This is a genomic window from Allobosea sp. CCNWLY174 (assembly GCF_037120455.1).
Taxonomy (GTDB): domain Bacteria; phylum Pseudomonadota; class Alphaproteobacteria; order Rhizobiales; family Beijerinckiaceae; genus Allobosea; species Allobosea lupini.
Genome location: NZ_JBBBBQ010000011.1, coordinates 55,449 through 111,437, shown reverse-complemented (window position 1 = coordinate 111,437; position 55,989 = coordinate 55,449). Strand labels below are relative to the sequence as shown.

General features: G+C 67.1%; 55 protein-coding genes and 1 tRNA gene (2 of these 56 running past the window's edge). 29 read left to right on the top strand and 27 right to left on the bottom strand.

All coding sequences use genetic code 11. The features are described from left to right. The 7 genes from arfA to V7S63_RS24865 all read right to left on the bottom strand — a co-directional run. Positions 1–274, bottom strand: the 5' end (the start) of a protein-coding gene (gene arfA, locus V7S63_RS24895; protein ID WP_336532202.1) for an arabinosylfuranosidase ArfA. The gene continues 1,262 nt to the left of window position 1, outside the view; only the first 274 of its 1,536 coding nucleotides appear in the window; the start codon lies at positions 272–274; its stop codon lies beyond the left edge, outside the window. Further along, complete coding sequence (locus V7S63_RS24890) at positions 271–1,116, bottom strand: ABC transporter ATP-binding protein (RefSeq protein WP_336532201.1); 846 nt, start codon at positions 1,114–1,116, stop codon at positions 271–273. Before V7S63_RS24890 ends, arfA begins: the two co-directional genes overlap by 4 nt. Continuing rightward, entirely contained in the window at positions 1,113–2,123 is a 1,011-nt protein-coding gene (locus V7S63_RS24885) for an ABC transporter ATP-binding protein (protein ID WP_336532200.1), read from the bottom strand. Before V7S63_RS24885 ends, V7S63_RS24890 begins: the two co-directional genes overlap by 4 nt. Continuing rightward, complete coding sequence (locus tag V7S63_RS24880; RefSeq protein WP_091841740.1) at positions 2,120–2,983, bottom strand: ABC transporter permease; 864 nt, start codon at positions 2,981–2,983, stop codon at positions 2,120–2,122. Before V7S63_RS24880 ends, V7S63_RS24885 begins: the two co-directional genes overlap by 4 nt. Continuing rightward, positions 2,983–3,987, bottom strand: a complete 1,005-nt coding sequence (locus V7S63_RS24875; RefSeq protein ID WP_336532199.1) for an ABC transporter permease — start codon at positions 3,985–3,987, stop codon at positions 2,983–2,985. Before V7S63_RS24875 ends, V7S63_RS24880 begins: the two co-directional genes overlap by 1 nt. 105 nt (positions 3,988–4,092) lie before the next feature. Then, positions 4,093–5,994 (bottom strand): ABC transporter substrate-binding protein, encoded by a 1,902-nt coding sequence (locus V7S63_RS24870; protein WP_336532198.1) that lies wholly within the window; start codon positions 5,992–5,994, stop codon positions 4,093–4,095. Between the two features lie 457 nt (positions 5,995–6,451). Continuing rightward, positions 6,452–8,137: a GMC family oxidoreductase gene (locus V7S63_RS24865; protein WP_336532272.1), complete on the bottom strand. Its 1,686-nt coding sequence runs from the start codon at positions 8,135–8,137 to the stop codon at positions 6,452–6,454. A 130-nt stretch (positions 8,138–8,267) separates the two neighbouring features. Here V7S63_RS24865 and V7S63_RS24860 point away from each other — a divergent pair, with 130 nt between their 5' ends. Both V7S63_RS24860 and V7S63_RS24855 read left to right on the top strand, forming a co-directional pair. After that, a complete protein-coding gene (locus V7S63_RS24860) occupies positions 8,268–9,050 on the top strand; it encodes a FadR/GntR family transcriptional regulator (protein ID WP_336532197.1) in 783 nt (260 codons plus the stop codon). 52 nt (positions 9,051–9,102) lie between these two features. After that, positions 9,103–10,368, top strand: a complete 1,266-nt coding sequence (locus tag V7S63_RS24855; RefSeq protein ID WP_336532196.1) for an extracellular solute-binding protein — start codon at positions 9,103–9,105, stop codon at positions 10,366–10,368. A gap of 30 nt (positions 10,369–10,398) precedes the next feature. Here the strand turns inward: V7S63_RS24855 and V7S63_RS24850 are convergent, their stop codons facing one another. Continuing rightward, positions 10,399–11,190, bottom strand: coding sequence for an NAD(P)-dependent oxidoreductase (locus V7S63_RS24850; protein WP_442896515.1), 792 nt, complete (start codon positions 11,188–11,190; stop codon positions 10,399–10,401). Positions 11,191–11,338: 148 nt separating this feature from the next. Then, positions 11,339–12,757 (bottom strand): FAD-dependent oxidoreductase, encoded by a 1,419-nt coding sequence (locus V7S63_RS24845; protein WP_336532194.1) that lies wholly within the window; start codon positions 12,755–12,757, stop codon positions 11,339–11,341. Positions 12,758–13,004: 247 nt separating this feature from the next. Here V7S63_RS24845 and V7S63_RS24840 point away from each other — a divergent pair, with 247 nt between their 5' ends. Beyond that, positions 13,005–13,919, top strand: coding sequence for a carbohydrate ABC transporter permease (locus V7S63_RS24840; RefSeq protein ID WP_336532193.1), 915 nt, complete (start codon positions 13,005–13,007; stop codon positions 13,917–13,919). Continuing rightward, positions 13,912–14,745: a carbohydrate ABC transporter permease gene (locus V7S63_RS24835; protein WP_336532192.1), complete on the top strand. Its 834-nt coding sequence runs from the start codon at positions 13,912–13,914 to the stop codon at positions 14,743–14,745. The genes V7S63_RS24840 and V7S63_RS24835 overlap by 8 nt, the downstream gene beginning before the upstream one ends. 1,208 nt (positions 14,746–15,953) lie before the next feature. Here V7S63_RS24835 and V7S63_RS24830 read toward each other — a convergent pair. Then, positions 15,954–16,043 (bottom strand) — tRNA-Ser (locus V7S63_RS24830). Between the two features lie 343 nt (positions 16,044–16,386). Between V7S63_RS24830 and V7S63_RS24825 the strand changes: the two genes are divergently transcribed. The 3 genes from V7S63_RS24825 (at position 16,387) to V7S63_RS24815 (ending at position 18,260) form a co-directional block, all read left to right on the top strand. Next, entirely contained in the window at positions 16,387–17,082 is a 696-nt protein-coding gene (locus V7S63_RS24825) for a 50S ribosomal protein L21 (protein WP_336532191.1), read from the top strand. Between the two features lie 99 nt (positions 17,083–17,181). Beyond that, on the top strand, positions 17,182–17,448 hold the full coding sequence (gene rpmA, locus V7S63_RS24820) for a 50S ribosomal protein L27 (protein ID WP_091842353.1): 267 nt from the start codon (positions 17,182–17,184) through the stop codon (positions 17,446–17,448). A gap of 155 nt (positions 17,449–17,603) precedes the next feature. Then, a complete protein-coding gene (locus V7S63_RS24815) occupies positions 17,604–18,260 on the top strand; it encodes a GNAT family N-acetyltransferase (RefSeq protein ID WP_091842356.1) in 657 nt (218 codons plus the stop codon). 42 nt (positions 18,261–18,302) lie between these two features. Here V7S63_RS24815 and V7S63_RS24810 read toward each other — a convergent pair whose 3' ends face one another. Beyond that, positions 18,303–19,454 (bottom strand): extracellular catalytic domain type 1 short-chain-length polyhydroxyalkanoate depolymerase, encoded by a 1,152-nt coding sequence (locus V7S63_RS24810; RefSeq protein ID WP_336532271.1) that lies wholly within the window; start codon positions 19,452–19,454, stop codon positions 18,303–18,305. Positions 19,455–19,625: 171 nt separating this feature from the next. Between V7S63_RS24810 and obgE the strand changes: the two genes are divergently transcribed. Beyond that, positions 19,626–20,669, top strand: coding sequence for a GTPase ObgE (gene obgE / locus V7S63_RS24805; RefSeq protein WP_100962152.1), 1,044 nt, complete (start codon positions 19,626–19,628; stop codon positions 20,667–20,669). A gap of 81 nt (positions 20,670–20,750) precedes the next feature. Continuing rightward, complete coding sequence (locus V7S63_RS24800) at positions 20,751–21,335, top strand: invasion associated locus B family protein (RefSeq protein WP_336532190.1); 585 nt, start codon at positions 20,751–20,753, stop codon at positions 21,333–21,335. 42 nt (positions 21,336–21,377) lie between these two features. Here V7S63_RS24800 and V7S63_RS24795 read toward each other — a convergent pair whose 3' ends face one another. From V7S63_RS24795 to V7S63_RS24785, 3 genes are all read right to left on the bottom strand, one after another. Then, entirely contained in the window at positions 21,378–22,913 is a 1,536-nt protein-coding gene (locus tag V7S63_RS24795; protein WP_442896518.1) for an MFS transporter, read from the bottom strand. Between the two features lie 120 nt (positions 22,914–23,033). After that, positions 23,034–23,549 (bottom strand): GNAT family N-acetyltransferase, encoded by a 516-nt coding sequence (locus V7S63_RS24790; protein WP_336532189.1) that lies wholly within the window; start codon positions 23,547–23,549, stop codon positions 23,034–23,036. A 3-nt stretch (positions 23,550–23,552) separates the two neighbouring features. Continuing rightward, positions 23,553–25,373: an ABC transporter ATP-binding protein gene (locus tag V7S63_RS24785; RefSeq protein WP_336532188.1), complete on the bottom strand. Its 1,821-nt coding sequence runs from the start codon at positions 25,371–25,373 to the stop codon at positions 23,553–23,555. A 107-nt stretch (positions 25,374–25,480) separates the two neighbouring features. Here V7S63_RS24785 and V7S63_RS24780 point away from each other — a divergent pair, with 107 nt between their 5' ends. Further along, on the top strand, positions 25,481–26,617 hold the full coding sequence (locus tag V7S63_RS24780; protein ID WP_336532187.1) for a DSD1 family PLP-dependent enzyme: 1,137 nt from the start codon (positions 25,481–25,483) through the stop codon (positions 26,615–26,617). A 2-nt stretch (positions 26,618–26,619) separates the two neighbouring features. After that, positions 26,620–27,402, top strand: a complete 783-nt coding sequence (locus tag V7S63_RS24775; protein WP_336532186.1) for a hypothetical protein — start codon at positions 26,620–26,622, stop codon at positions 27,400–27,402. Between the two features lie 33 nt (positions 27,403–27,435). Here the strand turns inward: V7S63_RS24775 and V7S63_RS24770 are convergent, their stop codons facing one another. From V7S63_RS24770 to V7S63_RS24760, 3 genes are all read right to left on the bottom strand, one after another. Beyond that, a complete protein-coding gene (locus tag V7S63_RS24770; RefSeq protein ID WP_336532185.1) occupies positions 27,436–27,981 on the bottom strand; it encodes an isochorismatase family protein in 546 nt (181 codons plus the stop codon). Positions 27,982–27,988: 7 nt separating this feature from the next. Next, entirely contained in the window at positions 27,989–29,113 is a 1,125-nt protein-coding gene (locus tag V7S63_RS24765) for a M20 aminoacylase family protein (protein WP_442896517.1), read from the bottom strand. Between the two features lie 139 nt (positions 29,114–29,252). Further along, complete coding sequence (locus V7S63_RS24760; RefSeq protein WP_336532183.1) at positions 29,253–30,143, bottom strand: helix-turn-helix transcriptional regulator; 891 nt, start codon at positions 30,141–30,143, stop codon at positions 29,253–29,255. Between the two features lie 104 nt (positions 30,144–30,247). Between V7S63_RS24760 and V7S63_RS24755 the strand changes: the two genes are divergently transcribed. The 15 genes from V7S63_RS24755 (at position 30,248) to V7S63_RS24685 (ending at position 44,554) form a co-directional block, all read left to right on the top strand. Further along, a complete protein-coding gene (locus V7S63_RS24755) occupies positions 30,248–30,949 on the top strand; it encodes an ABC transporter permease (protein ID WP_442896514.1) in 702 nt (233 codons plus the stop codon). Positions 30,950–30,955: 6 nt separating this feature from the next. After that, positions 30,956–31,690 (top strand): ATP-binding cassette domain-containing protein, encoded by a 735-nt coding sequence (locus V7S63_RS24750; protein ID WP_336532182.1) that lies wholly within the window; start codon positions 30,956–30,958, stop codon positions 31,688–31,690. A gap of 31 nt (positions 31,691–31,721) precedes the next feature. Further along, positions 31,722–32,567 carry an ABC transporter substrate-binding protein gene (locus V7S63_RS24745; RefSeq protein ID WP_336532181.1) on the top strand — a complete coding sequence of 282 codons (846 nt, stop codon included), beginning with the start codon at positions 31,722–31,724 and terminating at the stop codon, positions 32,565–32,567. Positions 32,568–32,571: 4 nt separating this feature from the next. Continuing rightward, complete coding sequence (locus V7S63_RS24740) at positions 32,572–33,390, top strand: molybdate ABC transporter substrate-binding protein (protein WP_199777454.1); 819 nt, start codon at positions 32,572–32,574, stop codon at positions 33,388–33,390. A gap of 4 nt (positions 33,391–33,394) precedes the next feature. Continuing rightward, entirely contained in the window at positions 33,395–34,153 is a 759-nt protein-coding gene (locus V7S63_RS24735; protein ID WP_336532180.1) for a molybdate ABC transporter substrate-binding protein, read from the top strand. A gap of 16 nt (positions 34,154–34,169) precedes the next feature. Further along, positions 34,170–34,649: a tRNA (N6-threonylcarbamoyladenosine(37)-N6)-methyltransferase TrmO gene (tsaA, locus tag V7S63_RS24730; RefSeq protein ID WP_336532179.1), complete on the top strand. Its 480-nt coding sequence runs from the start codon at positions 34,170–34,172 to the stop codon at positions 34,647–34,649. After that, complete coding sequence (locus tag V7S63_RS24725; RefSeq protein WP_091842391.1) at positions 34,636–35,670, top strand: iron ABC transporter substrate-binding protein; 1,035 nt, start codon at positions 34,636–34,638, stop codon at positions 35,668–35,670. Before tsaA ends, V7S63_RS24725 begins: the two co-directional genes overlap by 14 nt. A gap of 153 nt (positions 35,671–35,823) precedes the next feature. Beyond that, positions 35,824–36,834 carry a FecCD family ABC transporter permease gene (locus V7S63_RS24720; protein ID WP_336532178.1) on the top strand — a complete coding sequence of 337 codons (1,011 nt, stop codon included), beginning with the start codon at positions 35,824–35,826 and terminating at the stop codon, positions 36,832–36,834. Then, a complete protein-coding gene (locus V7S63_RS24715) occupies positions 36,831–37,595 on the top strand; it encodes an ABC transporter ATP-binding protein (RefSeq protein ID WP_336532177.1) in 765 nt (254 codons plus the stop codon). Before V7S63_RS24720 ends, V7S63_RS24715 begins: the two co-directional genes overlap by 4 nt. Before the next feature lie 136 nt (positions 37,596–37,731). Further along, positions 37,732–39,267, top strand: coding sequence for a serine hydrolase (locus V7S63_RS24710; protein ID WP_336532176.1), 1,536 nt, complete (start codon positions 37,732–37,734; stop codon positions 39,265–39,267). Positions 39,268–39,284: 17 nt separating this feature from the next. Then, positions 39,285–39,614: a hypothetical protein gene (locus V7S63_RS24705; protein ID WP_091842397.1), complete on the top strand. Its 330-nt coding sequence runs from the start codon at positions 39,285–39,287 to the stop codon at positions 39,612–39,614. A 123-nt stretch (positions 39,615–39,737) separates the two neighbouring features. Beyond that, complete coding sequence (locus tag V7S63_RS24700; protein ID WP_199777452.1) at positions 39,738–40,772, top strand: amino acid ABC transporter substrate-binding protein; 1,035 nt, start codon at positions 39,738–39,740, stop codon at positions 40,770–40,772. Positions 40,773–40,894: 122 nt separating this feature from the next. After that, positions 40,895–42,058, top strand: coding sequence for an amino acid ABC transporter permease (locus tag V7S63_RS24695; protein ID WP_336532175.1), 1,164 nt, complete (start codon positions 40,895–40,897; stop codon positions 42,056–42,058). Next, positions 42,055–43,101: an amino acid ABC transporter permease gene (locus V7S63_RS24690; protein WP_336532174.1), complete on the top strand. Its 1,047-nt coding sequence runs from the start codon at positions 42,055–42,057 to the stop codon at positions 43,099–43,101. Before V7S63_RS24695 ends, V7S63_RS24690 begins: the two co-directional genes overlap by 4 nt. A 151-nt stretch (positions 43,102–43,252) precedes the next feature. Next, entirely contained in the window at positions 43,253–44,554 is a 1,302-nt protein-coding gene (locus V7S63_RS24685) for a hypothetical protein (RefSeq protein WP_336532173.1), read from the top strand. Here V7S63_RS24685 and V7S63_RS24680 read toward each other — a convergent pair. The 5 genes from V7S63_RS24680 to V7S63_RS24660 form a co-directional block, all read right to left on the bottom strand. Beyond that, on the bottom strand, positions 44,502–45,065 hold the full coding sequence (locus tag V7S63_RS24680; protein ID WP_336532172.1) for a hypothetical protein: 564 nt from the start codon (positions 45,063–45,065) through the stop codon (positions 44,502–44,504). The two genes, V7S63_RS24685 and V7S63_RS24680, sit on opposite strands and share 53 nt — an antisense overlap. Continuing rightward, positions 45,058–45,624, bottom strand: coding sequence for a hypothetical protein (locus V7S63_RS24675; RefSeq protein WP_336532171.1), 567 nt, complete (start codon positions 45,622–45,624; stop codon positions 45,058–45,060). Before V7S63_RS24675 ends, V7S63_RS24680 begins: the two co-directional genes overlap by 8 nt. Next, entirely contained in the window at positions 45,621–46,217 is a 597-nt protein-coding gene (locus tag V7S63_RS24670) for a hypothetical protein (RefSeq protein WP_336532170.1), read from the bottom strand. Before V7S63_RS24670 ends, V7S63_RS24675 begins: the two co-directional genes overlap by 4 nt. A 72-nt stretch (positions 46,218–46,289) precedes the next feature. After that, entirely contained in the window at positions 46,290–47,036 is a 747-nt protein-coding gene (locus V7S63_RS24665; protein WP_336532169.1) for an acetoacetate decarboxylase, read from the bottom strand. A gap of 10 nt (positions 47,037–47,046) precedes the next feature. Beyond that, entirely contained in the window at positions 47,047–47,829 is a 783-nt protein-coding gene (locus V7S63_RS24660) for a 3-hydroxybutyrate dehydrogenase (RefSeq protein WP_336532168.1), read from the bottom strand. A gap of 217 nt (positions 47,830–48,046) precedes the next feature. Here V7S63_RS24660 and V7S63_RS24655 point away from each other — a divergent pair, with 217 nt between their 5' ends. After that, positions 48,047–49,210 (top strand): patatin-like phospholipase family protein, encoded by a 1,164-nt coding sequence (locus tag V7S63_RS24655; protein ID WP_336532167.1) that lies wholly within the window; start codon positions 48,047–48,049, stop codon positions 49,208–49,210. A 3-nt stretch (positions 49,211–49,213) separates the two neighbouring features. Here V7S63_RS24655 and V7S63_RS24650 read toward each other — a convergent pair whose 3' ends face one another. Further along, positions 49,214–49,525 (bottom strand): DUF1272 domain-containing protein, encoded by a 312-nt coding sequence (locus tag V7S63_RS24650; protein ID WP_100962129.1) that lies wholly within the window; start codon positions 49,523–49,525, stop codon positions 49,214–49,216. Positions 49,526–49,588: 63 nt separating this feature from the next. Between V7S63_RS24650 and V7S63_RS24645 the strand changes: the two genes are divergently transcribed. After that, positions 49,589–50,590, top strand: a complete 1,002-nt coding sequence (locus tag V7S63_RS24645; protein WP_336532166.1) for a GlxA family transcriptional regulator — start codon at positions 49,589–49,591, stop codon at positions 50,588–50,590. Here V7S63_RS24645 and V7S63_RS24640 read toward each other — a convergent pair. Next, a complete protein-coding gene (locus V7S63_RS24640; RefSeq protein ID WP_100962127.1) occupies positions 50,587–51,069 on the bottom strand; it encodes an Lrp/AsnC family transcriptional regulator in 483 nt (160 codons plus the stop codon). The genes V7S63_RS24645 and V7S63_RS24640 overlap by 4 nt on opposite strands. 121 nt (positions 51,070–51,190) lie before the next feature. Here V7S63_RS24640 and V7S63_RS24635 point away from each other — a divergent pair, with 121 nt between their 5' ends. After that, complete coding sequence (locus tag V7S63_RS24635; protein WP_336532165.1) at positions 51,191–53,584, top strand: transketolase-like TK C-terminal-containing protein; 2,394 nt, start codon at positions 51,191–51,193, stop codon at positions 53,582–53,584. A 166-nt stretch (positions 53,585–53,750) separates the two neighbouring features. Here the strand turns inward: V7S63_RS24635 and V7S63_RS24630 are convergent, their stop codons facing one another. The 3 genes in view from V7S63_RS24630 to trxA are tightly spaced (at most 20 nt apart) and all read right to left on the bottom strand, a layout consistent with a single transcriptional unit that may run on beyond the window. After that, positions 53,751–55,157, bottom strand: a complete 1,407-nt coding sequence (locus V7S63_RS24630) for an MFS transporter (protein ID WP_442896516.1) — start codon at positions 55,155–55,157, stop codon at positions 53,751–53,753. Further along, a complete protein-coding gene (locus V7S63_RS24625; protein ID WP_091842429.1) occupies positions 55,148–55,819 on the bottom strand; it encodes an LON peptidase substrate-binding domain-containing protein in 672 nt (223 codons plus the stop codon). Before V7S63_RS24625 ends, V7S63_RS24630 begins: the two co-directional genes overlap by 10 nt. 20 nt (positions 55,820–55,839) lie before the next feature. Next, positions 55,840–55,989, bottom strand: the 3' end of a protein-coding gene (trxA, locus tag V7S63_RS24620; RefSeq protein ID WP_336532163.1) for a thioredoxin. Its footprint extends 750 nt past the window's final position; only the last 150 of its 900 coding nucleotides appear in the window; its start codon lies beyond the right edge, outside the window — the gene reads right to left on this strand; it ends in the stop codon at positions 55,840–55,842.

The window sequence follows — 55,989 nt, the reverse complement described above, 5'->3', positions numbered from 1 at the left end:
TTGCCGGGCGGTCCTTGACCGGACCGACGCCGTCTTCCCAGTTGTAACCCGAGACGAAATTGCCGCCGGGATAGCGCATGATCGTCGGGCCGAGCTCCTTGACGAGGTCGAGCACGTCCTTGCGGAATCCGCGCTTGTCGGCGGTCGGATGGCCGGGCTCGTAGATGCCGCCATAGACGCAGCGGCCGAGATGCTCGACGAAGGCTCCGAAGAGCCGCGGATCGGTGTCGCCGATGGCGAAGGCACGGTCGAAGGTGATGCTGGCTTGTCTCATGGCTTGGCTCCGGAGGCTGGAACGGCTTTGGGCGGATATCCGCCGCGGAAGGCCCCGGCGCTGTCGGGCGTGAGCACGGCGTCGCGGAGCTGGCGGGAATAGGGATGCGAGGGGGCCGAGAGCACGGCGCGGGCCGGCCCTTCTTCGACCACGACGCCCTTCTGCATGATGATCAGCCGGTCGCTGATGTAGTATGCGGTGGCGAGGTCGTGGGTGATGTAGATGATCGACAGGCCGAGCTCGTCGCGCAGGCGTCCGAACAGGTTGACGATCGACATGCGGAGCGAAGCGTCGACCATCGAGACCGGCTCGTCGGCGACGATCAGCCTGGGCCTGGCGACGAGCGCGCGGGCGATCGCGACCCGCTGGAGCTGGCCGCCTGACAGCTCATGCGGAAACCGCCCGGCGATCTCGGCCAGCGAGAGGCCGACCTGCTTCAGCGCCTCGTCGGCCCGGCCCTCCGCCGCCTTGCGGTCGGTGGCCTCGCCGAAGCGTTCAGCCGTCATGAACAGGTAGCGATCGAGCTGCTTCAGCGGGTTGAAGGCCTCGAACGGATTCTGGAAGATCGGCTGCACCTTGGCCATGAAGGCGCGCCGCTCATAGGCTGCGACATCCTGCCCGGCGAGTCTGATCGAGCCGGAGCTCGGCGCATGGATGCCGAGGATCATACGCGCCAGCGTCGACTTGCCGGAGCCGGACTCGCCGATCACCGTGAAGATCTCCGGCGTCTCGTCCCGTAGCGCGAAGCTGACCTCCTTGACCGCCTCGACGCGCCGCGACGAGAACAGCCCGCCGCGCGCGAAGGTCTTGCCGACCTTGTCGAGTTCGAGGAGCGCGCTCATGCCGCCGCCCCCGGATTGACCGCATGGCAGGCGGCGCGGTGGCCGGGCAGCGTCTCGACCATCGCGGGCACCGTCGTCGCGCACACCGGCATGGCGAGCGGGCAGCGCGGGTGGAAACGGCAGCCCGGCGGCGGCGCGGCGAGACTGGGCGGGGTGCCTTCCAGCCCCTCGCGCTGCTTCACGTCGCCGATGCGCGGCAGGCTTGCGATCAGATGCCTGGTATAGGGGTGTAGCGGCCGCTCGAAGATCTCCGGCGTCTCGCCGTCCTCGACCAGGCGGCCCGCATACATGATGCCGAGCCTGTCGGTCAGCGCCGCGTGGACGCCCATGTCGTGGGTGATGAACAGGACGCTCGAGCCCATTTCCTGCTGGATCGAGCGGATCATGCCGAGCACGTCCTTCTGCACGATCACGTCGAGCGCGGTCGTCGGCTCGTCGGCGATGACGAATTCCGGCTTGCAGATCGTCGCCAGCGCGATGGTGACGCGCTGGCGCATGCCGCCGGAAAGCTCGTGCGGATAGGCTGCGAGTACCGACGGGTCGAGCTTGACGCGCTCCAGATGCGCGGCCGCCCTGGCGTCGAACTCAGCTTTGCTGCCGCCGAGATGGCGCCAGGCGAAGTCGCGGAAGCTGTGCCTGATCCGCCGGAGCGGGTTCAGCACGTTCATCGAGCCCTGCATGATGTAGGACAGGTGCCGCCAGCGGATGCGGCGGACCACCTCGGGCGGCGCGCGCCCGATCGCATCCCACTCCGGCAGGAAGGAGAAGCGGGCCGAGCCGCCGACCATCTCCAGCGGCGGCTTCAGCAGCCCCGCAATGGTCTTGACCAGCGTCGTCTTGCCAGAGCTGGATTCGCCGGCGAGTCCGTAGATCTCGTTGCGGCGGACGTCGAAGGTCACGCCGTCCACGGCCCTCACCTCGCGATTGACGCCGAAATAGCGGGTGCGGAAATGGGCTTGCAGATCGTGGACCTGCAGCACCGGCGTCTGGTCGGGCGCCGCGCTCATCGGCCGCCCCCCATCCGCGCCAGGCGGCTGCGCGGGTCGATGTACTCGTTCATCGAGACCGCGAGCAGGAAGAGCCCGACGAAGGTCATCACCACCAGCGCGATCGGAAAGGCGATCCACCACCAGATGCCGGCCACCAGCGCCGTGTGCTGGTTCGCCCAATAGATCATCCCGCCGATGGTCGGTGCGTTGATGTCGGTGAAGCCGAGGACGGCGAGGGTGACCTCGATGCCGATCGACCAGTTCATGTTGTTCATCGTGGTCGAGAACACGATCGGCATCACATAGGGCAGATGCTCGCGCGCCAGGATCTCGTGCGTCTTCATCCCCGAGAAGATGCTGGTCTGGGTGAATTCGCGCGTCTTCAGCGACAGCGCGACCGAGCGGATCAGGCGGGCGTCATAGGCCCAGCCCAGGCAGGCCATGATGGTTGCGAGCAGCGGCGTCGACATCGAGTCGCGCAGCACGAAGTAGAACAGGATCAGGATCGGGAAGAGCGGGATGATGATGAAGGTGTCGTTGATCGACATCAGTACGCGGTCGATCCAGCCGCCACTGTAGCCGGCGAGCAGGCCGACCACGAGCGCGATGATCCGCGACAGCACCGCGACCATGATGCCGAAGCTCAGCGTGTTGCGGATGGCGAAGGTGAGCTGCCAGAAGACGTCCTGCCCGCGCGAGGTCGTGCCCAGCCAGTGGGCGGCCGAGGGCGGCACGTCCGGCGGCACGACATAGACCTCGCCCGGCGGATAGGGCGAGACGAAGGAGAGCCCCGCCATCACCACCACGATCGAGACGAGGACGAGCCCGATCCTGAATTCGAGATTGTAGCGGATGAGGTCGCGCAGGATCGCCAGCATCAGCGCAGCTCCACGCGCGGATCGATCAGCGGATAGAGCAGGTCGATGACGAGGACGCCTACCGAGACCGCGATGATCGAGACGGTGGTGACGCCGAGCACGAGGCCGTAGTCACCGGCATAGACCGCATCGACCAGGAGCGTGCCGACGCCGGGATAGCCGAAGACCTTCTCGGTGATCACCGCGCCGTTGAAGATGCCGCCGAGCGACATGGCGAGCCCGGTGACCTGCGGCGCCAGCGCATTGCGCATGACGTAGGAGCCGAGCACGCGGCGGCTGTCGAGCCCGGCGATCTCGGCATAGACGACATAGTCCTCGGTCACGACGTTCGACACCAGCGAGCGCATGCCGAGGAACCAGCTGCCGAGCCCGATCAGGATGAGCGACAGGGCCGGCAGGATCGAGTGCAGCAGGACGCTCGAGACGAAGGACCAGTTCCAACCCTGCTGCAGGTTCATCGCCGAGCCGCCGGTGATCGGTAGCACCGGCCAGAGGAAGCCGAAGACGATGAGCAGCAGCAGCGCGACGATGTAGTAGGGGATCGGGTGGACGCCCATGGCGACCACGCCCATCAGCTTCAGCGTGCGATTGCGCTGGTAGTAGCCGGCGAGCCCGCCGAGCAGGTTGCCCAGCACCCAGGTGATCACCGTCGAGACGATCAGCAGCCCGGCGGTCCAGGGCAGCGCCCGGCCGATCAGCGCGGAGACAGGTGTCGGGAAGGCGGAGAGCGAGGGCCCGAAATCACCGCGCAGCACCCGGCTCCAGAAGGTGAGGTACTGCTCGCCCAGCGTTCCCTTGAGCCCGTAGAGCTCCTGCAGCGAGGTGCGCATCGCCGCGATCGCTTCCGGGGCCGTGCTGCCGAAGGAGGTCACCGCAGAGATCGACTGCTCGACCGGGTCGATCGGCGAGGCATGCGTGATCACGAAGGCCAGGTTGACGCCGATGAAGACGACCACGACGAACTGGACCAGGCGTTTCGCGAGATAGGCGATGTAGGCGTTCATGCGATCCCGAAAGCTCCACCTGGCCGGCGGCGAGGTGCCGCGCGCCGGCTGGCGATTGTCCTGGGAGGAAGGTGGGCCGCGCCTCGGGGCGCAGCCCTTGCCGGATCACTTAGCCGGCTTCAGCCGCACGAACATGTAGCGGGAATTGCCCCAGTTCGTGACCGGATTGGCGTAGGGGTCGTCGGCGGTCGGGTAACCCGTCCAATAGGTCTGATCCATCGCGGTGAAGACGTTGTAGGCCATCAGCGGGATGATCGGCATTTCGCGCGTCATCAGCTTGACGTAGTCGCGGCCGAGCTCGACGCCCTTGGGGTCGTCGAACCCGATCTTGCGGATGTCCTCGATGATCTTGTCGAGCTCGGGATGCGACCAGCGCTGCCAGTTGCGCAGGGGCTGGGGCTGGCCGGGCTGGGCGACGAATTGCGAGTGCCAGCTGTCCATGAAGTAGGACAGATCCTGGTGCCCGCCCCAGGTCTCGACGCTCCAGCCGATGAAGGCGTCGAAATCGCCGGCGGCGCGCCTGGTCAGCAGCGTGCCCTGCGCCACGTCGATGCGCGCATCGATGCCGGCCTGCTTCCATTGCTGCACGATCATCGTGCCGGCCCGCGTCATCACCGGGCGCAGGTCGCCCTCGACCATCAGCCTGACGGTGAACGGCTTGCCGTCCGGCGTCAGCCACTGGTTGCCCTGCTTTCGGAAGCCGGCGCGGGTCAGCAGTTCGCCCGCCGCCGCGACATTGGGTTTCCACCAGCCTAGGCCGAAGGAATTGGCGATCACCGCCGGATCGGACGGAATCTGGTCGCCCATCGACGGCCGCAGCATGTCGGCGATCTGCTTGCCGACCGTCGGATCGTAGGGCTTGATCTTGCTCGTGCCGGTGTCGATCTCGAAATCCTTGAGCCAGGCCTCCATCGGCTTGTGGTAGGCCTCGGGATGGATGCCGGTCGGCGGCACGGCGATCGCCGAGATGGTGGCGGCGCCGCGGTAGGCGGCCATCGTCACCGCCTTGACGTCGATCATCAGCGCCAGCGCCCAGCGTACGTCGCGGTTCTTCAGGGTCTCGTTCTGGGTGTTGAAGATCACCGCCGGCAGGGTCGGATCGGGATGGCCGTAGGGGAAGCCCTTGAACCAGGCACGCGTGCCCTTGTCCTGCTTCGCCAGCGTGAACATGCCCTCCGGCGCGATGTCGTGGATCACGTCGAGCTCATGGTTGAGCTGGGCGATGACGCGCTTGTCCGGCGGGCCGGGGTCGATATAGGCGAGGTATTTCGGGCCCGGCTTGCCATGGCGGCCCAGCGAGGTGCGCTGCCAATCCTCGCGCAACTGCCAGATGTACCATTTCCCGTCGGGATCGAAGGATTGCAGCGTATAGGCGCCGAGCGAGACCGGCTTGTTGAAGTCGAACTTGGCGGGGTCCTCGACCTTCTCGAAGATGTGCTTCGGCAGGATCCAGATGGCGCCCCAGCGCACGGTGAAATTGGTGTGGAAGCGCGAATTGGGCTTCTTCAGCTTGAAGATCACTGTCTCCGCATCGGGCGTCTCGACCGAGGCGACATTATTGGCCAGCACCGCCGAGAAGCGCATGCCGGGGTTCTTGATCTGGATGTCGACCGTCGCCTTGACGTCGGCGGAGGTGAACTCGACGCCGTCGCTCCAGAACAGGCCGCGCCGGAGCTTGACCTGCATCTCGGTGAAGTCGGCATTGTAGACCGGCTTGTCGGCGGCGAGCGAATTGTCCCAGGCGCCGTCGAGGCCCTTTTCCGGGTCGATGTACCAGAGCGTGTCGAGCGCCGCCTGCTGCAGGCCGTTGGACTGGCTGCCAGCATTGATCGCCCAGATGTTGAACCAGCCGGCGTTCTTGATCGTCCCTTCCGGGTTCTCCAGGATCAGGAGCTCCTTGCGGGGGATATTCTGTGGGATGCCCTGTGCGGCCACGGGCGCGGCCGAAAGCGCCGTCAATGAACCCAGCAGCGACGCAGCAAGCAGCACGGCGCGCAGACGCCTCATCGTCACCTCCCATTAAGACGGGGCGTTTTCCGCCCTTCATGACCGGAAGCTTATGGCGCGCCAAAAACCGGAGCAACGACAGATGTGATCTATATCAGAACGTTGGATATGAATGATCCAAGGTGCTCTAATAATTACATAATTTTAGTTTTCGCCAGCGCCCAAACCACGCTTCAATGGGGCGCATCTTCTATATCAGCGCAGAACGCGCCAGGAGCTGCCGTTCGAGAGCGGCCAGGACGCGGACCTTTGCCGGTCCAAAAACGTGCACGCTACAGCTGCAGTTCTGCCATGTGCGGCATTTTTCGATAGGGTCGGCCAGGCTCAATCGTCCCCAGCAGCGCGACAATGGCGAGAACCGCCGCAGCCAGGGCAAGCTCCGCTTTAATGCCCCACCGACTGGCGGTGATCAGTCGAACGCGATGCCCCATGGTGGGCGAGCAGCAGCAAGCGCCCTTCAACGGCGAATGGCATCGGCGATCTTCTCGGCGATCATGATGGTCGAGAGATTGGTGTTGGCGCAGGGCACGGTCGGCATGATCGAGGCGTCGGCGACGCAGAGGCCTTCGACGCCGATCACCCTGCCCGAAGGATCGACGACCGCCCCGCGATCGGCCACGGCGCCCATGCGGCAGGTGCCGCAAGCGTGCCAGTTGCCGAGCACCGTGGCGCGGATCCAGTCGTCGAGCATCCGGTCATCGGCGGTCATCCGCGCGAGGTCTAGCCCGTCCGGGAATGCGAGCCGCATCAGCGCCCGGCGTGGAACGTCGCCGGCATCGAGCAGCCTTGAGCCGAGCGCCGAGATTCCGCTTCCGGCCGGCCCGGCGGAACGCAGCGCGCGCAGCCAGCGCGTATAGGCTCCGGCGAACACGCCATGGATGACGGCCTGCACCTGCGGCGCCGACAGCAGGCGATGCACGAGCCGAACCCCGTCGCGCATGCGCAGGAGATCGCGCTCGTCGGCCAGCAGGTTGAAGGCGACGAAGGGTTCGATCTGCGGGGCAGCGGATCTGAGGGCCACGAAGCCCCGGGAAAAAGCCTTGTCCGGCCCCACGCGCACCACCGCGAACTGCTGGCCGATCGCGCTTGGATCGAAGCGGTTGGCGAGCGAGATCTTCATGTCCTGCGCCGGGCAATCCTCCATGCCGGAACTGAAGCGCGCGTACATCAGGAACGGATTGCGCAATTGCGGGTCGAGGCGGCCCTCCGGCTTGAGATGCGCGCCGAGGCCGACCAGCGGGTGATCCTGGAGATTGGCGCCGACGCCGGGGCGATCCGCCACCACCGCGATGCCGTGCTCACGCAGATGCCCGGCCGGGCCGATGCCGGAGCGCATCAGCAGCGACGGCGAATGGATGGCGCCTGCGGCAACGATGATCTCCCGAGCGGCCAGGCGCGTCGTCCGCCCCTTGACGAGCGCATGGAGCGCGACCGCCCGGCGATCGTCGAATTCGAGATGCGTTGCGACCGCCTCCGGGATGATCCGCAGATTGGTGCGCAGGCGCGTCGCGTCGTCGAGATAGGCCAGCGCGGTCGAGACGCGCCTGCCGTACACATTGTTTCTCGGAAAGGGAAAACAGCCGTCGCCCGGCTCGGCGTTGGCATCGTCATGATAGGGCATGCCGGCCTCGGCGGCCGCTTCGCGGAAGGCGAGCGCGAAGCCTGCCCAGTCCTTCGGGAAGGTGCGGCGGATCGGCAGCGGCCCCTCCTTGCCGTGGAGCGGGCCCGCGAAATCGAGGTCGCGCTCGAGCTTGCAAAAATAGGGCAGGCAGTCGCGCCAGCCCCAGCCCGTCGCGCCCAGCCGCTCCCATTCGTCGTAATCGGAGGGGATGCCGCGCAGCGCCACCTGCCCGTTGACGCTGGAGCCGCCGCCCATCACCCGCGCTTGCTCGTAGCGGACCGGCGTCATCTCGTCGACGATCTGCCGTTGAGAGCGGTTGCCGACCGGATCGCGGAACACGGTCAGGTCCGTCCAATAGCGCTCGTCCGAGAAGTAGTCCGGCAGATAGTTTTCGCGCGCGATCGACTCCGGCATGCGCTCTGGGGGCGTATCTGGGCCGGCCTCCAGCAGACACACGGTCGCAGCGGGGTTCTCGGACAACCTGGCAGCAAGAACGCAACCCGCGGAGCCGCCACCGACCACGAGGTAATGAAAGCGATCAGGCCAATCCAATTTTGCCTCCGGCGCTGCGAAACCCGATTACAGCCTTGCCATTTGATTTACAACCTTGACATATCGATCGTCGACCGGCACAAAGCGATCGAGCCCTATCGTGACGGAGGCGCTGGTGCCCAATCTGCTGAGCGACCCCTCGGAGGAATCGTCCGTTGTCAGCGGGCGGCTCGCCTCGGCCGTCTACGAGCAGATCGAACGGCTCATCCGTCGCGGCGAGTTTCCCAAAGGGGTGAAGCTGCCGGCGGAGTCGGAGCTGGCGCGCCGTTTCGGCGTGTCGCGACCAGTGGTGCGCGAGGCGCTGGCCCGCTTGCGCGAGGAGGGCATCGTCCGCTCTCAGCAAGGGTCGGGTACCTTCGTCATTCGCGGCATGCTGCCGAGCGCGGCCGCCCTGCCTCCGATCCGGACGCTGGCGGATCTTCTGCGCTATTATGAGTACCGCATGGATCTTGAGGCGGCGACGGCGGGCCTCGCCGCCGAACGGCGCACGGCCGACGATATCGCGGAGATCGGCAAGGTCTTGGCGGGGGCGGAAGAGATGCTGCGCCAAGGCCAGCACCAATTGCTGGCCGACGCCAATTTTGCATTCCATCGCGCCGTGGCGCAGGCGACGCGCAACCCGTTCTACGTCCGCACCCTGGAGATGATGCCGAATTTCATCGGCCGCAACCAGCTCGACCTCGTCGCCGCCAGCCAGAACAGCAGCGAGTCGCATCTCTGGCGAATCCACCGCGAGCACGTCGCGATCTTCGACGCGATCGAGGCCGCGGACACCGTGCGAGCGCGCTCCGAGATGCAGCGGCACATCCTGGCGGCGCGCGATGTGGTGCTCAACCGGCAGTCCTTGCTCGCAGATGTCGAGGTCGACGGCCGCGACACCTGACGATGGCGGCACGGTAACAGCCGGCCGATTCAGATAAATTCGGGAGGATGTGATGCTCACACGACGCACGGCTCTGGCGGGACTGGCAGTCGGCCCGATGGCAGCGGCTCTGCCGGCCGCCGCCCAGGAGAAGAAGCTCACCATCGTCGCGCACGCCGTTCATAAGGCGGCCGCCACGACTGGCAAGGGCGGCGACATCACGGCGGCCTGGCGGGAGAAGAACGGCGCCGCGATCGAATGGCTGACCTTTGGTGTCGACGCCACCAATGAAAGGGCGCTCAGGGAAGCGAGTCTCAGCCAGGGCGGTGTCGATATCGCTTTCGTCCTGAACGGCCTGGTCGGTCCGCAATACGCGCAGCTCTTCGAGGATCTGCGCGAGTGGCAGGCGAAGGATCCGATCTCCGCCTTCGACGAGATCCCGGACACCATGCTGGCGACCCATCGCTATGACGGCAAGGTCACGGCGGTTCCCTATCGGCACGCGACTCAGGGGCTGCATTTCAATGCCGATCTCCTTGCCGAGCGCGGGGTTTCGGCGCCGCCGGCCACGATCAAAGACCTGATCGGAATGGCCGAGAAGCTGACCTATGACCGGCCCGACGGTACAAAGGTCTATGGCTTCGTCCTGTCGATGGAAGACCTGTCCTGCACGCTCGACATCGTGCGTGCCTTCGGCGGCGACTTCATCACGCCCGATCTCAAGGTCGTCATCGACCAGCCGGAGGCCGTGCAGGCGATCACGGCCATGCGCGATCTCGTCAGGAAGAACGCGATGCCGCGCAACATCATGAACTTCAAGAACGAGGACGTGATCAACCATATGCAGCAGGGCCGGGCTGCGATGACCAATAGCCCGTTCGGCCGCTACTTCACCTTCAACGATCCCAAGGCCAGCAAGTTTCCGGGCAAGGTGCAGGTCGTCGCGCTGCCCACGGCCGTCGACGCCAGACCGACGCCGGCCAAGACCTCCGTCTGGGCCATGGCGATCCCGCGCAATGGACGCAACAAGGAGCTGGCCTGGAGCCTGATCCGGCATCTGAGCACGCCGGAAGCGACGATTCTCGCCACGCTCAACGGCAACGGCCCGGTGCGGCCCTCGGCCTATGGCGATACGCGCGTGAAGGAGCTCCTGCCTTATGCCGAGGCCGAAAAGACGGCGCTAGCCACAGCCCGGCTGATCACCCCCAGCTTCCCCAATGCCCAGCAGGCCATGAGCGTGCTGATGGAGGAACTCGGGCTCGCTTTGCTGGGACGGAAGGAAGTCCAGGCTGCGATGACCGACGCAAAGGCGCGCGTCGTGCCGTTGATCGGCGCCTGACGGGTCGCGCAGGACCTGCGCAGGCCCCCCCTATGCGCAGCGCGACAGGATGGATTCGAAGCAGGCGCCGATCAAGGCTTCAAAACCCTCTATCGAGGCGCCGCCGATATGCGGCGTCGCGAGAATGCCGGGCTGCTGAAAGATCGCTTCGGCAGGTAGAGGTTCCACGGCGAAATTGTCGAAGCTCGCGCCCGCAATCCGGCCTTCGCTCACCGCCGCGCGCACCTCGGCCTCGTCGACGACGCCGGCCCGCGCGATGGAGACGAGAATGGCGGATGGCTTCATCCCGGCGATCTCGCGGGCTCCGATTGCGCCGCGCGTCGCTTCGGTCAACGGCAATTGCACCGTTACGACGTCGGAGCAGCGCAACAGCTCGGTCTTGTCCGCCCATCGTGCGGCGCTTCCCGGCGGAATGGTGCGCTCGATATCGTGAAACAGGATTTCGACCTCGAAGGGCTCCAGGAGTCGCGCCAGATCGCGGCCGATCGCACCGAAGCCGAGGAGGCCAACGGTCTTGCCCTGCAGCCTGCGTGGCGGCAGGCTGGCGGGGGCGGGAGACCATTCTCCGCGTGACCACGCCGAAACGGTCTCGGGCAGATGGCGCAGCAGGGCCAGGATCGCGAGCAGGACGAATTCGGATACGCTGCGGGCATTGATTCCCGGCAGTTCGGCGAAAGACAGGCCGCGGGCCCGCAGATAGGCGGGATCGATATTGTCGAACCCCGTCCCCCAGCGCTGCACGAAACGCAGATGGGGCGCTCCGTCGAGCAGGCGGGCGGCAACCGGCGCGGTTCCTACCACCACTGCGTCCAGCGGCGCCATAGCGACCGGTGTCTCAGGCGAGGCACCGAGGAAGACGGGCTCGATCCCGTGCGGGCACAGCGCCGCGATCCGCGTCCGCTGCGCCGCGTCCCAGTCGATCAGGAATCCGACGACGAGACGCCGAGATGGAGGACCGGCCGTCAACGCTTCAGATCTGCGCACCCTGCGCCTTCAGAGCCTGCTGGATCGCGCCGATCGGCAGGTGGCGGGCTTCGACGCCCTCGTCAGCGGCGAGCGCTGCGGCGACGCCGGCCGCCTGGCCGGTGACGATGCAGCCGGCCTGTTGTCGAATCGAGCCGCAGGCGACGCGATCGGCCGAGACGCAGCGACCGGCGACGAGCAGGCCGTCGATCTTCTCGGGCAAGAGGATGCGGAAGGGGATCTGGTAGAGCTTGCCCTCGCGGATCGCGCTCATCCGCGTGACCTGGCTGCCGTCAATGTTGTGGACGTCGACGGTGGCGCCGCAATAGCCGATGCTGTCCTCGAAGGAGCGCGCCTCGAGTACGTCCTCGCCCGTCAGCATGTACTCGCCGACCACGCGGCGGGTTTCGCGCACGCCGATATTGTCGGCGATCTGCAAGACATAGGCGTTCTCGTAGCCGGGCACATAGCTCCGGTAAAATTCGCCTATCCTGAGCGTGAAGTCGCGCATGGAGCCGATTGCCTCGCTCAGCGTCCTGTTGTCGGTGGCGTCGACCCGGTAGGCCATGTCGACATTGTGCATGGTGGTGTCGTAGACGACCTTCCCGTTGCGGAAGATCGGCCGCAGAATATTGTTGTGTGCCCGTGGGTTGAGCGTCGTCGAGCCGAAGGCGCTCGGATAGTCGCCCGCCTGCGCGGCCGCCTCGCGCAGTCGCGGCAGCCCCGGAATCGTCAGGGGCTTGCCGGCTTCGTAGAGCTCGCGCAGTTTGCGCAGATAGCCCTCCGAAAAATCCTCGCGGCCGCTGCAGGCATAATCGATCGTCTTGCCGAGATCGACGCCGCCCATCAGGAAGTACATGCTGATCGGCTGGACATAGGTCGGGTCGCCGTTCTCGCCCTGCTCGTAGCGCGCGCCGGCCAACCAGGCGACATGGCCGTCGCCGGTGGTGTCGATCACGAAATCGGCGCGGATCTCCTCGCCGAAATTGGCCTTGACCCCTACGACCCGACCGTTCTCGCGCAGCACCTCGGTGACCTTGGTGTTGTATTCGACCGCCACGCCGGCCTCGCGCACCATCTTGTCGATTACGACCTTCATGATCTCGGGATCGAAGCTGACACGGATGGTGGCCTTGCCTGGCGAGCCATAGGCGCCGCCGGCCTCGATCAGCCGGTCGATCATCTCCTGCGCGATGCCCTGGACGACCTGATCGCCGTCATAGGAGGTCTCCATCTGGACCAGCGTCTCTTGGTCGCGCCAGGGTTGATGCCTCAGCGAGACGATACCCGGGACGAGGCCGCCCGTCATGGTGCCGCCGAGATAGCTGCTCTGCTCGAGCAGCCGGACCTTCGCGCCGGCACGCGCCGCCGCGATCGCTGCGGCGAAGCCGCTAGTCCCGCCGCCGACCACCACGATATTCGCCATCTCGCTCGCTCCCGTCAGGCTTGCCGCAGAACGCCTCGCGGCCCGCTTTGAATTACAAGGCTGTAATTCCATCTTACATCCTTGACATGAAAGCAAGCGGCTTCTAGCCCTATCGTCAATGCGGCCCAAGCCGCCTGGCCCGAAGGCGGGATCGCGAGGGAGGATGCACGATGGACACGTCCGGGCGCGACCAGGGCCGGCCTTGCCCGGCGGCAAGCCGCGCGTGAGCATGCAAGCGAGCCCAGCCATGGCGACTGCGGCTGGTCGACCGGCGGCGGGCGGCGCACGTGAACCGTCGCGCACCCGTCATGGCGCCTTCGTGCTGATGCTGTTGCCGGCGCTGCTGCTGCTCGTCGGCTTCCTCGCTGCGCCGGCGGTCTATATCGGCTGGCTGAGCTTCCATAAGTCGACGCTGGGCCAGGAGCCTGCCTTCGTCGGCTTCGCCAACTATGCCGCCCTGATGTCTGACCCCCGCTTCTGGCGGGCGGCCTGGAACACCTTCGCGGTGGTCAACGTCATCGTCTACGCCGAGCTCGCGCTCGGCCTCGCCGTCGCGGTTCTGGTGCGTCGGGTCGAGACCGGCCGCAAGCTCGTCATCGCCGCGATCATCGCGCCCTATGCGATTACCGAGAGCAGCGGCATCGTGATGTGGCGCTTCATGATGGAACCCGATGTCGGGCTGCTGTCGCGGATGCTCGCCGAGGTCGGCATTGCGCTGCCATGGGACTTCGAGCCCTGGGCTGGGCTGGCGCTGTCGTCGCTGATCGCGATCTGGCACCACATGCCCTTCACCTTCCTCATCCTCTATGCGGCGTTGCTCAGTGTGCCGAAGGAAACCCAGGAGGCGGCCGATATCGACGGCGCGAACGCTTCGCAGCGCTTCTGGCTGGTGGAGGTGCCGATCATAATGCCGGCGATCCTTGTCGCCATCCTGTTCCGCTACATCTTCGCGATCCGGCTGTTCGGTGAGGTCTGGCTGCTGACACGCGGAGGGCCGGCCCGGCTGACGGAGGTGCTCGCGATCTATCTCTACCGCGAGACCTTCCAGTTCCGGAACTTCGGCTCTGCCTCGGCCGCCGGCGTCTGCATGCTGCTGCTCGCGCTGCTGATCGCGGCTCCCTACCTCTACCGAATGGCCAAGGAGGTCCGTCGCGATGCGTAGCGATCGTCTCGCGGCCAGGCTGCTGCGCGCGCTGGCGCTGCTGATGGTTCTGGCCTGGAGCCTCGGGCCGATCCTGCTTGTCGTGCTCTCCTCGCTGAAACAGCCGCGGCAGATCTTCGAGGTGCCCTTCCGGGCGGTCTTCGTACCGACGCTGGAAAATTATCAGACGCTGGTGCGGCTCAATCCGGAGTTCTTCGCCGGCCTGCGCAACAGCCTTATCGCGACGACCGGTGCCGTGCTCCTGACGCTCGCCGCCTCCTTCGCGGCGGGCTATGTCTATGCACGCGCGAAGGAAAGCGCCTACAAGGCCTCGGCCGTGTTCATGCTGGTGCTGCGCATGCTGCCGCCGATCGTGGTGACTGTGCCGCTCTTTCCAGTCGTGAACCGTCTGGCGCTCAACGACAGCCACCTCATCCTGATCCTGCTCTACGCGGCCTTTTATGTAAGCCTCGGCTCCTGGATGATGCGCTCCTTCGTGGCGCAGATCCCGATCGAGCTCGAGGAGGCAGCTGCGCTCGACGGCGCTTCGCTCTTCCAGATTCTGCGGCTCGTCATCCTGCCGCTGGCGGCGCAGGGGCTGGTGGCGCTCACGCTCTTCGTCGTCGTCTTCGCCTGGAACGAATACGTCTTCGCGATGATCTTCACGACCAGCGCGGCGCGCACCGCCCCGGTCGTGATCGGCGAGATGCTCAGCACGGCGGAAGGCGTGCAATGGGGAGCGGTCTTCGCCGCGGCCACCATCCAACTCGTGCCGGTCGTACTGATCGTGCTGGCGCTGCAACGCTTCGTCATCGCGGGCCTCACCGCCGGAGCGGTCAAAAGTTGAGACTGGTCCTGCGATGCCACGCCGCGGCAGCAGTTGTGAGTTGACGAAGCTGACAGTCTGCTGGCCTTACAGGCTATGAAATCAACCTGCCAAGAGCAGTCATTGCGAAGTTCACCAACGGGCCGATTCTCTGTGCAATAGCGGTCGCAGTTCTCGCCGAACCCAACTGTCGCGTTCAGCCGGAACGGGAATTCTCCTACCGAGAAGCTGAACACGTTGCCTCTTGGCTGCGAGCACCACGAAGACCACGCCTGCGATAGGCGACATACGGTGACGATGAGCAAAATCGGGTTGTTGCTGCTCCGCGCCCCCAGAGGATCGTCCCCAACGAATGAGTCGATGTCCTGCTCGGAGAACTCGAAAGCGCGTGACGATCTGATCGATGCGAAATCTTTGAACGGATGCGGGTGGAACTCTCCCAAGAATGCGAGGTGAGGTAACCACCGCGCGACGAAGTTATCCTTCAACGATAACGCTTGCAGGCTCGGAATAACACAGTGCCGACTCGGCGTGCCGAGATGCTGACCGAAGGCTTCGCGATGAAAATCGTCGCAAGATCGGGAGCGATTTTCTTGTGCCCTCACAGATAACCAGATGTCTCGATCTGCTCGAAACCGCGGCCTTGCCCGTCTCCTAGGCAGCAGACCTCAATCGCTGCCAAAGCCGGAGATTTGAAAGCAGCATCGGCTACCCTGATCAGATATCGCATTACAGAACAGGGAATTTTCAGCTGGGTTGGCCGCATGCGGCTTGGCGATCGCTCCGGCGTTGAAGTCTGTTCTCACCGCACCGACTGCAATGCCACCCTCGTAGGCATCCTCGGCTGCGCTCCGAAAGTCTCACCGAATCGGAAATTCGCTGCCGCGATGCGCCTTCGACACATCCTCATATCCCAGCGCTCAGTCGATTCCCACGCTGGATTTGGCGCCAGGCAAGTCAGTCAACCTTTTGAAATAAAGAGGCTTTTCGAGAATGGTCGGAGCTTTTGTTCTTTCAGCCTAGGGCTCTCAATGCGAGCCACCCGGCCCCTCGTCGTAGCCCGCTCAAGGACCGCTCGCGAAAATCCCCGCTCAAACGGTAAAATCAATAGAACCTACGCCGCTAAGCGCAGGTATTTCTCAGCGATTGGGCTTTTGTAGGTGATTTTGTGATTTGCCGACTGAAGCCTAGAATATATGCGAGCAAAATCAGCATCTTGCGGGATAGAATGGCGGACAGGGAGGGATTTGAACCCCCGATACCCTTGCGGGTATGCCGCATTTCGAGTGCGGTGCATTCAACCACTCTGCCACCTGTCCGCGGTCGCTCTGGTCGAGGCGGGGTGCTTACTACACATTGCATCCTCGCTGCACAAGCCTTTCCGGAGCAATGCGTCCACAACGCCGTCATCGCCTTGAAATCAATCGCTGCCATGCTGCTTTTCCTTGACGGCTCGCCCCTGCGCGACTAGGAAGCCGCGTCCGGCGTGGGGAAACCCGCGCCTGATCTCTTTTGGCTGCCGCCCACCATGCCGCTTCCATGCGGCAGGCGCAGCGGGCCTCAAAGAGCAACCCGACCACGCAACCGACTGCCAAAAAGCCGTCCCGCGTGCGCCCTGCAGGGGCACATGACAGGGCGGGGCTCAACATGGAGAACACTAAGATGTTCGCAGTCATCAAGACCGGCGGTAAGCAGTTCCGCGTCGCCGCCAATGACCGCATCACCGTCGCCAAGATCGAGGGCAACCCGGGCGACACCGTCGCTTTCGGCTCCGTCCTGATGCTGACCGATGGCGAGAAGTCGACGATCGGCGCTCCCTTCCTCGGTGACATCACCGTCGCCGGCGAGATCGTCGAGCAGGCCCGCGGCGAGAAGGTCATCGCCTTCAAGAAGCGCCGCCGCCAGAATTCCAAGCGCAAGCGCGGCTTCCGCGCCGAGCTGACCGTGGTGCGCATCACCGACATCCTCACCGGCGGCAAGAAGCCGGAGATGAAGAAGGGCGAAGCCGCTCCGGTCGCGCTCAAGGCCGGCAGCGAAACCGTCAAGGGCAAGGCTTCGGCCAAGCCGGCGAAGGCCAAGGCTGAAGCCAAGGGCGAGGGCCTCGACGCCTCCAACCTCTCGCTGATCTCGGGCGTCGGCCCGACCATCGAGAAGAAGCTGCGCGCCGCCGGCATCACCTCCTGGAACGACATCGCCGCCTGGACCGAGGCCGATATCGCCAAGTGGGACGAGGAGCTCAAGCTGCGTGGCCGCGCCACCCGCGAGGAGTGGGTCGAGCAGGCCAAGGAGCTGCTCGCCGGCAAGCCGCCGCGGGCCAAGGCCGATCAGGCCGAGCTCGCTTCCGGCGAGGACTACTGACCGGCGCTGACAGGCACCGCGCAGCTTCACGCCCGGTCGGGGTGGCTTTTGCCGCCGATTCGGGTTACATGGACTGAAGAGTTTTTGAGGTAGGGCGTTATGGCTCACAAAAAGGCAGGCGGCTCGTCCCGCAACGGTCGCGACTCCGAAAGCAAGCGCCTCGGCGTGAAGCGCTTCGGCGACCAGGCGGTCGTGGCCGGCAACATCATCATTCGTCAGCGCGGCACCAAATGGCACGCCGGCGTGAACGTCGGCATGGGCAAAGACCATACGCTCTTTGCCACGTCGAACGGTCGCGTCCGGTTCACGACGAAGCTCGGCCGAGCTTTCGTGAACGTAGTCCCGGCCCAAGAGGCCGCAGAATAAACGGCGGATAGGGAATGTTCTCGATCCGCCGGTTCCATCGAACCGGACGGATCAAGGGAATAAGAGCCCCAAGCGGGTTTCCCGAAGGTCAAGCGAGGGGGAGATGGGACCAAAGCCCAGCTCCCCCTTTCGTTTGCGCCGACGGAGAGACCAAGATGTTCCCCGAATTGACGAGAGACGACGTCTTCCGGCTCGAGACCCGGCGGCTGTGGCTGCGTTGGCCGCGGATCGCCGATGCCACCGCCATCCTGCGCCTCGCCGGCGAGAAGGCCGTGGCCGAGATGACCGCCTCGATTCCGCATCCCTATCCGACCCAGGCAGTCGATCCCTTCATCTTCGCGACGCGCAAGGGCAATGCGCTCGGCGATCATCTCGTGCTGGCGATCACCCCGCGCGAGAAGCCGAACGACCTGATCGGCATGATCGGCGCGCACAAGCAGGCGACCGGGCGGCCGTTCATCGGCTACTGGCTCGGCACCCCGCACTGGAACAAGGGCTATGCCACCGAGGCGGTGCAGGCGCTGATCGACACGATGTTCTCGCTTGTCGAGATCGATGCGGTCGAGGCCGACACCCGTGTCATCAACCCGGCCTCGCGCCGGGTGCTGGAGAAGAGCGGCTTCCGGCAGGAGGGTTCCTTCCTGAAGTCGCTGCCGGCGCGTGGCGGCCTGTTCCCCTGCGAGCAGTTCCGGCTCGACCGCTCGACCTGGGCGGCGCTGAAGAGCTGGAGCGCGTCCGGCTGGGCGCCGCTGCCGGCGGCCGAACAGCAGCAGCAGGCTGACAGCTTCAGCGAGGAGCCCTGCCTCGCTTGAACCCATCGGTCCCGCCCTCCCGGGCGGGGCCGAAATCCGTCTTCACCGCATCAGGCCGGCTGAGCGCAGCGCATCCTCGATGATCTTGCGCACGCCAGCGGCTGCAGGCGGCGTAGCCGGCTGATCGGTCACGCGCGGCGGTTCTGGCTCCGGCCGCGCCGGACCGGCGGCCATGACATGCTCGCGCGCCGGGAGCGGAGCGGCCGGTGTTTTCGCGTACGGCTTGGCTTTCTCTGCCTTACCGGCCCGCAGCCCCCAGAACCCGGCGATCCGCTGTGTCGAGGAAATGCCGGCGGCCAGCATATACGGCCCCGGTCGGCCGATGCCGTCGCCGGCGATCGGCGTGCCATGGCCCATTCCGGCAATGCTGTACTCCTCGATCAGATCGCGGCCGTCGGCGTCCCGCCAGACCCGGCGCCTCTGGCCATCCGCCGATTCGCTCGCGGACGGCTCGGCAGGCAGGTCGTGGACACCGCGCCATTGCGCGACCAGCGCTGCGGCATTGGCAGGGGCGACGGTGCGGTCGGCGCTGCCCTGCCAGATCGAGATCGTCGGCCAGGGCCCATCATGCCGCGAGGCGGAGCGCACCAGATCCTGCAGCCTTTTCTCTCCCGGGAGCCCATGGGCTCGCATGCGGTCGAAGGCTTCGGGAATGGTGCCCGCGACGCCATAGGGCAGACCGGCAATGATCGCACCACCGGCGAAGAGCTCGGGATAGGTCGCCAGCATGACGCCGGCCATGGCCCCGCCCGCCGACAGGCCGGTGATGAAGACGCGGCCGCGATCGAGGCCGTGGCGCGTGATCATCGTTTCGATCATCTGGCTGATCGACAGCGCCTCGCCCCTGCCGCGCTGCGTATCGCCCGGCTCGAACCAGTTGAAGCAGAGATTGGCATTGTTGGCGCGCTGCTGCTCGGGAAACAGCAGCGCAAAGCCGTCGCGATCGGCCAGCGTCGACCAGCCGGAGCCATAATCGTAGCCGGAAGCGGTCTGGGTGCAGCCATGCAACACCACGACGAGCGGCGCGCCGGCGGGAAGCTCGGGCGGAAGATGGGTTCGGGCAAGAAGCGCGCCGGGGTTGCTGCCGAACTCCGGCAAGGTGCCGAGGCGGCCGGACATATCGGGGCCCGCCCCCGTCCCAAGCTGGGTGCGGTAGGCCGATAGGCGGGCGATCGTGTCGGAGAGCTTTCGCATCGTCATGGCCCTTGCTTCGTCAGCCGCGGAGTGGGGCTGGCGGATGACAACCCCCGAGATGGGCATTCGTTGCTGCACTGCAACATAATTCTGCATGAAGTACGATTCGGGGCGCCCGGAGAGGCGGGCGACGCATTGCTCTCGCGCGCTCATGCGACTACCTACTCCCTCATGAAATTCCTCGACCAAGCCAAGATCTATGTGAAGGCCGGCGACGGCGGCGCCGGTTGCGTCTCGTTCCGGCGCGAGAAGTTCATCGAGTTCGGCGGGCCCAATGGCGGCGATGGCGGGCGCGGCGGCGACGTCGTGGTCGAATGCGTCCAGGGCCTCAACACGTTGATCGACTTCCGCTTCCAGCAGCATTTCAAAGCCAGGATCGGCGAGCACGGCATGGGCAAGGACCGGCACGGCGCCAATGGTCCCCCGATCGTGCTCAAGGTGCCGCCAGGCACCGAGATCCTCGACGAGGACGGCGAGACGCTGATCGCCGACCTGACCGAGCCGGGCCAGCGCTTCGTGCTGTGCAAGGGCGGCAATGGCGGCTTCGGTAACGCCTATTTCAAGACCTCGACCAACCAGGCGCCGCGCCACGCCAACCCCGGCCTGCCAGGCGAGGAACGCTGGGTCTGGCTGCGGCTCAAGCTGATCGCCGATGCCGGCCTCGTCGGCCTGCCCAATGCCGGCAAGTCGACCTTCCTCGCCACGGTGACGGCGGCCAAGCCGAAGATCGCCGACTATCCCTTCACCACGCTGCATCCCGGCCTTGGCGTCGTCCGCGTCGACGCGCGCGAAATGGTGCTCGCCGACATCCCCGGCCTGATCGAAGGCGCACATGAAGGCCATGGCCTCGGCGACCGCTTCCTCGGCCATATCGAGCGCTGCCGCGTGCTCCTGCACCTTGTCGAGGGCACGACCGAACATGCAGGCAAGGCCTACAAGACGGTGCGCAAGGAGCTTGCCGCCTATGGCGCCGACCTCGACGAGAAGCCGGAGATCGTCGCGCTCTCCAAGGTCGACGCCCTGACGCCGGAGGCGCGCAAGGAACAGCTCGCCCGCCTGAAGCGCGCGAGCGGGCGCACGCCGATCGCCCTGTCGGCCGCCTCGGGCGAAGGTGTCGAGGCGGCGTTGCGCGCGGTCTTCGCGGTGGTCGAGGAAGCGCGCGCCCAGGAGGTCAAGGACGAGGCTCCGGCGCAGGAGAGCGGCTGGCATCCTTGACAGCCGTTCACAACCGCGACTTGCGCGGCCGTCACTCCTAGTCTTGAAGTCGGCGATTGCCCGCTTTGGACCATTCCAGCCATGCCGAGACGACAGACTGCCCTGGCCTTCTCCGCCGCTCTCCTCTCCGGCGCGGCTTTCGCACAGCAGGCGCCGGCGCAACGCCCCGCCCAGCCACGCCCGGTCCAGGCGCAGGCGACTCCGACCCCCGGCGCGATCTCCCAGCCCGACAACACCACCGCGACCTATGGCGACTGGACCCTGCGCTGCCAGCAGAGTGTTGCAGCCCGCGTCTGCGAGATCGTCCAGACCCTGGAACAGCAGGGTCAGCGCGGCCCGATCGCTCTGGTCGCCATCGGCCGGCCGGTCAAGAGCGAGCCGATCAAGCTGGTGATCCAGGTGCCTCCGAACCTTGCACTCGGCGACAAGGCCAGCGTGCGCGTGGTCGCCGCCGAGAAGGACGAGGCGCTCGCCGTCTTCCAGCGCTGCCTGCCCGGTGGCTGCTTCGCCGAGGCGACACTGAGCGACGACGCCTTCAAGCGCTGGCGCGGCCTCAGCGAGGCCGGCCAGATGCGCTATCTCGACGCTGGCAAGCGCGAGGTCACGCTGCCGCTCTCCTTCCGCGGCTTCCCCGCCGCGGCCGAGGCGCTGCTGCGCGAGCCCTGATCCAGCCGTCGTGCTCGGGCTTGCCCCGAGCTGTCGCCTCGCTCAATGCGCCGCGGACGGCTTTGCGTCACGCAAGGTCGTCAGCGCCACCGCGATGCAGAACACCATGCCGGCGATCGCGATCAGCGCGACCGCGTGGAAGCCTGTCATGAAGGCCTCGCGCGCCGCCTGCAGCAGATGCGCCGACTGGTCCGGTGCCAGTCTCTCGGCCGCGGCGAGCGCTCCGCCAAGGGTCGATCGTGCTGGGCCCAGCGTCGCGCTGTCGACGCCCGCGACAGAAACCCCCGCCATGCTCTGGCGATAAAGTGCCGCCCCCAGGCTGCCGAACACGGCGACGCCGAGCGCGCCGCCCAATTCGATGCTGGTCTCGGACATGGCCGAGGCCGCCCCTGCGCGCTCCTGCGGCGCCGAACCGACCACGATCCCGGTCGTCAGCGCGATCACCGGCGTGAAGCCGATCGAGAACAGGATCGATGAGGCGACGATCTGGACGAGGTTCGGCGCGAGGGCGAGCCAGGCGAAACCGAGGCCGGAGAGCACCATGCCGCCGGCCATCAGCGTCGCGGGCTTGAAGCGCACCGACAGCGGTGTCACCGCGAAGGACGCGAGCGTGAAGGCGACTGCCGAAGGCAGCGACCAGATGCCGGCTTCCAGCGGCGTCAGCCCGGCGACCAACTGCAGATACTGCGCCATGAAGATGAAGCTGCCGAACATCACCATGATGCCGGCGAGGTTGATCGCCAGCGCCGCGCGGAAGGCCGGGATCCCGAACAAGGCGAGATCGACCATCGGATCGGCGAGGCGCGTCTGCCGGCGCGCGAACACCACGCCGAACACCAGCCCGGCGACGATGCTGGCGACAGCAGACCCCGACAGCCCGAACTCGGCCAAATGCTTGATCCCGTAGATCACCGGCAGGATCGCCGCCAGCGAGAGCAGCGCGCTGACGAGGTCGAGCCGCCCTGCCTGCGGCGCCTTGTATTCCGGCAGCAGGATCGGCCCGATCACCAGCAGGATCAGCATCGGCGGCACCGCGATCAGGAAGACCGATCCCCACCAGAAATACTCGATCAGCGCACCGCCGATCAGCGGGCCGATCACGGCGCCGGCCGAGAAGCTGGCGATCCACATCGAGATCGCGAAGGTGCGCTCGGTCTCGTCCTCGAACATCACCGCGATCAGCGAGAGCGTCGAGGGCGCCAGCGTCGCCCCGGCGATGCCGAGCAGCGCCCGCATCACGATCAGCATCTCGGTGCTGCTCGAGAAGGCGGCGACCGTTGAAGCCAGGCCGAAGGCGGCCGCGCCGATCAGCAGGAGCTTGCGTCTGCCGATCCGGTCACCGAGCGTGCCCATGGTCATCAGGAAGCCGGCGACCATGAAGCCGTAGATGTCGATGATCCAGAGCAGTTCGCCCGCTGTCGGCTTGAGTTCGCGCGTCAGCGTCGGGACCGCCAGGTTCAGCACTGTCAGGTCCATCGAATAGATCATGCAGGGAAAGGCGATCGCGATCAGGCCCAGCCATTCGCGGCGGGTGGCCTTGCGCGCCGGAACGGCGGCGGTCGTCATGGTCGTCACAATCAGATCTCGTCAGTTTTTTGAGCAGCGACACTGCCAGCAGAATGTGGCGGCTCCTGTCAGCAGCGGCGGCTCAAGCCGCATGCCCGGCATGATTGTGGGGAAGCCGGCCTTCCCTTTGGACTATGCTGGCCGCGCCCGCCGAAGCAGCAATGTGTCATGCCCCAGGAAGCTGACAAGGCGCTCGTCCCGGAAGCCGAAGCGTCGCGCCAGCCGCAGGGAGGGCTCGTTCTCCGGCGCGATCAGGCAGACCGAGCTATCATATGCGCCTTGCCCGTCGAGCCAGCCGAGCGCGGCGGTGAGCGCCTCGCTCGCGAATCCGCGTCCATGCGCCCAGCCCGCCAGCACCCAGCCCGCCTCGGGAACGCCGCGGATCGATGGCTCGATCGCCCGGTGGAAATCGGCGAAACCCAGATCCCCGACGAAGCGGCCGCTCGCCTTCTCGGTCAACGCCCAATAGCCGTAGCCGAGCAGCGGCCAGAGCCCGCGATAACGCAGCAGCCGCATCCAGGCCTCCTGCGCGCTCGAGGGCTGGCCGATATGGTGCACCACCGCCGCATCGCCCCACATCAGCCTGAGCGGTTCGAAATGCTCGACGCCGTGCAGGTCGAGGACAAGGCGCTCGGTCTCCAGGCGCATCGCTCAGCCCTCAGCAAACTGCAGCCGGTAGAGCCGCGCATAGGCACCGTCGCGCGCGATCAGCCCGTCATGGTCGCCGGTCTCGACCACCTTTCCCTCGTCGAGCACGACGATCTGGTCGGCCTCGCGCACGGTCGACAGCCGGTGCGCGATGACCAGCGTCGTCCGGCCCTTCATCAGCTCCGCCAGCGCCTCCTGCACCAATCGCTCCGACTGGGTGTCGAGCGCGCTGGTCGCCTCGTCGAGCAGCAGGATCGGCGCATCCTTGAGGATGGCGCGGGCGATGGCGAGACGCTGGCGTTCGCCGCCGGAAAGCCGCGAACCGCGCTCGCCGACCTTCGTGTCGTAGCCGTCGGGCATCGCAATGATGAAGTCGTGCGCCGCCGCCGCCCTGGCCGCGGCGACGATGTCCCCCTCGCTCGCGCCAGGGCGGCCGAAGCCGATATTGGCGCGCACCGTGTCGTCGAACAGCACGACATCCTGGCTGACCACGCCGATCTGGCCGCGCAGGCTGCGCAGGGTCACGTCGCGGATGTCCTGCCCGTCGATTTCGACCCGGCCCTCGGTGGGATCATAGAGCCGCGGCACTAGCGCCAGCATGGTCGACTTGCCCGAGCCGGAACGGCCGACCAGCGCCGTGGTCTTGCCGGCCTCGGCGACGAGGTCGATGCCTTCGAGCCCGCGCTGGTCGTCGCGATAGCGGAAGCGCAGGTCTCGGAAGGCAACTGCGCCCCCGCTTACCGCGAGCGGCTTGGCGTCGGGGCGCTCGGTGATCAGCGACTTCTCGTCGATAAGCGCGTAATAGCGCTTCAGCGAGGCGCCCGCTTCCTGGACGATGGCGTTGAGATTGCCGAGCGAGCGCATCGGCTGGGCCGCGAGCAGCAACGCCGAGACATAACCTGTGAAATCGCCGACGGTGGAACTGCCCGAGGTGATGCGCACGCCGATCGCCGCGAGCACGCCGGCGACCGCAAGCCCGCCGGCGACCTCCAGCAACGGATCAAGCCGCCCGCGGGCGTTGGCCGCCTTCATCTTCAGCGCCCGGATCGTCTCGAAGGCACCGGCCGCGCGCTCCTTCAGATAAGGCTCGAGCGAATCGGTCTTGGCGACGCGCGCACCCTGCAGGCTCTCGGTGACCAGGCTCGCCATTAGGCCGGTCTGCTCCTGCTGCGAGGCCGCCATGCGGCGCAGCTTCTTGCCGATCCGGCCGATCGGCCTGGCGACGACAGGCGCGATCAGCAGCACGACCGCCGTCATCTTCCAGTCGATCCAGAGCATGGCGCCGACCAGCGCGATCGCCGTCATCACGTCGCGGACCGCGATGTTGACCAGCCGGGTCAGCGCCTCCTTGACGAAAGTGAAGTCGGTGGTGAAGCGCTGGGTGAGCGAGGCCGGGTTTTCCCTCTGGAGCTGCGCCAGGTCGGCGTCGATCAGATGGTTGTAGAGCGCGCTCTGCATGTCGGCCTCGATCCGGCTGACGACGCTGTTGGTCATCACCGTCTGGGTCAGCAGCGAGAAGCCCTTGATCGCAGTGACGATCACCACGACGACGGCGACGGCGTTGACGACGCCGATCTCGAAATCGATCGACTTCGAGACCAGCCGCTCCATGCGGCGCACGAAGCCGGTCGCCTCGGCCCCTACGGGATCGGCGAAGGCATCGAAGGCCGCCTTGATCAGCAGTGGATAGAAGCTCGTCGTCGCCGCGATGACCACGACGAGACCGAGGATGGCGATGAGTTGCGGCGTGTATTGCCGCCCGCGCTCGCGCCAGACTCGGGCGAAGAGTGCAAAGGTGTCGTCGGTGACGCGGCCGATCTTCATGGCGCGCGGCCTAACATGGCCGCCATGCGAGCGCCACTGCCGGTCTTGCTCCGGACAAGAACCTGACGTCCCATGGCCATGAGTTGATTCACCAGATTCGAGAACCCATGCCCCTTCCCCCGCCGGCCCGGCCCGGACAGTCCTTCGCCGAGATCGATACGCCCGCTTTGATCATCGATCTCGACGCCTTCGAGCGGAACCTCGTCACCATGGCGGCTTTCGCCGAGGCGACGGGCATACGCCTGCGCCCCCATGCCAAGACGCATAAGAGCCCGGAGATCGCCCTGCGCCAGATCGCCCATGGTGCGGTCGGGCAATGCTGCCAGAAGGTCGGCGAGGCGGAGATCCTGGTCGCCGGCGGCGTCACCGATGTGCTCGTCACCAATGAGATCGCCGGCGCCGCCAAGCTCGACCGGCTGGCAAAGCTCGCGCGCGAGGCTCGAATCGGGCTCTGCGTCGACCATATCGAGGGCGTGCGCGAGGCCGCCGAGGCGGCGGCGCGCAACGATGTCGTCCTCGACGTGCTGGTCGAGCTCGACATCGGCGGGCGCCGCTGCGGCGTCGCCCCCGGCGAGGCGGCGGTCCGGCTCGCCGAAGCGGTGGCCCGCAGCAACACACTGCGCTTCCGCGGCGTGCAGGCCTATCACGGCTCGGCCCAGCACATGCGCTCGGTCGACGAGCGCAGTGAGGCGATCGAGCGCGCAGGGCTTCTCACCCGCAATGCGATCGAGCGCCTCGCCCAGGCCGGTCTCGCCTGCGAGACCGTCGGCGGCGCCGGCACCGGCACCTACGAGCTGGAGAGCCGCTCCGGCATCTGGAACGAATTGCAATGCGGCTCCTACATCTTCATGGACGCCGACTATGCCCGCAACCGCATGGCTGACGGCTCGACCTTCAACACCTTCCAGCACGCGCTGTTCGTGCTCGCGGGGGTGATGAGCAAGCCGGTGCCGGATCGTGCCATCGTCGACGCCGGTCACAAGGCCGCCGCGGTCGATTCAGGGATGCCGGTGCCCTGGCAGCGCGACGGCGTGATCTACACCAAGCCCTCCGACGAGCACGGCATCCTGACCGGCGATCCCGTCGCCGTGCCGCATCGCGGGGACCGGGTGCTGCTCGTGCCCGGCCATTGCGACCCGACCGTCAACCTGCACGACTGGTATGTCTGCGTGCGCGGCCTGGGCGGCCCGGACGCTCATGTCGAGGCGGTCTGGCCGGTGGCGGCGCGCGGGGCACTCAGCTAATCGTGCTCGCCGAGCTGGCGCTGCGAGCCCTGACGCCGGCCGCGCCGCTTGCGCGCCGATTCGGCCTGCTGCGGGAGAGTGTCGGGCTCTGGTCGCGCGGCCGGCGCCAACGCAAGGCCTGGGAGCCGCACCGGGCCCGCTGCAGCGCCATCATCGCCGAGGTCGCAGCCTCCCTGCCACGCCGCCGCAAGGTCGTGGTGCTCGGCTCCGGCCCCGCCCGCGACATCCCGCTGGGCATGCTCTGCACCAGCTTCGACGAGGTCGTGCTTGTCGATATCGTTCATCTGCCGCTGCTGCGTCTGAGGCTCTGGCGGCAGCCGAAAGTCAGCCTGCTCAGCCGGGACCTCACCGGCGCCATGGCCTGGCTCGCCGCCGAGGCGGAGGGCCGGCAGGACCCGCTCGCGGACCTCGTCGCCGATGACCGCGTCGATCTTATCATATCCGCCAACCTGCTTTCGCAGCTCGCCTGGCCGGTTGCCGACTGGCTCGAGGACAATCCCGCCCGGGCCGCCACCCTGCCCGCGAACCTGCCGGCCCGCTGCATCGCCTGGCATCTCGACGACCTCGCCCGCTTCAAGGGCCATGTCTGCCTGATCAGTGATGTCGAGATGGTCGAGCGCGACCGCGGCGGAGCGATCCATGATCGGCTCGACCTGATGTACGGCGTCGGCCTGCCGAAGGAGGACGAGAGCTGGCTCTGGCCGGTCGCGCCCTTCGGCGAGGCCGAGCGCGACCGGGAATACGTGCACAAGGTCTGCGTCTGGCAGAGGTTTGAGCGGGGCTGATGCTGCCCGTGCTGAGGCTCGCTGCGAACGGCATCAGCTGGCGCGATTCCATGCGGCCAGCACAGCTGCGGAGTCGACGATCTTCGCGAAATCCGATTCGAGATGCGCCATCGTCACGTCGAAAATCGTGCGTGCCGACAGTCCGGGTAGATCGAAGGTGATCACCGCATCGCCTACCACGGTCATGTTGAAGCCGAGATCGGCTCCAGCCCGAACCGTGGAGTTGACGCAGTACCCGGCCACCCCGCCGGCGACAAGCAGATCCGTGATGCCATTCTCACGCAGATAGGCTTCGAGGTCAGTCGAGGCGAACCCGGATGATGTCCGCTTCAGGAAGATCGGCTCGCCCTCAACCGCTTTGGCACATGGCATGGGTTGATGGCCCGCGGCGTCGGCATGGAACGGCGAAGCCGGGTCATCCGCGCTATGACGGATGTGGATGACAGGCTGCCCGCGTTTGCGGAACGCTTCAGACAGCATGGCGATCCGGTCCGGCGCGTCGGAATTGACGCAATCCCTGCCGGCATCGATCCGGTGCTGCATCTCCATCTGCATGTCGATGATGACCAGAGCTTTCATGTTTGCCTCACCCCAACGTCAACCGCCGCCTGACAATCTCGGCGTGAAAGCGCATGCCGTGGATCAGCCCTTCGTCGTCGAAGTCGTAGCGTGGGTTGTGCAGCGGCGCGCTGTCGCCATTGCCGACGAAGGAGAAGCAGCCCGGCACATGGGCGAGGAAACGGGCAAAATCCTCCGAGCCGGTGAAAGGCTCCGACACCACCGAGACGTTCTCGGGCCCGAGCACGTTCCGCGCCGCCTCCAGTGCCGCCTCGGTCTGGGCCGGCTGGTTGAGCAGCGGCACGAATTCACGCGTATAGCTCACCGACTGCTCGACATTGTAGGCGCGGGCGATGCCTTCGCTGATCACGCGCATCTGCGCCTCGATATCGGCGCTGACCTCTGGCTGAAAGCTGCGGGCATCGCCGAGGATGCGCGCCTGCCCCGGCAGGGCGTTGCGGGTGCCGTCGGTGATCAGCTCCGTCACCGAGACGACGGCGATCTCAGCCGGGCTCAGGCGGCGCGAGACGATCGTCTGCAGGCTGGTGACCAGGGCACAGGCGGCGACCAGGGTCTCGTTGCCGACATGCGGGCGGGCGGCATGGCCGCCGACGCCGGTGAGGACGATCTCGAAATTGTCCTCCGCCGACATGATCGGGCCGGTCCGGGTCTGGAACTTGCCGACCGGCAGCTTCGGCGCATTGTGCAGCCCGTAGATCTCCTCGAACGGAAAGCGCTCCATCAGCCCGTCAGCGAGCATGGCGAGCGCGCCGCGCCCCCATTCCTCGGCCGGCTGGAAGACGAAGCGCACGGTGCCGTCGAAGCCACCTTCCTCCGCCAGCAGCTTCGCGGCGCCCAGCAGCATGGCGGTATGGCCATCGTGGCCGCAGGCATGCATGACGCCGGGATTGCCGGAGCGGTGGGAAAACTCGCTTTGCTCGGCTATGCGCAACGCATCCATATCGGCCCGCAGCGCGATCGCCCGGTTGCCGCTGCCGCGCTTCAGCGTGCCGACCACGCCGGTGCCGCCGACACCCTCCGCGACATCGTCGAGGCCGAACTCGCGCAGTTTGGCCGCGACGAAGGCGCTGGTGCGCGTCTCCTCGAAGCCGAACTCCGGATGGGCGTGCAGATCGCGCCGCCAGCCGGTCATCTCCTGCACGAGCTTGTCGAGATCGGTCGTCACGGGCTGTCCTCGCCTGCTTCACTCAGCCGGAAGACTATGCCGGCGCCAGTGCAACAGGCGCTGCAATTGCCCGCCCCATTTGCAAGCTTGTTTCGCAAGCGTCCGCTCAGCGGTTGAGCCGCACGCTCCCACTGATCGAGAGGTCGTAGCCACCGAACTCCTTCGCCCGCGCCGCCATGTCCGGTCTACGCATCCAGGCGAGCAGCTTCTGGGTCGCCGGCTCGAAATAGCTCCGCCGGCGCATCACCAGATCGACGTGCTCCCAGACCAAGGGGAGGAAGGCAAGGCCGAAGGCCATGGCGATGGCGCGCGCCGCGATGCCGCAATCGGCGCGTCCGGAACGGATCGCCAGCGCCAGATCCTGGCCGGTGGCGCAGATGCCGTCGGCGACGATCATCCGACCGGAGGGAACCCCGGCGCGTTCGAGCAAGCTCAGCAGCAGCAATTGCGCGCCGGCGCCGCGCTGGCGCTGGGCGAAGCGGGCGCCTTTGGCGATCGCCGTGCCGAGCCCGTCGATCCCGATCGGATTATCGGGTGCGATCAGCAGCCCCTGCTCGCGCCGGGCGAAATTGATCACCACCGCATCGTGCAGGGAAGGCTCGGCGTGGATTGCGGCGAGATTGGCGGCGTCGTCATCCGGCGTCGCGTGGAGATGCAGCGCCGCGATGGCGACCTCGCCGCGCACCAGCCGGTCGAGCCCGGCCTGCGAGCCCTCGGCCAGCAGCGCCAGCCCGCAGCCGGATTCGCGGATCGCGAGCTCCAGCAGCGAATCCTGGCTGCCACCGACGATCGGAGGTGGCGGGACCGCGTCGAACCCGGCCGGGCGCGACAACCCGGCCTCGAGCCAGCGATCGAGGCCGCCACGCGGGAACAGCCATTTGCCGGAGACCTTGGTACAAGGCACCGCGCCCTGCCCGACCAGCTCGTAGAGCTTGCGCTCCTTGAGGCGCAGGTATGAGGCCGCTTCCTCGGTAGTGAGCCAGAGCTGATCCTGCATCAACCTGCACATGCCTGCGCTGATTACGACATTGGCATTTGGTCGCATTGAACTCTACCAATTGCAAATGCTTGCAATCTCAAGGCAAGCGCGGGGAGCAGGCTTTGGACGTCGGCGCGATCTTTCAGGCGGCTTTTGCCTTGGTGGTCGGGCTCGATCCGGGCTTTCTCAGCATCGTCTTCCTGTCGCTGCGCGTCACCCTGACAGCCGTGCTGATCGCGGCGCTGATCGGCCTGCCGCTCGGTGCCGCCCTGGCGCTGGCACGCTTTCCCGGCCGCGCGGCCATCATCGTCTGCCTCAATGCGCTGATGGGGCTGCCGCCGGTCGTCGCCGGCCTCGCCGTCTTCCTCCTGCTCTCGCGCTCCGGCCCGCTCGGACCACTGGGCCTGCTGTTCACGCCGACCGCGATGATCATCGCACAAGTGATCCTGGTGCTGCCAATCGTGATCGCGCTGACCCGGCAGGTGATCGAGGATCTCTGGAGCGAATATCGCGACCATTTGCGCTCGGTCGGCCTTGACGGCCTGCGCGCCATCCCGACCCTGCTTTTCGACGGACGCTTCGCGCTGGCGACAGCGCTGCTCGCCGGTTTTGGCCGGGCCAGCGCCGAGGTCGGCGCCGTCCTGATCGTCGGCGGCAACATCGCCGGCTACACCCGCACCATGACGACGGCGATCACGCTGGAGACCTCGAAAGGCGACCTGCCGCTGGCCCTCGGCCTCGGTCTCGTCCTGCTCTCGCTGACGCTCATGATCAACGCCATAGCCTTCGGCGCCAGCCGTATCGGAGCGCGCTATGCGGGTTGAGCCGCGATGCTGAGTGTAACCTCGATCCTGCCGCTCACCGTCGAGGCCGCCGCCTTCTTCGGTGACGGCAAGCTGCTGGTCGCGCCCAACAGCTTCGTCATTCCCGCCGGCGGGCTGACCGTGCTGCTCGGGCCGAACGGCGCCGGCAAGTCGCTGACCTTGCGCCTCTGCCACGGCCTGCTGACGCCGAGCCGCGGCACTGTGCGCTGGGCCGCCGGAGCCGAAGCCCGCGCCAAGGGACAGAGGAAAGGCCATGCCATGGTCTTCCAGAAACCGATCATGCTGCGCCGCTCGGTCGAGGCCAACATCACCCATGCCCTCGCCGCTGCTGGCAGCAATGGCGCCGAGCGCAAGACGCGTGTGGCGCAGGCGTTGGATCGCTTCGGCCTTGCGGAACGCGCCGGCCAGCCGGCCCGCCTGCTCTCTGGCGGCGAGCAGCAGCGGCTCGCCATCGCCCGCGCCTGGGCGCTGCGGCCCGAACTGCTCTTCCTGGACGAGCCGACCTCACAGCTCGACCCCGCCGCGACGCGCCAGATCGAGGAATTGCTCTCCGGCCTCGTCGCCGAGGGCATCACCGTGATGATGTCGACCCATGATCTCGGCCAGGCCCGGCGCCTGGCCGACCGCGTGCTCTTCCTGCATCGCGGCCGACTGGTCGAGGACGCACTGGCCAAGGATTTCTTCGCCGGCCCCCACTCGGCCGAGGCGCGTGCCTTCCTGGCAGGAGAGCTGCTCTGGTGACCCACAAAGACGACAACTGGAGAAACGCCCGATGACAGCCTTGCCCCGCCGCTCAGTCCTTGCCGCCGGCCTCTTCCTTGGCCTGAGCGGCGTCGCCATCGCCCAGGCCCCCGCCGGCGAGCGCTTCATCACGGTCGCCTCGACCACTTCGACCCAGGATTCCGGCCTGTTCAACCACATCCTGCCGCTGTTCAAGGCCAGGACCGGCATCGAGGTTCGCGTCATCTCGCAGGGCACCGGCCAGGCGCTCGACACTGCCCGCCGCGGTGATGCCGACGTCGTCTTCGTCCACGCCAGGGCGCTGGAGCTGAAATTCGTCGAGGAGGGCTTTTCGACCGAGCGCCGCCCGGTGATGTACAACGACTTCGTCCTGATCGGACCCAAGAGCGATCCCGCCGGTGTCGCCGGCAGCAAGGACATCGTCGCCGCGCTGAAGAAGATCCAGGAGAAGGCCGCGCCCTTCGTCTCGCGCGGCGACAAGTCCGGCACCCATGCCGCCGAGCTCAATCTCTGGAAGGTCGCGGGCATCGACATCGCCGCACAGAAGGGCTCCTGGTATCGCGAGATCGGCCAGGGAATGGGTGCGGCGCTCAACACCTCCGGTGCGATGGGCGCCTATGTCCTCTCCGACCGCGCCACCTGGATCTCGTTCAAGAACCGCGGCGATCTCGTCATCTCGGTCGAGGGTGACCAGCGCCTGTTCAACCAGTACGGCGTGATGTCGGTGAACCCGGCCAAGCACCCGCATGTGAAGGTCGCCGACGGCAAGCTCTTCGCCGACTGGCTGACCAGCCCGGAAGGCCAGAAAGCGATCGCCGACTACAAGATCGACGGCCAGCAGCTGTTCTTCCCCAATGCCGGCCAGGCGGGGGCGTAACCTGATGCGGAGGCTCGCGCTCGCCGCCCTCGTCAGCCTGTGGCCGGCACTCGCACCGGCGCAGCAGGCGCAGAAGCCGGTGCTCCTCCACGCCGCCGGCAGCCTGAAGAATGCTCTGACCGAGGTCTCCAAGGCCTTCGAAGCCTCCGCACGGATTCCGGTCACGACCAGCTTCCGCCCCTCCGGCCTGCTGCGCGAGGCTCTCGCCAAGGGCGAGGCGGCCGAGGTTTTCGCCTCCGCCAACATGGAACACCCACTTGCGCTGGCGAAGGACGGCAAGGCTGGCCCGGTCGTGCTCTTCGTCCGCAACGAGACCTGCGCCTTCGCCCGTCCCGGGCTCGACGTGACCAGCAACACCCTGCTCGCGCAGATGCTCGATCCCAAGCTCAAGCTCGGCACCTCGACGCCAAAGGCCGATCCGTCCGGCGACTATGCCTGGCAGGTCTTCGCCAGGGCCGAGGCGCTGAAGCCCGGGGCCAAGGCAACGCTGGAAGCCAAGGCGCTGCAGCTCGTCGGCGGCCCGAACAGCGCCCCGACCCCGCCGGATCGCAACAGCACCGGCCATCTGCTGGCGACGGGCGCCGCCGATCTCTTCCTCGGTTACTGCACCAATGCCGATCCGATCGCGCGCGAGCAGCCGGGCATCCGCATGGTCCGGCTGCCTGAGAAGCTGCTGGTCGGGGCGGATTACGGGCTGACGGTGATGAACGGCGCTTCGCCGAACGCCAACAAGCTGGCGATGTTCATTCTCTCGCCGGATGGGCAGCGCATCCTGGCGCGGCACGGCTTCGTCGCGCCCGGCCTGCCGCGCGAAGGGAAGTGAGATCTTGGTCGCGGCGTCCCCGGTTAGCCTGTACGCCGCCGGCAGCCTGCGCGGGGCCCTGCTCGACATCGCCGACGCCTTCGAGGCCGAGACGGGGATCCCCATCTCCGGGAAATTCGGCGCCTCCGGCCTGCTCAAGGACCGGCTCATCGGGGGCGAGGCCGGCGAGGTCTTCGCCTCGGCCAATCTGGAGCATCCGCAGGCGTTGGCGCGCGGCGGGCTGGCCGGCCCGGCCGTGCTCTTCGCCCGCAACGAGCTCTGCGCCTTCCTGCGGCCGGGACTGGTGGCGACGCGCGCCACTCTGCTCGATTTGATGCTCGATCCGAAGGTGAAGCTCGGTACGTCGACGCCAAAGGCCGATCCGTCGGGCGACTATGCCTTCGCCGTATTCGCCAGGGCCGAAGCGATGAAGCCCGGCGCCAGGGCCGCGCTCGAAGCCAAGGCCCTGAAGCTCACCGGTGCACCGGACTGCCTACCGGCGCCCGAAGGCCTCAACGTCTACGGTCACAAGCTGGCGAGCGGCGAGGCCGACATCTTCCTGGCCTATTGCACCAATGCCCGGCCGCTTGCGAAGGAGCAGCCAGGGATCGCGATGCTGCGCCTGCCGGACCAGCTCGCTGTCGGCGCCGATTACGGACTGACGGTGCTGAACAGGGCCTCGCTGAGCGGCTACCGGTTCGCCATGTTCATTCTCTCGCCGCAGGGGCAAGCGATTCTGGCAAGGCACGGCTTCACGGTGCCGGGCCTGCCGCGCGAGGGATAGCGGGAAGAGCAAGATCATGGACTGGCAAGCGACCCGGCCCGGCGAAACCGAAGCACCTCTGCCCGAGCGCAGCGACGCCCGGCTGGTCTTCATCGGCCGCATCCGCACGCCCTTCGCGACGCGTGACGACTGCCCGCGGCAGGGCCGGCAGGACGGGCCGCTCTGCCGCGTCGAGATCGATCCGCATTGGCAGGCGGCGCTCAAGGGCATCGAGACCTTCGCCGAGCTCGATCTGCTCTACTGGATGCACGAAGCCAGGCGCGATCTGCTGACGCAGACGCCGCGTGGCGGCGATACGCTCGGAACTTTCGCGCTGCGCTCGCCGGTGCGACCGAACCCGATCGCATTGTCGCGGGTGAAGCTCGAAGGCGTCGAAGGAGGTACACTGCTGGTGCGCGGACTCGACTGCCTCGACGGCACGCCGCTCATCGACATCAAGCCGCATCGCTGCAGCCATTCGCACGGCACGACGGAAACCTCCCATGCCGCACCCTGATCGCCGCGCCGTCCTCGCTGGCCTCGGCGCGACGATCGCGGCCCCGCGCCTCGCCCGCGCCGCGACCATTCGCGATGGCGCCGGTCGCGAGATCACGATTCCCGGCAAGGTTGAGCGCATCTTCCCCGCCGGGCCGCCGGCGGCAATCCTGGTCTACACGCTCGCGCCCGACCTGCTGATCGGCTGGCCGCGCGCCAACCGGCCCGAGGAGCGCGAATTCCTGCTGCCCGGCATCGGCGACCGGCCCGAAATCGGCCGCATCACTGGCCGTGGCAACAGCGCCAATCTCGAAGCCGTGCTGCAGGCCAGGCCGGACCTCATCGTCGACTCCGGCTCGACCGGTCGCACCTATGTCGAGCTCGCCGAGCGCGTGCAGCAGCAGGCCGGCATCCCCTATGCCCTGCTTGACGGCCGCTTCGGGGAGACCCCGGCGAGCTATCGCATTCTCGGCCAGCTTACCGGCCGCAGCGAACGCGCCGAGACGCTGGCGCGCTGGTGCGAGGACAGTTTCGCGACAATCCGCGGCCGCATAGCCGCAATCCCGGCCGAGAAGCGCCCGAGCGTCTATTATGCGCGCGGCCCACGTGGGCTGGAGACCGGGCTCGGCGGCTCGATCAATGTCGAGACCCTGAGCTTCCTCGGAGCGCGCAACGCTGCCGCCGAACAGCAGGGCAGCGGTCTCGCCCAGGTCTCGCTCGAACAGGTGCTGGCCTGGAACCCCGACGTCATCGTCACCATCGACCTCGCCTTCTCCGAAAGCGTGCGCAGCGATCCGAACTGGGCCGGCGTGAAGGCGGTGCGCGAGGGCCGCGTCCATCTCTCGCCGAAGCTGCCCTTCGGCTGGGTCGACTTCCCGCCCTCGGTCAACCGGGCGATCGGCCTGTGGTGGCTGGCAAAGCTGCTCTATCCCGCGCAATTCCCCGAGGACATCCGCAAGCTCGCCCGCGACTTCCACACGCTGTTCTACCAGGTGACGCCGAGCGAGGCGCAGCTCGACCGCGTGCTGGCGGGACGGGGGTGATGGTTCACCATCTCAGTCATCCCGGGCGACCGGAAGGAGACCCGGGATCCATGCCTGAACCGTTCCGGAATGGACCCCGGATCGGCGCGGCTTCGCCGCTTGTCCGGGATGACCATGTCGTGGTCACTTGGCCGGCCAAACGCCGTTGATCCGATGACCTCCTCCCTGCGCGGCAACCTGATCGCCCTTCTCCTGCTGGCGCTCGCCGTGCTCGCCGCCTTCGCGCTCGGGCGCTTTCCGGTCGCTCCCGGCGATCTCGGCCGCCTCGCCTGGTCGGTTCTCACCGGCGAGCCCTCCGGCCTTCCGGCGCAGGTCGAGACCGTGGTCTGGAACATCCGCGGCCCGCGCATCGTCGCGGCGATTCTGTGCGGATCGGCGCTCGCCATTGCCGGCTGCGCCTTCCAGGGCCTGTTCCGCAATCCGCTGGTCTCGCCCGATATCCTCGGGGCCTCCTCGGGCGCAGCGCTTGGCGCGGTCATCGGCATCTATCTCTCGCTCGGCCTGTTCGGCATCCAGCTAGCCGCCTTCGCCGGCGGGCTCGTCGCGGTCGGCGCCGTCTACGCGGTGGGATCGACGATCCGGCGCGGCGATCCGGTTCTCGTGCTGGTGCTGACCGGCGTCGTCGTCGGCTCGCTGCTCGGCGCCGGCATCGGCCTGGTGAAGTACTGGGCCGATCCGTACAACCAGCTCCCGGCCATGACCTTCTGGCTGCTCGGCAGCCTCGCCGGCACGGCCAAGCCCGACCTCGTCCCTTTGCTCGGCCCGGTCCTGATCGGCGCCGTCATCCTGCTGGCGCTGCGTTGGCGCATGAATGTTATGTCGCTGCCGGAGGAGGAGGCGCGCGCGCTCGGCCTCGCCACCGGCCCGCTACGGATCGCCATCGTCGCCGCCGCTACGCTGGTGACGGCGGCGAGCGTCGCGGCTGCCGGCATCATCGGCTGGGTCGGCCTCGTCGTGCCGCATCTCGCGCGCTTCCTGGTCGGTCCCGATTTCGGCCGCCTCATGCCGACGGCAGCGCTGCTCGGTGGCGGCTACCTGCTCGCCATCGACACGCTGGCGCGCACCGCCGCCCCGGTCGAAACGCCGCTCGGCATCCTCACCGCGGTGATCGGCACGCCCTTCTTCATCTGGCTGCTCGCCTCGGCGCGCGGAGGCTGGTCGTGAGCCTGGAAGCCTCCGCCCTCGCCTATGGCTATCGCGAGCGCGAGATCGGCCGCGACATCGCGCTCGACCTTGCTGGCGGCGAGGTCTTGGCCCTGCTCGGCCCCAACGGCCATGGCAAGACGACGCTGCTGAAGACCCTGCTCGGCCTGCTGCCGACAAAGGGCGGCACGCTCACACTCGATGGCAAACCGTTGGCGGCGCTCTCCATAGGCGAGCGGGCCCGTGCCCTCGCCTATGTGCCGCAGGTCCATGCCGGCACCTTCGCCTTCGCCGTGAGCGAGGTCGTTCTGATGGGGCGGACCGCCCGCTCCAGCCTGTTCGCGGCACCGTCGGGCCATGACCGGGACGTGGTACGGGCGATGCTGGACCGGCTCGGCATCGCGCATCTGGCGCAGCGCGCCTATACCGAGATCTCAGGCGGGGAGCGTCAGCTCGTGATGATTGCCCGCGCGCTGGCGCAGGAGCCGCGCTACGTCATCTTGGACGAACCGACGGCGAGCCTCGATTTCGGCAATCAGGGCAAGGTGATGAACCAGATCCGCCGCCTCGCCGGCGAGGGACTCGGCGTGCTCTTTACCACCCACGACCCAAACCAGGCGCTGCGCTATGCCGACCGGGCGATGCTGCTGCGCGACGGCCGGGCCCTCGCCAGCGGCAAGGCACGCGAACTCATGACGCCGGAGCGGCTCGCCGCGCTCTATGGCGTTGCGATCGAGACCATCAGGGGCGAGGACGGGAAGCTCGCCTTCCTGCCGGGTTGAACGGCCCAATCCCGTCACAATGTCCTGATGAAGTTTACCTTAAGGCAGGACATGGCGTGGGAGTTTGGCGCGCCGGCGGTCGACCCCGCTTTCGGCGGCTCGATCTGCCGGCCTTTTGGATACGGGGGACATCCGCATGAAGCGCATCATCGCGGCCGCGCTCGTCGTCGGCCTGGCCGTCATGTCCGATGCCTCGCTGCAAGCGCAGCAGCCCTCGCAAGCCTCGATCGAAGCGCTACTGCCGGAATTCGAGAAGCAGGTCGCCGAGGGCATGAAGGCCTTTTCGGTGCCGGGCGTCGCCGTCGGCGTGATCCACGAGGACAAGCTGATCTTCGCCAAGGGCTTCGGCGTCCGCGCGGTGGGCAAGCCGGAGCAGGTCACGCCGGAGACGATCTTCCAGATCGGTTCGACCACCAAGGCCTTCTTCACCACCACGCTGGCGCAGGCGGTCGATGCCGGCCGGCTCGGCTGGAATGATCCGGTCATCGACCATGTCCCCGAATTCCAGCTCGCCGACCCCTGGGTCACCCGCGATTTCCGCGTGCTCGACATCGCCGCCCAGCGCTCGGGCCTGACGGCTTACGTCAACGACGCGCTCACCATGCTGGGCTACGACAGACAGACGCTGATCCGTTCGCTGCGGGTCGCGCCGCAACTCGGGCTGTTCCGCTCCGATTTCCGCTATCTCAACATCCCGCATGTCGTCGGCGGCGAGATCGTCGCCAAGGTCAACGGCACGCCATCCTGGTTCGACTCGCTGAAGACCAGCCTGCTGACCCCGCTCGGCATGGGCGAGACGACCGCCACGGCCGAGGCGATCACCGCGGTACCCAACCATGCGCAGGGCCATCGTTTCGCCGAGCCGCCCGTCGCCGTGCCCTTGCATCCCTCGTTCCCCTATGCGCTCGGGCCGGCCGGAGCGCTCAACTCGAACATCCCCGACATGGCGAAATGGCTGCGCCTGCAACTCGGCCGCGGCCATTTCGAGGGCAAGATCCTGGTCTCCGAGGACAATCTCGACGTCACCTGGACGCCGCGCGTCGCCATGAGCGAGCGCAGCTCCTATGCCGTCGGCTGGGTCGCGACCGCGACGCCGCGCGGCCGGATCATCTGGCACAATGGCGGCACGGCCGGCTTCGGCGCCCATGCCGGCTTCCTGCCCGACGGCAAGACCGGCATCGTCATCCTGACCAATCTCGAAAATCTCGGCCTGCCGGACGCGCTGGCGATGTGGTTCTACGACCGCGTGCTCGGCAATCCCGCCGTCGACAATGTCGGCCTCGCAGCCGCCGCCGCGAAGACCCGTCGCGAAGCGGCGCAGGCGGAAGCTGCCGGTTTCGTACCCGGCCCGATCTCGCCACTCGCCGCCGGGTTTGCCGGCAGCTACGGCTCGCCGATCCTGGGCGACGCCACCGTGGCGCTCACTGGCGGGAAGCTCGGCCTGACGCTGGAGAAGACCGAGGCGCAGCTCCTGCTGGAGCCGAACAGGGACGATCCCTACCTGTTCCAGGCGCGGCTGGCCCCGGTCGGCGCCTTCGTCGCACCGGCCGAGATGTCCGGCGGCGAGCCCTTCGTCCGCCTGCGCTTCGAGACCGACGCCGCGGGCAGGATCAGCCAGATGCGCTGGCTCAGCCCCGAGCTGCCGCATAGCTTCGCGCGCTCGGCCCAGTGACGAGGGGGAGCATCACCATGACGATCCGTATCGCCCTCCTGTCGTTCGCCGCCGCTCTTGCCGTCGGCTCCAGTGTCTCGGCCGCGCCGGCCTTCGCGCCTCTCTCCGGGGTCGCCTCCGCACTGCCGGTCGAGCCTGCCCGCTCGGCCCTGCGCAAGTTCTTCGACGCGCTCGGCGACGACGACGTCAACGATGATCACTACGACTGGAACGACTATCGGGACGCGACCTCGCGCAAGGACCGTATCCGCGACTGGCAGCGCATGCAGCTCGACGCCCAGAAGGATTACTGGCGCCAGCAGAAGGACGCGCAGAAGCGGGCGATCAAGGCCCAGCGCGGCTGGTAGATAGCCGGCGTCGCGGCGGCTACGTCAGGGATTGGCAGGAAACCGTCCCACCCCCCTTACCTTTCCCCATCGGGCTGTTGCATAGTCGCCCGGACGTGGCGTCATGACGCCACAGGATGGGGAATGGACATGAAGACCTTAGCTCTCGCCGCGGCGCTGCTCGCCGGCGGCACCCTCGCCGCTTCCGCGCAGCAGCTCGCGCCCAGCCCGACGCTCGACGCCATCAAGGCGCGTGGCCATCTCGAATGCGGCGTGCATCTCGGCCTGCCCGGCTTCTCCTTCGCCAATGACAAGGGCGAATGGACCGGTCTCGACGTCGATTACTGCAAGGCGCTCGCCGCCGCCGTGCTCGGCGACGCCACCAAGGTCAAGTTCACGCCGACCTCGGTGCAGCAGCGCTGGCCGATCCTGCAATCGGGCCAGGTCGACCTGCTCTCGCGCAACTCGACGATCACCTTCTCGCGCAACGCCACGCTCGGCCTGAACTTCCAGGGCATCAACTTCTACGAGGGCCAGACCTTCATCGTCCGCAAGAAGGCGAACGTGAAGTCGGCCGAGGAGCTCGACGGCGCCTCGGTCTGCGTCGCCGCCGGCTCGACCGAGGAGAAGAACGCAGCCGACTGGTTCCGCGAGCGCAACCTCAAGGTCACCATCACCAACTTCCAGAAGAACGACGACGCGATCACGGCCTATGACAGCGGCCGCTGCGACGCCTATACCGCTGGCGTCGGCGCCCTCGCCGGCCAGCGCGCCAAGCTCAAGGTTCCGGACGACCACGTCATCCTGACCAAGCCGATCTCGAACGATCCGCAGGGCCCGGTCACCCGCTATGGCGACGAGCGCTGGCAGCTGATCGTGCGCTGGGTGCTGAACGGCACCATTGCCGCCGAGATGCTCGGCGTCACCTCCAAGAACGTCGACGAGATGAAGGCCAACTCGAAGAACACCGAGGTCCGCCGCCTGCTCGGCGCCGAGGGCGGCTTCGGCGCGATGATGGGCCTGCCTGACGACTGGATGTACAAGGCGATCAAGCAGGTCGGCAACTATGGCGAAAGCTTCGAGCGTACCGTTGGCATGGAGTCGCCGCTGAAGCTCGAGCGCGGCCAGAACCAGCTCTGGACCAAGGGCGGCCTGCTCTTCACCCCGCCCTTCCAGTGAGATGCTCCCGTCATGGTCGGGCTTGACCCGACCATCTCGGAAACCAGCCTTCGTGTCAGGAGATTCTCGGGTCGCAGCTTAGCTGCGCCCGAGAATGACGCCCCAAGCCGGACGGCCGCCCCTTGAGCAAAGCCTTCGCCTTCATCAACGACAAGCGCGTCCGCGACGTCTTCTACCAGGCGGCGCTATTGATCGGCCTCGTGGCGCTGCTGGTCTATTTCATCCGCAACGCCTCGCAGAACATGGTCCAGGCCGGCATCGCCTCGGGCTTCGACTTCCTCTGGCGCACCTCGGGCATCGAGGTGCCCTTCGTCCTGACCAACTACACCCAGTCCGACAACATCCTCGCGCTGTTCTGGGCCGGTGTCGCCAATACGATGCTGGTGACGGTGATCGCGCTGGTGCTGTCGACCGCGCTCGGCTTCCTGATCGGCATCGCCAGGCTCTCCTCGATCTGGCTCGTCCAAGCCATCGCCGGCGCCTATGTCGAGTTCGTCCGCAACATCCCGCTCTTGTTCTTCGTGCTGTTCTGGTATTTCGGCGTCATCGCCGCTCTGCCCGCCCCGCGTGAGAGCCTCTCGGTCTTCGGCGTCGCCTTCCTCAACAATCGCGGCCTGACCATTCCGCTGCCCGATGCCGGCGCGAACTTCAAATACGCCTTCATCGCGATCGCGATCTCCTGCCTGCTGCACTGGCTCTTCCTGCGCTGGGCCAGGCGACGCAAGGAGGAGACCGGACAGGACGCGCCGATCCTGCGCGTCGGTCTCGTCCTGCTGCTGCTCATCCCCGCCCTCGCGCTCGCCTGGGCGACGCTGGCAACGCGCTGGGACATTCCAGTGCTGCGCGGCTTCAATTATCGCGGCGGCTTCGTCGTCATCCCTGAATTCGTCGCGCTGCTCGCGGCGCTGGTCACCTACACCGCCGGCTTCATCGCCGAGATCGTGCGCGGCGGCATCCAATCGGTGCCGTATGGCCAGATCGAGGCGTCGAGCGCGCTGGGCCTGCGCCCCGGCCCGACGCTGCGGCTCGTCACCATCCCGCAGGCACTGCGAGTGATGACGCCGCCGATGACCAACCAGTACCTCAACGTTCTCAAGAACTCGTCCTTCGGCGCCGCCATCGCCTATCCCGACGTGGTCAGCCTGTTCATGGGCTCGGCGCTCAACAACACCGGCCAGGCGATCGAGATCATCGCCATGACGCTCGCGGTCTATCTCGTCATCGGCCTCGCGGTCTCGGCCTTCATGAACTGGTACAATGCCCGCATCGCGCTGGTGACCAGATGAGCGCCGCCGCATCCCTCCCGACCAGCTGGCGCGAGCGCCTGTTCGGATCGCCGACCATCACCGTGGTGACGCTGCTGCTCGCCGCGTTGATCGCCTGGATCGCCGTGCCGATCATCCGCTGGGCCCTGATCGACGCGACCTGGAGCGGCCAGACCCGCGCCGACTGCGCCGGCACCGGCGCCTGCTGGGTCTTCATCAAGGCCCGCTTCGGCCAGTTCATGTACGGCTTCTATCCCATCGAGGAGCGCTGGCGGCCGAACCTTGCCGGCATCCTCTTCGCGCTCTCCGGCGCCGCGATCGTCTTCGCGCCGAAGCGGCTGAAGCTGGGCCTCGGCCTCGCTGCGCTCGTCATCCTGCCACCGCTCGGAATCTGGCTGCTCGCCGGCGGCTTCGGCCTCAGGCCGATCGAGACGCGCGAATGGGGCGGGCTGATGCTGACCGTCTTCATCTCGATCTATGCCAGCCTGATCGCGATCCCGCTCGGCATCCTGCTCGCGCTCGGCCGCCAGTCCGAGCTCAAGGTGGTCAAGCTGATCTCGGTGCTGTTCATCGAGTTCTGGCGCGGCGTTCCGATCATCGCGGTGATCTTCCTGGCCTCGCTGCTGCTGCCGCTGATCATGCCGGCCGGCATCGGCGTCGACCGGCTGGCCCGCGCCGTCATCGGCCTCGGCTTCTGCATCGCCGCCTATATGGCCGAAGCCGTGCGCGGCGGCCTGCAGGCGCTGCCGAGGGGCCAGCGCGAGGCGGCGACCGCGCTTGGCCTGTCCTACTGGAAGGCGACCTGGTTCATCATCCTGCCGCAGGCGCTGCGCATCTCGCTGCCCGCGATCACCAACGAGTTCATCGCGCTGGTCAAGAACACCACACTGGTGCTGGTGGTCTCGATCCTCGACCTGCTCGGCATCGCCCAGGCCTCGCTCGCCGATCCCGCCTGGGTCGGCATGAACATGGAGGCCTACGTCTTCTCCGGCGCCATCTACTGGCTGATCTGCTTTGCGCTCTCGCGCTGGAGCAGGAGCCTTGAGACCAAGCGAGGGCGGTAGGCTCTCGCCGTCGTGCTCCGGGCTTGACCCGAGCATCTCGGGCGGGACGAGGCTCCGACCAGCGCGTTCTCGTCACGAGATTCCCGGGTCTGCGCTTCGCCCAAGACTGGCGGGGTTCATTCCGGGGCTATGAGCCTGTACAACCCAGCCCATGCAAGAGACCGCCGGCCTCGCCCGCCTCTTCCTCCGGCTCTGGCGCCAGGCCTGGCCCGTCCTGCTGCTGCTCGCGACGCTCGGCTCCATTGCCAATGAGCTGTTGCTACCGCTGGCAGTGAGGCTCGGCTATCTCAACAGCCTCGCGGGCTTCGCCATGCTCGCGCTGCTGGTCCTCGCCAAGCTCGTGGTCACCGTGCTGATGTTCGTCGCCTTGCGGCCCTATCTGCCGGCGGTCTCGGCCCTGCAGATCGCCGGCGCGAGCCAGCAGCCCGACACACCGCAGCCGGCCGGTGCGCGCGCCGTGATCGGGCTCGTGGCTCTCGCCCTCGTCCCATTCTTCGCCTACTACGCCGCCTGGGGCTTTCTCGGCGACACCGTCCGCGACTATTCGGTCAGGGCGCTGTCGGAGGCCGGCTTCGGCGAGAAGGTCGATGTCCTCGCCGTGCCGCTTTCACTCTGGCTCGCGCTCGCCATCGGCCTTGCCTGGCTGGTGCGCAAGCTCGCCAAAGCCGCCCAGAGCCGTCGGCCCTCGCCCTTCTGGCAGTTCCTGGTGATCGCCTGCGACGCCAACTGGATCTTCGTCGGGCTCTACGCCCTGTCGCGCTGGAAGGACACTGGCTGGACTTGGCTCAAGACCATCGCCCTACCCTATCTCCGGCTCATCCAGGACTGGACGCTGTCGCTGATCGGCAAGGCCCAGGCGGCGACGCCGGAGGCGATCGACCTCGCTGCGCTGCCTTTCAGCACCAGCCTGCAGAGCCTCTTCCTCTATGCATTGCTACCGCTGGTCTGGCTGCTGATGGCCGCGACGATCTATGGCTACGATGCCAAGGACCCGTCCGCGCTCGCCCGCGACCGGCGCGCTGCCGCTGCCCTGGCGCGCTGGCAGTCGGCGCCGAAGGCCATCCGCGACTTCGCCGAGCATTTCATCGGCGGCTATCGCTCGCGCTATCTGCCGGTCGTCAACAGCGTCCGTCTCGCCTTCGGCGCCAGCCTTTCGGTGCTGATCGCGCTCGTCGTCGGCTATCGCTTCATCGGCTTCGCCTCAGCCTGGCTCTGGATCGGCCTCACTCGCCTGATCGGCCCGCTCGATCTCGACAGCTGGCAGGTGATCGCCAACGCCATCGCCTTCCTGCTCGGCGGCCCCAGCGAAATCCGCGGCGGCATCCTGGTCGAGAGCCTGCGCATCTGCCTGCTGGCGGCAGTCATGGAGACCGCCGTCGCCGCGCAGAGCCGTAGCGGCGCTAGCCCGGAATCTCGAAGCGCAGATAGTGCGGCCGCCCGGCCGGCAGGCTGAGCACCGGCCTGACTTGCCGGTCCATCCCGGCCGGCAGCACGAAGCCCTCGCTGACTCTGAGCGTCGCGCCGGCGGTCGGCTTGCTCGCCAGCGCCTGCGTGCAGGTCGGAATGGTCTGACCACGCCGCTCCGGCAGGCGACTGACCTCGCTCGGCGTCAGGAATTGCGGCGACCAGCGCCGTCCGTCCGGCGCTTCCAGCACCAGCCGGCACGGCAGCACGGCGAAGGCCTCGGGATCGCGCACCACCGCTTCCATGTCGAGCAGCATGACGGCTCGGCCATCCGCTCGCTCGGCGACACGGCGCAGACCCATCAGCTTCCAGTCGGCGCCGCCAAGGCTCGCTGCGGTGCTGGCCGGGACCTCCCGCGCGAAGAGCTCTCGCGAGCGCCACCACTCCCACGCATTCTCATGGGATTGCAGGACAATGCCGAGCGCCAGCGCCATCGGCAGCGCCCAAAGACTGAGACGCCGCATCCGCAAGACACCCGGCGAGACCACAACCTCACTCATAGGCGAGCTCGTTCAGGTCGATCAGCGGCGCAGGCGCGTCCAGCGTCCCGGGCAAGGCAATCTCCGCCTGCGTATCCAGCCGCGGCCAGCGCGAGGCGGCCACCAGCAGCGTCGCGCCCGCGACCGATTCGCGCGGGATCTCGAAGATAAAGAGGCCTCGCTGCGGCAGGCCGGGCTCGAGCCGGTCGGTTCCGAGCAGGCGCGGCGCGCCCTGAAAGCGCGGGCTCGCGACGAAGCGCGCGCCCTGCGCGCTGCGCCAGATCGCGCTGCCGACATTGACTGATGCGGGCTGGGCTTCGAGAGCGGCGATCACCAGCGCGAACACCCCGCCCGTATCGCGCTCGACCTCGCGGCCATAGGCCTTGAAGCGCAGTCTCTCGGCGAGCAGCACCTTATCGGCCCGCACCGAGAAAGTCCGGCCGGTCAGCGTCTGGCCAATTTTACCCGTAAGCGGGATCGGCCCGGTGATCTCGGCATAGCCCGGCGTATAGCGCTGCATGCCGACAAGCAGCACGGCCGCCAGCACCAGCGCGCCGAGCTTGGCGAAAGCACCGCTCACGGCCTTATCTCGGCGCGAGCGACCGGCAGGGTGGCAGCCGCGATCGGCTTGCGGTTGAACCAGCCCGGCGCGGCGAGCAGATTGTCGCGCGGCTTGAAGGTCTCACCATTGACGACGAGGCGCAATCGCTCCGGCGGCTTCGCGCCGGCCGCCAGCCGCCAGATCACCTGCACGCGCTCGGGCAAGCCCGGCTGCAGGGCGCTCAGCATGGCCTTGTCGCGCATCAGCCAGAAGGTCGGATTGGGCTGCAGCCCCTCGACCGGTGGATCGACGATGAGGATGCGCGCGAAGGTATTGTCGGTTTCAGAGCTGCGATTGCCGACGTCGAGATCGAGCGCCAGGAACTGCGCGCCGTCGGGCGCAGGCGGTCCGTCCGGCCGCGACTGCGTCGTCAGCCTGGCCTCATGCAGCGCGATGCGCCAGCGGCCGGCATCGAGCGGCGTGCCGGCGGCGAGCGCCGGCAGCACCGGCGGCTCCAGCGCTTCGAGCAGGCTTTGGCCGGAGGTGATGGCGAGCGCCAGCAATCCGCCGATGCCGATCGTGAGCTTCGAGCTGATGGCCTGGCGCAAGCCCGCCAGCCAGGAGACAATCATGCGCGCACTGAGATCCTTCGCGCCCCCGGCGCGGCAAGATAGTCGGCGCGGCCGCGAGTGCAACCCGCAGTATCACCCCTTCATGTAATCATGGATCTTCCGCCCAAAGGGCAGCGTCAGGTCGGCGATGAAGTGATGCGCGCCGAGCACCTTGCGCACCGGCAGATCGGCGACCGGCGCGTTGACGTGCGGGATCAGGTGGAGCCGGCCCGGGCCGATCCAGGAACCCTTCACCGTGATGTCGGTGAGGTTGAGCGCGACGAGCTGGCAGATCTCCGGATCGCCGTCGACGCCGGGGATGATCTTCAGGTTGACCTGTGTCTTGGTCAGCATCGCGGTGGTCTTCACGCCGTTGCCGGCGAGGCTTTCGTGCTTGTAGCCCATCGTGCCCATCGCGACCTGCTGGCCGGCATATTCGAGCGTGCCGGTCAGGGTGTCCTTGACCACTTCCAGCTTGGGATGGGCGTACTTCTTCGGGAAGCCCCAGATCTCGCGGCCGGCCGAGATCGGCGGCTCGATGTCGAGATACATCTGCGAGACGAAGCTGACCTCCTCCTCGCCGAACAGGCAGGGGATGACGATGCCGGTCTCGGTATAGGTGCCGAAGCCGGAGGAATCCGGCATCTTGATCCATTCGTAATGCACGATCGGCTGCGCCGTCGGCATCAGCGGCTCGGGCAGGTGATGGCGGATCAGTTCCGGATCGGTCTCGTAGCTGATCACCATGTATTCGCGGTCGATGAAGCGATAGGGCCCGGCCGGATAGCTCGGCCCGGCGAGCGGCATCGAGGGCAGGTCGAGGATCTGCTGGCGGTTCATGGCGATGCCCTCACTGCGCGGTCCAGCCGCCATCGACCGGCAGGATGACGCCGGTGATCGACTTTGCCGCATCGGAAGCCAGGAAGACAGCGAGCGCCGCCACGTCCTCGCTGGTGACGAACTGCTTGGTCGGCTGCGCGTGCAGCAGCACGTCGTTGACGACCTGCTCCTTGGTCAGCCCGCGCGCCGCCATGGTCTCGGGGATCTGCTTCTCGACCAGCGGCGTCCAGACATAGCCGGGACAGATCGCGTTGGCGGTAATACCGAAGGTCGCCGCTTCCAGCGCGACCGTCTTGGTCAGCCCGGCGATGCCATGCTTGGCCGCGACATAGGCCGATTTGAACGGCGAGGCGACCAGCGCATGGGCCGAGGCCGTGTTGATGATCCGGCCCCATTTGCGTTGCTTCATGCCCGGCAGCGCCGCACGGATGGCATGGAAGGCGGCCGAGAGGTTGATCGCGATGATCGCGTCCCATTTCTCGACCGGGAACTCCTCTACAGCTGCAACGAACTGGATGCCGGCATTGTTGACGAGGATGTCGGCGCCGCCGAACTCGGCTTCCGCCTCGGCGATCATCGCGGCGATCGCCCCGCCATGGGCCATGTCGGCCGGCGAATAGCGTGCCTTCACGCCGAAATCAGCCTCGATGCCAACGCGCTCCTGCTCGATCGCCTCCGGCGCGCCAAAGCCGTTGATGACGATGTTCGCGCCCTCCGCCGCATAGGCGCGGGCGATGGCGAGGCCGATGCCGGAGGTCGAGCCGGTGACGACGGCCGTCTTGCCTTTGAGCATGCGTGATCTCCCCAGCCACGAGGCTGCGACGCGAAGCTGCGTCGCAAGGTCCATGCCGCTGAGGTGGAAGAGCAAGCTGACGGGGCGATGAAGCTTGCCTGACGGGACAATGACACCGATATCTGGTGCCACCCGCGTCACATGCCTGTCACCGCCCGCCCCCCAGACATGGGCAACTCCAGCTCTTCCTGACGATCGAGCGAACGGAATACGCGCCATGAACGCCCCTTTTGCGCCGTCCTCTACCGACCGCTATCTCGGCTGGCGCCCGGAGCGCTGCGACCGCGTCGCGCTGGTGCTCCAGGGCGGCGGCGCGCTCGGCGCCTACCAGGCCGGCGTCTATCAGGCGCTGCACGAGGCCGATATCGCCCCGGACTGGGTCTCCGGCGTCTCGATCGGCGCGATCAACGCGGCGATCATCGCCGGCAATCCGCGCGAGCGGCGCATCGAACGGCTACGGGAGTTCTGGGACCGCATCACCGACCGCAAGGTCTGGTGGTTCACGCCCGAGGGCGACATCTTCCGTCAGGCGCGCAATGCGACCTCGTCCTTCCTGACCACCATGCTCGGCCAGCCCGGCTTCTTCGAGCCGCGGCGCACCAATGCCTGGCTGGCGCCGGCCGGAGCCACCGACGCGACCAGCTTCTACGACACCGCACCGCTCCGCGAGACCCTGCTCGAGCTGGTCGATTTCGACCTGATCAACAGCAAGAAGGTCCATTTCTCGGTCGGCGCCGTCAACGCGCTCTCGGGAAATTTCGTCTATTTCGACAACACCCAGGAGGAGATCGCGCCCGAGCACGTCATGGCCTCGGGCGCCCTGCCGCCGGCATTTCCGACCGTCCAGATCGGCACCGAGCATTACTGGGATGGCGGCATCGTCTCGAACACGCCGCTGTCGCATCTGCTCGCCCAGGAGGACACGCTGAACTCGCTGATCTTCCAGGTCGACCTGTTCTCCTCGCGCGGCCCGATCCCGCGGACAATGCAGGACGTCATGGGGCGCCACAAGGACATCATGTACTCCTCGCGCACCCGCATGGTCACCGACCTGTTCCAGACCCTGCAGGGCTGGAAGAAGAAGACCCATGACGCTCTCAGTCACATCCCCGAGGACGCCCTGAGCGAGGAGGATCGCAAGCTCCGCGATGAGCTCGCCTTGATCCCCGAGCACACCATCCTGCAGCTGATCTACCAGCAGAAGAGCTATGAGAGCCATGCCAAGGACCACGAGTTCTCGCGGACCTCGATGAGCGACCACTGGCACTCCGGCTACGAGGACACCAAGCAGACGCTGACCCGCAAGGACTGGCTGACGATCCCGCCGGATGGCGCGGGGATCGTCACCCACGACGTCCATCGCGATTTCGAGCGGCGCTGAGCGTCAACGCTCCTGCGGCGGCGTGTTGCGGAGCAGCTCGGTCCGCTCGCGCCGCTGCTCTTGCGTCCATTGCGAATGGTGTCGCTTCGTGCCGGCGGGGCGGTTCGCCAGGCCAAGGCCAAGCCCGCCCCAGTCGCCAACCGGCCGGATCGGCCGCTGCACGAAGCCCCCGCCGCAGCTCGGGCAGACGTTTTCGAGCGTCTTCTCGGCGCACTCCGCGCAATAGGTGCATTCATAGCTGCAGATCCGCGCCTCCAGCGAGTTTGGCGGCAGGTCGCAATCGCAGAGTTCGCAGTTCGGCCGCAGCTCCAGCATGGCGTCTTTCCCTCTCGTCGCAGGGACTGGATGCCATGAGGGGACGATGTCATAAATGACAAGATGACCTCGTTTCCTGCCACCACTCTCACGACGCCGATCCGCGTCGTCATCGTGCTCTTCCCGCGCACCAAGCTGCTCGACGTCACCGGCCCTCTGCAGGTCTTCAACGACGCGAAACGCGCCGACGGCAGCGCGGTCTATGAGATCATCCTGACCTCCGAGGACGGCGGCCCGGTCGAGACCGATGCCGGCGTGCCGCTGCCGAGCATCCGCCTCGCCGAGGCTGCGGCCCGGCCAATCGATACGTTGCTGGTCTCAGGCGGGCGCTCGGCGCTGGACGCTGCCGGCTCGGCGGCGCTGCTCGCCTTCCTGCGCGATCAGAGCGGCAAGGTCCGCCGCCTCGGCTCGATCTGTCTCGGCGCCTTCATCCTCGCCGCCGCCGGCCTGCTCGACGGCTGCGAGGCGACGACGCATTGGGAATACACCGAGCGCCTGAGCACGGCCCATCCGGCGACGACGGTCAGGCCGGACGCGATCTTCGTCAGCAATGGAAGGATCTGGACCTCGGCCGGCGTCTCCACCGGGATCGACATGGCGCTCGCCATGGTCGAGGAGGATATCGGTCGCAAGACCGCGCTCGATCTGGCCCGCGACCTCGTGCTCTACCTCAAGCGCCCTGGGGGCCAGGCACAGTTCAGCGGCGAATTGCAGCGCCAGTCGCGCGATGCCGCCGGGCGCTTCGACGCCCTGCACGCCCATATGCGCGAGCACGCCGCCGGCGACCTCTCCGTGCCGGAGCTCGCCCGCATCATGGCGATGAGCCCGCGCCATTTCGCCCGGGTCTATGCGCAGCAGACCGGCATCAGCCCGGCCAAGGCGGTCGAGGCGGTCCGGCTCGACCTCGCACGCGATCTGCTGGAAGAAACGGATATCGGCATCCAGCAGGTCGCGCTGCGCGCCGGCTTTGGCGACGACGAGCGCCTGCGCCGCGCCTTCCTGCGCCGTTATGGCGTCGCGCCGGGCGAATACCGGACACGGTTCGGAAACGCGCGAACCGCCTAGCCCCGCCCCAGCTCCACCGGCACCGAATAGGAGCGCTTCACCCGCCCGAGAGCGAAGCTCGATTCGATCGAGGCGACGTTGTCGAGCCGCGTCAGCTTGTCCTTGAGGAAGCGCTCATAGGCGGCAAGGTCGCTGACGATGATGCGCAGGAGGTAATCGCGCTGGCCGGTCATCAGATAGCAGTCGGCGACCTCGGGCCAGCGCGAAACCGCCGCGGCGAAGCGGTCGAGCTCCTCCTCGCGCTGGCGCTCCAGCTTGATCGAGGCGAAGACCGAGACGGGCAGGCCGAGCTTCTCCTGGTTCACGATGGCGACATAGCCCTCGATGATTCCGGCCTCCTCCAGCAGGCGCACCCGCCTGGCGCAGGGGCTGGGCGAGAGCCCGACCTTGCCAGCCAGCTCCTGCACGCTGATGCGACCGTCAACCTGCAAGGCCTGGACGATGCGGCGATCGATCTCGTCGAGCTTGAACTCTGGCATTTTCCCTCGCCTCGCCATGACAGCTTAGCGGAAACCGCCAATTCCGTCAGCCGGCGAGGCGGTCTTTAGCTGCCTTCCCCAAGGCAATTGTGCATGATGTCCCGGCCCAAGGAGCACCGCTATGTCCGATCCCCGTCTGCCCATCCTCGCCGAGCTTGAGAAGAAGATTCTCTGGCTGGCCTCGTGGACGATCCACAACGCCAACCACATCCGCGCCAACGAGGACGGGATGAAGGTCGGCGGCCACCAGGCCTCCTCGGCCTCGCTGGCGACGATCATGACGGCGCTCTACATGGCCGCGCTGAAGCCGCAGGACCGGGTCGCGGTGAAGCCGCACGCCTCGCCCATTTTCCACGCCATCAACTATCTGATGGGCCTGCAGACGCAGGAGAAGCTGGAGAACTTCCGCGGCTACAAGGGCGCGCAGAGCTATCCCTCGCGCACCAAGGACATAGACGACGTCGATTTCTCGACCGGCTCGGTCGGCCTCGGCGTCGCGCAGACGCTCTTCTCATCCTTGGTCCAGGACTATGTGAAGGCGCATGGCTGGGGCAAGGACACGCCCGAGGGCCGAATGGTCGCGCTGATCGGCGATGCCGAGCTCGACGAGGGCAACATCTTCGAGGCCCTGATGGAGGGCTGGAAGCACGGTGTGCGCAACACCTGGTGGGTGATCGACTATAACCGTCAGTCGCTCGACGCCGTCGTCCGCGAGGGCCTCTACGACCGGATCGAGCAGATGTTCCGCGCCTTCGGCTGGGACGTCGTCACGCTGAAATACGGCTCGCTGCAGCAGGCGGCGTTCAAGGAGAAGGGCGGCGAGCGGCTGAAGGCCTGGATCGATTCCTGCCCGAACCAGCTCTATTCGGCCCTGACCTTCCAGGGCGGCGCCGCCTGGCGCAAGCGGCTGATGGACGATCTCGGCGACCAGGGCCCGGTCACCAGGCTGATCGAGACGCGCTCCGACGCCGAGCTCTCGGCGCTGATGTGCAATCTCGGCGGCCACGATCTGCCCTCGCTGCTCGAGGCGTTCGAGGGCATCACGCATGACCGGCCGGTCTGCTTCCTCGCTTATACGGTCAAGGGCTTCGGCCTGCCGCTGGCCGGGCACAAGGACAACCATGCCGGCCTGATGACCAAGGAGCAGATGGAAGGCTTCAAGGCCGCCAACAAGGTCCGGCCCGGCCATGAATGGGACCTGTTCGAGGGGCTGGCGCTGCCCGAGAAGGAAATCCGCGCCTTCCTCGACAAGGTGCCGTTCTTCGCCAAAGGCCGCCGGCGCCATTCGGCTCCGGCCCTGCCGGTCCCGGCCAGGCTCGAAGCCGGCATCCAGGCGACGATGTCGACGCAGATGGGCTTCGGCAAGGTGCTGGACGAGTTGGCGAAGCTCGGCGGCCCGCTCGCCGACCGCATCGTGACGACGGCGCCGGACGTCACGGTCTCGACCAATCTCGGCCCCTGGGTCAACCGGCGTGGCCTGTTCGCGCGGGCCTCGATGGCCGACACCTTCAAGGACGAGCGCATCCCCTCGATGCAGAAATGGGAGTTCTCGCCCAAGGGCCAGCATATCGAGCTTGGCATTGCGGAGATGAACCTGTTCATCAACCTCTCGGCGCTCGGCCTGTCGCATTCGATCTTCGGCGAGCGGCTGATCCCGATCGGCACGCTCTACGATCCCTTCATCTCGCGCGGTCTCGATGCGCTGAACTATGCCTGCTACCAGGACGCCCGCTTCATGGTCGTCGCGACGCCGGCCGGCGTCACGCTGGCGCCCGAGGGCGGCGCGCACCAGTCGATCGCGACGCCATTGATCGGCATGAGCCAGGATGGGCTCTGCGCCTTCGAACCGGCCTTCGTCGACGAACTCGCCGTGATGATGCGCTGGTCGTTCGAATACCTGCAGAAGGATGGCGAAGGCGATCCGGACGAGCGCACCTGGCTGCGCGACGAGACCGGCGGCTCGGTTTACCTGCGCCTCTCAACCCGCCAGGTCGAGCAGCCCAAGCGCGCCATGACGCCGGAGCTGGAGCGCGACATCATCGACGGCGCCTATTGGCTGAGGAAGCCCGGCCCGAATGCCTCCGTCGTCATCGCCTATACCGGCGCCGTCGCGCCCGAGGCGATCGAGGCTGTCGGCCTGCTTGCCGAGGACCGGCGCGATGTCGGCCTGCTCGCCATCACCTCGGCCGACCGGCTCAATGCCGGCTGGCAGGCGGCCGAGCGGGCGCGCCAGCGCGGCAACCATGAGGCGACCAGCCATGTCGAGCGCCTGCTCGGCGATCTCCAGCGCGATTGCGGCATCGTCTCGGTGCTGGATGGCCATCCGGCGACTTTGGCCTGGCTCGGCAGCGTCCACGGCCACCGGCAGAAGGCGCTCGGCGTCGAGCATTTCGGCCAGACCGGCACCGTCGCCGACCTCTACCGCCATTTCGGCATCGACGCGAACGCGATCGTCCACGCAGCGAATGCGGCGGCGCCGGGCCGGCCGGTCAGGTATCTGAAAGCGCTGCCGTAAAGCGCAACACGGAACCCCTCTCCTGAAAGGAGAGGGGCAGGGGTGAGGTGTTCGGAGTGAAATCGTTAGCTGCAACGTAGCCGCGGTGAGCGCTCGCGGAACTGGTCAAACCGCCCACACCTCACCCTGCCCTCTCCTTCCAGGAGAGGGTTCCCCGCGCCTCGGATCAGCCGCCCCGCTTCACCTTCACGCCCGCGATCAGCCACGCACCTGTCAGGAAGAAGCCGATCAGCACCGCCAGTCCCGCTCGCTGGCTGGCGAAGATCGTCGTCGCCAGCGCGACCAGCGTCGGTCCCAGGAAGGACGTCACCTTGCCGGCCAGCGCGAACAGCCCGAAGAACTCGCCGATCCGGGCCGGCGGCGCGATCCGGGCGAGCAGGCTGCGCGACGAGGCCTGCAAGGGCCCGGCGACGAGACCGATCAGCAGCCCCAGCCCGAGATAGACCTTCTCCGGCAGCGAGGCGAAGAGGCCGTCGCCCGGCACGGGCGGCGCCGCTTCGATCACGAAAGCGACCTGCCCCGGCCCGAGCGAGAGGATCCCGATGCAGGCGAAGAGCAGGCAGGCGATGGCGCCGAGGATCACCGTCTTGCCGCCGATCGCATCGTCGAGCTTGCCGCCGGCCCAGGCCCCGAGCGTGCCGGTGACCGTGAGCAGGATGCCGAAGACACCGAGCTCGATCGTCTGCCAGCCGAAGACGCCGGCGCCATAGATGCCGCCGAAGGCGAAGAGCGCGACCAGCCCGTCCTGGTAGATCATGTTCGCGAGCAGGAAGCGGCCGAGCCCGGGCAGAGAGGGCAGTTCGGCGATCGTCGCCTTGAGATGGGAGAACCCACCGGCCGCCGCCTCCTTCAGCGGGATGCCGGTCCGCGGCGAGTCCGGCGTGAGCAGGAACATCGGGGTGACGAAGATCACGAACCAGAGTGCGGTGAGCGGCCCGGAGAAGCGGTCGCCCTCGCGAGCGGCGGCATCGAGCCCGAACAGCGGCGACAGGCCGGCCAATGTCTTGCCGGTCTGCGGATCGGCCGCGAGGAAGCCGAGCGTCAGCGCCAGCGAGATCAGCCCGCCGAGATAGCCGACGGCCCAGCCGGTGCCGGAGAGGCGCCCGAGCCGCTCCGGCGGCACCAGCCGCGTCATCATCGCATTGTTGAAGATCGTCGCGAATTCCGCGCCGATCGTGCCGATGACGAAGCCGCAGAGCGCGATCGTCACCGCCCAGGGCGAACCCGGCTTGGCGTACCAGAGCATGCCTGAGCCCAGGACCAGCATGGCGCCGAACACCGCGATCCACGGCTTGCGTGGCCCGGTCCTGTCGGCGATGCCCCCCAGCAGCGGCGAGAGCAGCGCGATGGCGAGCCCGGCAAGGCCCGTCGCATAGCCCCAGAGCGCCTGCCCTTCTGCCGGGTCGCTCGCCAGGGCCGAGGCGAAGAAGGGCGCAAAGACAAAGGTGGTGACCAGGGTGAAGAAGGGCTGCGCCGACCAGTCGAAGAAGATCCAGGCGACGACCGAGCGCCGCGGGGGATAGGTCGCGGGCTGATCGCTGGCGGCAGGCAGGGAAGCGGCACTCACTGCAATGTCGTGTCCGGGTCGGAGCCGCCGCGCGCCAGCTCGATCTCGGTGATCGCGACCAGCACCTCGGCCCGGGTCTTCAGGCTCGGGGCCTCCAGCAGAGCCTGCTTCTCGCGCGGCCCGAACGGACACATCATCGAGAGCGCGTTGACCAGCGCCTCGTTCGGCGCCTCGTTGACGCCCTTCCAGTCGATCTTCAGCTCGTTCGCCTTGGCGAAACTGCGCAGTGCCTTGATGAGGCCGGTGCGGTCGACCTCGTCCTCGCCGGCACGCGCCTCGAAATCGACGGCGAAATCGCCATAGGACACCCGGCCCTGGCGATAGGGCGTGGTGACGGAGAGTTCCTCTTCCAGCCGGAAGCGCGAGATGCCGGTCAGCGTGATGACGTAGCGATCGTCGCCCGTCTCGGCGAACTGCGTGATCCGGCCGATGCAGCCGACCTGGAGCAGTGGCGGCACCTGCGCCTGGCGTCCGTTGTCCGGCTCCGGCTGGATCATGCCGATGACGCGGTGCGTGCGCAGCGCATCGTCGATCATGGCGAGATAGCGCGGCTCGAAGATGTTGAGCGGCATCTGCCCGCGCGGCAGCAGAAGCGCGCCGGCGAGCGGAAACAGCGGGATCACCGCCGGGCAGTCCTCAGGCCCGGAATAGACCGCGTTCATGCCCATCAGCGTGCGCTCCTCTCTCCTCACGAAAACAGCAGGACCGATAGCTTGCGACGACCGGCAACGCTGTGCTCGTCCATCGGCCCCCAGGCCTCGAACAATTGCAGCAGTTGCTTGCGCGCGCCGTCATCGTTCCATGTGCGGTCGGCCTTGATGATCGCGATCAGATGGTC

Coding starts and splice junctions, on each gene's coding strand:
- V7S63_RS24890 (WP_336532201.1), bottom strand. CDS start 1,116: ATGAGCGCGCTCCTCGAACTCGACAAGGTCGGCAAGACCTTCGCGCGC.
- V7S63_RS24885 (WP_336532200.1), bottom strand. CDS start 2,123: ATGAGCGCGGCGCCCGACCAGACGCCGGTGCTGCAGGTCCACGATCTG.
- V7S63_RS24880 (WP_091841740.1), bottom strand. CDS start 2,983: ATGCTGGCGATCCTGCGCGACCTCATCCGCTACAATCTCGAATTCAGG.
- V7S63_RS24875 (WP_336532199.1), bottom strand. CDS start 3,987: ATGAACGCCTACATCGCCTATCTCGCGAAACGCCTGGTCCAGTTCGTC.
- V7S63_RS24870 (WP_336532198.1), bottom strand. CDS start 5,994: ATGAGGCGTCTGCGCGCCGTGCTGCTTGCTGCGTCGCTGCTGGGTTCA.
- V7S63_RS24855 (WP_336532196.1), top strand. CDS start 9,103: ATGCTCACACGACGCACGGCTCTGGCGGGACTGGCAGTCGGCCCGATG.
- V7S63_RS24850 (WP_442896515.1), bottom strand. CDS start 11,190: ATGGCGCCGCTGGACGCAGTGGTGGTAGGAACCGCGCCGGTTGCCGCC.
- V7S63_RS24845 (WP_336532194.1), bottom strand. CDS start 12,757: ATGGCGAATATCGTGGTGGTCGGCGGCGGGACTAGCGGCTTCGCCGCA.
- V7S63_RS24840 (WP_336532193.1), top strand. CDS start 13,005: ATGGCGACTGCGGCTGGTCGACCGGCGGCGGGCGGCGCACGTGAACCG.
- V7S63_RS24835 (WP_336532192.1), top strand. CDS start 13,912: ATGCGTAGCGATCGTCTCGCGGCCAGGCTGCTGCGCGCGCTGGCGCTG.
- V7S63_RS24825 (WP_336532191.1), top strand. CDS start 16,387: ATGTTCGCAGTCATCAAGACCGGCGGTAAGCAGTTCCGCGTCGCCGCC.
- rpmA (WP_091842353.1), top strand. CDS start 17,182: ATGGCTCACAAAAAGGCAGGCGGCTCGTCCCGCAACGGTCGCGACTCC.
- V7S63_RS24815 (WP_091842356.1), top strand. CDS start 17,604: ATGTTCCCCGAATTGACGAGAGACGACGTCTTCCGGCTCGAGACCCGG.
- V7S63_RS24810 (WP_336532271.1), bottom strand. CDS start 19,454: ATGCGAAAGCTCTCCGACACGATCGCCCGCCTATCGGCCTACCGCACC.
- obgE (WP_100962152.1), top strand. CDS start 19,626: ATGAAATTCCTCGACCAAGCCAAGATCTATGTGAAGGCCGGCGACGGC.
- V7S63_RS24800 (WP_336532190.1), top strand. CDS start 20,751: ATGCCGAGACGACAGACTGCCCTGGCCTTCTCCGCCGCTCTCCTCTCC.
- V7S63_RS24790 (WP_336532189.1), bottom strand. CDS start 23,549: ATGCGCCTGGAGACCGAGCGCCTTGTCCTCGACCTGCACGGCGTCGAG.
- V7S63_RS24785 (WP_336532188.1), bottom strand. CDS start 25,373: ATGAAGATCGGCCGCGTCACCGACGACACCTTTGCACTCTTCGCCCGA.
- V7S63_RS24780 (WP_336532187.1), top strand. CDS start 25,481: ATGCCCCTTCCCCCGCCGGCCCGGCCCGGACAGTCCTTCGCCGAGATC.
- V7S63_RS24770 (WP_336532185.1), bottom strand. CDS start 27,981: ATGAAAGCTCTGGTCATCATCGACATGCAGATGGAGATGCAGCACCGG.
- V7S63_RS24765 (WP_442896517.1), bottom strand. CDS start 29,113: ATGACCGGCTGGCGGCGCGATCTGCACGCCCATCCGGAGTTCGGCTTC.
- V7S63_RS24760 (WP_336532183.1), bottom strand. CDS start 30,143: ATGCAGGATCAGCTCTGGCTCACTACCGAGGAAGCGGCCTCATACCTG.
- V7S63_RS24750 (WP_336532182.1), top strand. CDS start 30,956: ATGCTGAGTGTAACCTCGATCCTGCCGCTCACCGTCGAGGCCGCCGCC.
- V7S63_RS24745 (WP_336532181.1), top strand. CDS start 31,722: ATGACAGCCTTGCCCCGCCGCTCAGTCCTTGCCGCCGGCCTCTTCCTT.
- V7S63_RS24740 (WP_199777454.1), top strand. CDS start 32,572: ATGCGGAGGCTCGCGCTCGCCGCCCTCGTCAGCCTGTGGCCGGCACTC.
- tsaA (WP_336532179.1), top strand. CDS start 34,170: ATGGACTGGCAAGCGACCCGGCCCGGCGAAACCGAAGCACCTCTGCCC.
- V7S63_RS24725 (WP_091842391.1), top strand. CDS start 34,636: ATGCCGCACCCTGATCGCCGCGCCGTCCTCGCTGGCCTCGGCGCGACG.
- V7S63_RS24720 (WP_336532178.1), top strand. CDS start 35,824: ATGACCTCCTCCCTGCGCGGCAACCTGATCGCCCTTCTCCTGCTGGCG.
- V7S63_RS24710 (WP_336532176.1), top strand. CDS start 37,732: ATGAAGCGCATCATCGCGGCCGCGCTCGTCGTCGGCCTGGCCGTCATG.
- V7S63_RS24705 (WP_091842397.1), top strand. CDS start 39,285: ATGACGATCCGTATCGCCCTCCTGTCGTTCGCCGCCGCTCTTGCCGTC.
- V7S63_RS24700 (WP_199777452.1), top strand. CDS start 39,738: ATGGACATGAAGACCTTAGCTCTCGCCGCGGCGCTGCTCGCCGGCGGC.
- V7S63_RS24690 (WP_336532174.1), top strand. CDS start 42,055: ATGAGCGCCGCCGCATCCCTCCCGACCAGCTGGCGCGAGCGCCTGTTC.
- V7S63_RS24685 (WP_336532173.1), top strand. CDS start 43,253: ATGCAAGAGACCGCCGGCCTCGCCCGCCTCTTCCTCCGGCTCTGGCGC.
- V7S63_RS24680 (WP_336532172.1), bottom strand. CDS start 45,065: ATGAGTGAGGTTGTGGTCTCGCCGGGTGTCTTGCGGATGCGGCGTCTC.
- V7S63_RS24670 (WP_336532170.1), bottom strand. CDS start 46,217: ATGATTGTCTCCTGGCTGGCGGGCTTGCGCCAGGCCATCAGCTCGAAG.
- V7S63_RS24665 (WP_336532169.1), bottom strand. CDS start 47,036: ATGAACCGCCAGCAGATCCTCGACCTGCCCTCGATGCCGCTCGCCGGG.
- V7S63_RS24660 (WP_336532168.1), bottom strand. CDS start 47,829: ATGCTCAAAGGCAAGACGGCCGTCGTCACCGGCTCGACCTCCGGCATC.
- V7S63_RS24655 (WP_336532167.1), top strand. CDS start 48,047: ATGAACGCCCCTTTTGCGCCGTCCTCTACCGACCGCTATCTCGGCTGG.
- V7S63_RS24650 (WP_100962129.1), bottom strand. CDS start 49,525: ATGCTGGAGCTGCGGCCGAACTGCGAACTCTGCGATTGCGACCTGCCG.
- V7S63_RS24645 (WP_336532166.1), top strand. CDS start 49,589: ATGACCTCGTTTCCTGCCACCACTCTCACGACGCCGATCCGCGTCGTC.
- V7S63_RS24640 (WP_100962127.1), bottom strand. CDS start 51,069: ATGCCAGAGTTCAAGCTCGACGAGATCGATCGCCGCATCGTCCAGGCC.
- V7S63_RS24635 (WP_336532165.1), top strand. CDS start 51,191: ATGTCCGATCCCCGTCTGCCCATCCTCGCCGAGCTTGAGAAGAAGATT.
- V7S63_RS24625 (WP_091842429.1), bottom strand. CDS start 55,819: ATGGGCATGAACGCGGTCTATTCCGGGCCTGAGGACTGCCCGGCGGTG.